We start from the raw sequence: 42403 nt of genomic DNA, 5'->3' as shown, positions 1-42403 counted from the left end.
TCTTCACCCAGAAAATCACGCCGAGCGGGTGCTGGCCACCGTGCTCTACCAGCGCGGCCTCGGCACCCACGCAACCCTCGCCGAACTCTTCGACGTCAGCCGACGCACCGTCGGAGACGTCGTCCGCGAAGTCGGCCCGGTCCTCGCCCAGCACGGCTACACCGCCGCGCCCGCCGCTACCCGCCTCTCCACCGCGGCCGCCGTCCTGAACTCCCTTCCCGCCGGATACGCCCCAGCGGACACGCCGACAACTTGATTCTTTACGGGCTCTGTGGAGCTGGCAGCGTTGGATCACCGGATGGTCGAGTACGTCCACGACTGCCTTGCCCAGCGCCTTGGACCTGTCCAGCCCGACCAGCATCGGCCGGGTCACATCCAGGCCCCGCGCGAAGCCCGGTCAGCAGCTCGGTGACCAGAGTGGCGTTCTCCGTCGAACCCGCGACCAGCGCCAGCGGGTGCTTGGTGCCGGTCATGTCGACCCCGAGTGCCACGATGCAGCAGGTCTCCCCGAAGTGCACCCCGTCGATCATCGACGCGACCAGGTCGAGGGCGGACAAGTCCGCGGCGAGCAGCTCGGCCAGCGCAGTCTCGGTCAGGGACACGAACCGCCGCGACACCGCCGACTTCGACGTCGCCGTCGCGGTGGCGGTGACCTGTTCACCGACCGGTTCCAGCCCGACGGGGTAGCGGCGGGTCGACAACCCGGCCAGCATCCGCTCCACCGCCATCCGGCCCATCACCTCGGTAGCGGAGAACAGGTCGTAGGAGGCCACCGGCAGCTCACCCGAGCCGTCGACCGCTCGGACCCAGGGCCGGTCGACCGGCACCCGGCGACCACCCACAGACACCGACCCGCGCTCCCGGCCGTGCCGGACGGCCACCCGCTCGGGGTCGTGGACGCCCTTCGGGCCGGCCAGCGCGGCGACGTCGGCCTCTATCAACGCGCCCATTACCTGCAGCCCGGCACCCACCGCCAGAGCGAGCAGGCCTTCCTGCATCGACTCGGCGATCTCGGCCATCGCCACGCTCACCCGCTCGGGCACGGCCACACCCGGCCCGTCCGACGTTCCAGTCGTCGGCTTCTGGCTAAGCTTCTTCACAGCGGTCCCCTGTCTCGATGGTGTCTTGGCGGACGCCCAACTCCCACCTCACGGCAGGACCGGGCGGGGGACCGCCACCTCAAGTTCTACGAGACCCGGGACATCCTCCGGGCCTCAGCATCCTCGATGAGCGCAGTTCGGACTACGACGCCCGACTGAAGCTGCTCAACCGAATCCTGGAGGCTGCAGCGAGGTCGACGCTGAGGGAGGAGATCCCCGCGCTGGCGCGAGTCCTCGTCGACGGGCTGCAGGTCGAGGGGGACGTCGGCGAGGCGCTCGTCTTAGCGGCTGCGCTCGACCTCCTTGAGGAGCCCCACGTTGTTTTGCTGAAGCACCTGCGGATCCACGCCAAGCCCCCCGTGGAGCAGGTCGAGGTGATGATCTACGCCTATCTGTACGGCTGGCAGGTGGAGCACGTGGAACGGGTCCTGCCGCGCTTCGCCGGCATAGCGGACGGTCTGGTCGCGGTCCTCGCCGGGCAAGGTCTGCTCCGCGATGCTGGCCACATCAACTTCCCGGGTGCCGTTGGCCCTGCCGCCTGGGCCATCACGCCGCTGGGTGAGCGCTGCTTGTTCCTGCTCGGAGGCGGCCAGTCCGACCCAGGAACAGCTCCAGCCGCGTCCGCCGATGAGGCGTCCGGGGCCTGAAGCCAACCTGGCGCTCGCGCTCGCCGGCTGTACTGACCGGGGAGGAAAGGCGGGCGGCTAATGGACGGGTGGCCGCCGGTGCCGGTGTAGGGCCGAAAGGGGGCGCGGCCCGTGGGGGGAGGAGCACTGTCCCCGACGAGCGGTCCTCGCGTCTGACCTCATCCACATCGAGCCCTCGTGCCCATCGGGCAAAGCACCGGTGTCCGCGACAGCCCGGGGTCTCCGGGTCACGGGCGCGCCTCGCCGGCCGGATGCTTAGCAAGGCTTCGCAGTCCGCAAAAGTCCGCAAACCCCCGTTCGTGGCCATCGACAACAGGCGTTGCTCAACAGCTCGTACGGGCAGGTCAGGCAGCAGGTATGGCTGACTTTCGAGGTCCTGACCGAGGCCTGAAACCCCCGAGAAGGACACTGGCAGTGTGGGGGTCAGGGGTTCGAGTCCCCTCAGCTCCACCCTCTTGACCGGGCCGTTCTCCCATCGGGAGGGCGGCCTGAGTCGTTTCGAGACGGCTCGACCCTGCGGCAACGTGGAGGAGAGCGCCGCGGCGCCTGCTGGGGAGATTGGCAGCTGCCCCCTCGTGTCCGCAGCCCCCATGAACTGGGGAGTGACGTTCCCCGGTCAGCCATGGCGCTCTCGGACCTCCCGGCCTACGGTTCTCGTGGCTGGCGGTCCCGAGCGATCGCCACGCACCCACGCGAACGAGTGGGAGCAGCTGGCCGGTCACGAGGGGACGCCCGATGCCGCATGCACCGGCTCATTCGCGGGGCCGGCGCGTGCGGGGCCGTCACCTGAGCCGGTCGGCTGGCAGCACCCCCGGTCGGACCCTCGTCGCCGTCCTGGCGGCCGGGACCACCGCTGCGCTGCTCGCCTTCCTGCCGGCGGCGAGCGCCGTGCCCAGCGGCTCGGCTGCCCGGCCCCTCGCGGCACCCTCACCCGCCATCCTGTTCGCGGCCTCGAGCGGGACGTCGCACGGCACGCCGGCTGACCCGCCGGCCGCCGTCCTGCCCACCCAGCCGATGCCCGAGGCCTCCGCCGTCCGGGCGATCGCGGGTCCATCGGCCCAGGCAGGCGTGGCCTCCACACTCGCGGCCGGTGGCATCCCGTCGACCGCGCTCGACGCCTACACCCGGGCGGCTGCCGGCCCGACCGACTGCGGCATCGGCTGGCCGTTGATCGCCGCCATCGGGCGGGTGGAGTCCAACCACGGACGCTTCGGCGGAGCGGTCCTGCACACCGACGGCCTGTCGACGCCACCGGTCATCGGCGTTCCGCTGGACGGGTCCGGCACCGCGCTGATCCTGGACACCGATGGCGGGACGTTCGACCGGGATGCGGTCCACGACCGCGCCGTGGGCCCGATGCAGTTCATCCCGTCGACCTGGGCGCTCTACGGCGAGGACGGCAACGGCGACGGGCTCAGCGACCCGTTCAACATCTACGACGCGGCTGCGGCGACGGCGGAGTACCTGTGCGTCGCCGGCGGCGACCCGTCCTCCGAGGCGGGTCAGGCGCGCGCTGTGTTCGCGTACAACCACTCGGACAGCTACGTGGCGACCGTCCTCGGCCTCGCCGCCACATACGCCGGGACGCCGCCGCCGCGCCTTCCCACGCCGGTGGCGACGCCGACCCCGATTGCCGAGCAGGCTCCCGAGCTGAGCCCTGAGCCGACGTCGACTCCTGACCAGACGTCGACTCCCGACCAGACGCCGACGCCGACTCCGACCCCGGCCCTCACCCCTGAGCCGACGCCGACGCCGACGCCGACGCCGACTCCTGACCCGACGCCGACCCCGACCCCGACCCCGACCCCGACCCCTGAGCCGACCCCGACTCCTGAGCCGTCACCGACTCCTGCCCCCACCTCCTGCGGCAGCGAGTCCGAGCCGGTCGACGCTCTGACCGTGGACGTCGTGAACGGCACGGCGGACCACGCGGTGGCCGACGAGGTGGCGCAGCACCTGGCGGACGGCGGGCTCACCGTCGGCACGGTCACCGACACGACCGAGGCCACCACGTCCGGCATCGAGTACGCCGGCACCGAGCGGGCCCGGGCGAAGGTGCTGGCCAAGGCCCTCGACGCGGTCGACCTGCTGCGCCGCGGCACCGGTCCGCACGTCACCGTCGTCCTCGGCACGACGGACGGCGACGTCCTGCTCGAGGCGCTTCGGCACTTCACCGGCCTGCCGTGCGACGGCGCCCCAACCGACGCGGGCACGCCGACCCCCACCCCCTGACCGGTCACGCGCCCGGCGCATCGCCCGCGCCGGCCCAGTCGATCCGCCCGGCCATCACCCGCAGCCGGACGCCGAACTCCGGGTTCACCGCCGACGCCCACGCCACCCGGCCCAGCACGTGGTCGCGGAAGCTCGCGGGATCGCGGTCGCGGACCTGCGTCCGCACCCGTGGACAGCGCAGTGGTGCAGCAGCGCGCGCAGGGCGTCCCGCTCCGGCCGCGGCAGCTTGGGCCCGGCGTTGACCACCGTGCCCAGCACGGCCTGCCGGCGGGCCGCAGCAGTGGTGCGGGTCTTGGCCGGGTTGGCCCGGAACCCCTCGTCGGTCACCACCTGGGTGACCACCTCCGCCAGCCGCCCGCCGCGCAGCGTCGGGTTCCCGCTGAAGGTGAGGTCGTCGACGTAGCGGGTGTAGGTCGCCCCGAACGCCGCGGCCAGGCCGGCCAGCCGGCGGTCCAGGCGGAAGCAGACCAGGTTGGCCAGCGCCGGGGACGTCGGTGCACCCTGCGGGAGGTGCGGAACGGCGAGCCGCTCTCCGAGCCGGCGGTGCCGCTCCCGGGCCGCGTGCTCCCGCGGCACCGGGACCCGCCGCCACACGGCGAGCGGCAGCACAGTGGTCACCAGCCCGGTGACCGTGTGTGCCACCGGCTCCGGAAGCCCGGCCGTGCCCTGAAGCCACCCGTGCACGCGACCGGCCGGAATGCTGGCGAAGAAGGACTCCAGGTCCATCTGCAGGACGACGGTCGACCCGGCGTGCGGGGTCACCGCAGTCCGCACCGACCGGCCGGGCACGCACCCGTGCGCCGCGTCGTGCACCGGCAGGGGGTTCGAGCACGTGCCGCAGCAAGCGCCGCTGGGCCTCTTTCAGCCGGGGCTTGGGCGCGGCCAGCAGCCGGACGCCGCCGCGGCGCTCCACCGCCGTCCACCGGTAGTGCCGCAGCGCCTTCCCGGCGGTGCGCTCCAGCCCGCGGGCGTCGGCGAACCAGGCCAGCTCGCCCTGGTCGACGCTCAACAGGCGGGCCAGGGCCGCGAGGTCGGGCAGGTCGGCGCGGTCCCTGCGGCGCCGGACGCCGGCCGTGGCCACCGGTTGCCAGCGCACCACCTGCGGCGGAACGTCGGCGGCGTGCCCGCGCTCCCACCCCTGCGTGGTGCGCAGGAAGAACTGAGGGATCCGCCGCTGCGTGCGCGGAGCGCGCCGGCCGGCGGGTGACGAGATGTTCAGCTATCACTGGACGCCCCGGGGTTGCCCCGGAGGAACCGGCTCACACCGGTTGTCCTGCCCTCCCCGTCGTGCACGCCCCCACCGTAGGGGCAGGTCAGCGGCCCGGCGGGATTCCCTCCACCTCGTCGGCCCAGGCGTCGTGCTCGTGCCGGGCCCAGCGCCGCGACACGGTGCCGGTCCGCAGGCTGCGCATCGCGATCGGGTCGCGCAGCGCGAAGCTGACATGCCCAACGACGAGCAGGCCCACGGCGAGGGAGAACCAGTCGTGCATCAAGGTGGCGCCGGTGCGCCACGCGTCGCTGGTCAGCCCGGTGTTGTACATGACCACCCCGGTGAGCAGCAGGACGGCGATGGCCCCGGTGCTCAGCGCACCGTTGAGCTTCTGGCCGGCGTTGAACTTGCCGACCGGGATGAGCCCGTCGCGGCGCGAGCGCGACCGCAGCCACCGCCAGTCGTGCGGCGTGAAGCGGTTGAGCCGGCGCAGGTCGCCGCGGTAGCTGCCCGACACCAGGCCGGCGAGCAGCGGCACCGGGAGCGCGTAGCCGCTCCAGACGTGCACCTGCTCGACCACCGGGCGGTGCCCGACCAGCACCTGCAGCGAGCCGTTGTAGAGCACCGCCGCGGTGGCGATGCACACGAGCATGAGGACGCCGGTCAGCCCGTGCACCCAGCGCACCGGACGGCTGAACCGCGCAAGCTCCGCCTCCAGCGGGGCCGGCTCAGCTGGTCGGGTCATCACTGCGCCCGTTCGAGGCGCCGACCCAGCCGTCGACCTCGTAGCCCTGCTCCTCCCAGTAGCCGGGCACGACCTGCTGGGTGAGCTCGATCCCGGACAGCCACTTGAGGCTCTTGTAGCCGTACATCGGCGCCACGTAGAGCCGCACCGGCCCGCCGTGATCGTGGGTCACCGGCGCACCCAGCATCTGCAGCGCCACCAGTACGTCCGGTCGGCGGGCCTGCTCCAGCGTCAGGCTCTCGGTGTAGGCGCCGTCGAACGACGTCAGCCGGACGGCGTCCGCGTCCCGGGTCGGGCCGGCCAGATCCAGCAGGTGCGCGAGCTGGACGCCGACCCAGGGCACCTCGGGCACCCGCCACCCGGTCACGCACTGGAAGTCGCGCACCAGGCTGGTCTGCGGCATCGCCTGCAGGTCGGCCAGCGTGTGCTGGCCGGGTCGCTCCACCAGCCCGCTCACGGCGAGCTGGTAGTCGCGCGGGCCGGGCTCGTCCACGCCGCCGGTCACCGAGTAGTAGCGGAAAGTGTCCCCGGACGGGATCAAGCCGGCCAGGCCGGTGGGGTCGCGGAGCTCGACCGGGCCCAGGACCGTGCCGAGCCCGTCCTGCAACGCCGTCCCGGTCACGATGCCGAGCGCCCCGAGCCCGAGCAGCCCCAGCACGATGCGCCGGCCAACGGGAGCGCCTTCCGGGCGGTCGGGCGTGTCGGCGGGCATGACACCACGGTAGGCGCGTCGGGGTCGGGTTTCGAGGAAGCGGTGTTCCAGTTCGGCGAAGAACGCCGTGGAGAGCACGCGCGACCCTGCGTCGCAGGGACCCGCCGACCGCGTCAGCCCTGCGGCGAGCTGATCTTCTCGGCCCTCGATGGTCACGATCAGCCGGGTCTGGTCGCGGCCGCCGTACCAGGCGTAGGGGCCGCCGGTGTACATCTGCGCCAGATCGGAGTCGACCCAGGTCCGGGTCATCTGCGGCGCACCGTCGTATGAGGGTTGCCAAGAAGCACGGGCTGGGCTTGTACAGCAGGTCGAGCAGGCCGGCGGGCAGGTCAACGGGGTGAGGCGGTCGTGATCCGGTTGATGAACCCGTGCCGGGCCTGCGCGTACTCGTGGACGTCGACGGTCACCCCGGCCGCGGCGGCCGCCTCGGTCAGCTTGCCGGCCGCGCCGCGCAGGCCCTTGTCCCGCCCGCCGAAACTGCCCACGATCGGGCACGCGCCGCCCAGCACCTCGTCCAGGTTCTTCGGCAGGATCCCGTAGTTGACGCTGGAGGCCGACCAGCCGGGCTGCCCGGCCAGCACCAGGGCGAACCCGCCGCCCATGCCGTAGCCGATCGCGCCGACCGTGCCGGTGCACGACGGATCGGCGGCCACCGCCGCCCGGACGGCGTCGACCTGGTCGAATACCGGCCCTCCTGTGCGGTGAGCTGGGTGAACGTGCTCTTCAAGCAGCGCACCATGCCCTTGCCCTGGTAGAGGTCGGGCACGGCGACCAGGTAGCCCGCGGCGGCCAGCCAGTCGGCCTGTTCGCGCATGTCGTCGCTGAGCCCGAAGGCGTCGTGCCCCAGCACGATCCCGGGCCACGGTCCCGGCCGGTCGGAGGTGGCCACCGGGACGGCGACGTAGCCGTTGCGCCCGGCGAAGCTGGCGGTGCTGGGTGCGGTCACCGTCGAATCTGTTCACGGACGATCGACCGCGGCAACCGAGACGCTGTGTCGCCGATTCCGCAGCAGTGGCCATTCTGTGGAAGGGGGGACGCGGGTCAGCCGGTCCGGGCCTGGTCGGCGAGCACTTCGTCGACCACGTGCCGGGAGGTCGCGGCGATCACTGGGTTGGTGTCCCGGTAGTACGGCAGGGCGACCAGCGCCACCGACAGCGCCCAGCCGCGGCCGGGAACAGGTTCCAGGCCGGCAGCAGGTCGACGGCGGGGTCACCGATGGTCAGGGCGCCGAAGTCGATGACGGCGCTGAGCCGGCCGCCGGTCAGCAGCAGGTTGCCCGGGGCCAGGTCGCCGTGCACCCAGACGGGCGCGCCGTCCCAGGCCGGTGCGCACAGCGCGTCCTCCCAGGCCGCGGTGACCGCCGCGGTGTCGACGCTGCCGGCGAGGGCCGCGATCGAGCTGCGGGTGAGGTCGTCGCGGGTGGCCAGCGGTACGCCGCGCCCGGGCGGCAGGGCCGGCGCCGGGTCGCACACCTCGACCCGGTGCAGCGCGGTGACGAAGCCGGCGAGGTCGGTCGCCAGGACGCCGAGGTCCCCGACGCGGTCGGCAGCCGCCTCCGCCCCGTCGAGCCACCGGACCACCGACCAGGCCCACGGGTACCCCTCGCCGGGTGCCCCCTGGGCCAGCGGCACGGGCACGGGCAGCGGCAGGTGCGGGGCGAGGCGGAGGAGCCAGCGCTGCTCCTTGCCGACGTCCGCGACGGCCCAGCCGATCCGGGGCAGCCGCACCGCCAGGTCCGAGCCCAGCCGGTACAGCGCGTTGTCCGTCCCGGCCGAAGGGACCGCGGTGACCTCGAGGCCGGTCCACTGCGGGAACTGGGCCGCGAGCAGCCGGCGCACGAGCGCCGCGTCGGTCAGCACCTCGTCGGCGTGCATCCGCATGGTGTCCTGTCTTCCTGTCCCGGCCGGAGGGGTGATCAGAGCGCGCGCAGGCCGGCGGTGTCCATGCCTTTACCGCGCCGGACGCCGTGGCGAGGTGTGTGCGCGCGCCTGGCCGAAAAGGAGGTGGCCGTGCAGACAGCGACCTTCGACTTCACCGGTTCCGTCGTCCTCGTCACCGGCGGAGGGAGCGGGATCGGGCTGGCGATCTCCCGCGCGTTCCTGGACGCCGGCGCCACCGTGGCGATCAGCGGACGTCACCGGGAACGACTCGAGCAGGCACTCGAGGGCCACCCGGCCGAACGGGCCGCCGCGTTGCCGGCCGACGTGTCCGACGGCGCGCAGGTCGCCGGGCTGGTGGCCGATGTCGTCAAACGGTTCGGCCGGCTGGACGTCGTGATCAGCAATGCCGCCGGCTACGAGGCTGGCCCGGTCACCGAGCTCGCCGACGATGCATGGGAGCGGCTGCGCGCGACCAACGTCGACGCCTTCTTCCACCTGGTCAAGGCCGCGCTGCCGCACCTGGCGGCCCCCGGGGGCGACCTCGTCGCCGTCTCCTCCGTCTCCGGCGACCGTGGCGACTGGGGGCAGGCCGCCTACAACGCCATCAAGGCCGCGATCAGCAACTTCGTCCGTGCCCTGGCGCTGGACTGGGGGAGTGCGGGGGTGCGGCTCAACGCCGTCGCGCCGGCGTTCACGCTCACCGAGTTGACCGAGGGCGTCGGCCGGGACGACGCGTCGTTGGCACCCTTCGTCGACCGCATCGCCCTGGGCCGGCCCGGCGAGCCCGAGGACGTCGCCCCCGCCGTGCTGTTCCTGGCCAGCGATGCCCCGCCCTACGTGACCGGCGTTGTGCTGCCGGTCGACGGCGGGACCAGCGCCTCGACCGGTCAGCCGCACGTCTGACCCCGGTGCAGGTCTTCCCATGCGTTGTGCGATAACCGTGCCGTGACCGCGAGCCCGGCCGACGCCGCATGAGCACCCCGTCCCCGACGTCCAAGGTGGCGCTGCCGCCCGAGGGAGCCGCCGTCGACAAGGGCCTCAAGCCCGGCGCGATCGGCCTGCTGTCCGCCATCGTGCTGGCTGTCTCCTCGACCGCCCCGGCCTATGCGCTGGCCGCCACGCTGGGCTTCGTGGTCATCGCCGTCGGCGTCAAGGCGCCGGCGATTCTGCTGCTCGCGTTCATCCCGATGTGGCTGATCGCGGTGGCCTACAAGGAGCTGAACCGCCGCGAGCCCGACTGCGGCACCACGTTCACCTGGGCAGCCCGGGCGTTCGGACCGCGGACCGGGTGGATGGGCGGCTGGGGCATCATCGCCGCCGACGTCATCGTGATGGCCAACCTCGCCCAGGTCGCCGGCTCCTACGGCTACCGGCTGCTCGGGCTCGACGGCCTGGCTGACAGCGCCTTCTGGACGACGGTGGCCGGGGTCGGCTGGATCGCCCTGATGACCTGGATCTGCTACCGCGGGATCGAGCCGACCGCGCGCCTGCAGAACGTACTGCTGGCGGTGGAGGTCGTCGTCCTGGTGGTGTTCGCGGGCTACGCGCTGGTCAAGGTCTACGGCGGCAGCGCGCCGGCCGGCTCGCTGACCCCGTCGCTGTCCTGGCTGTGGCCCTCGGGCCTGGACTGGGCCTCGCTCACCGAGGCGATGCTGCTGGCGATCTTCATCTACTGGGGCTGGGACTCGGCGCTGGCGGTCAACGAGGAGACCAGGGACCCGGCGCGGTCGCCCGGCCGCGCGGCGGTCATCTCCACGGTGCTGCTGGTGGGCATATACGTGGTGGTGTCGATCGCAACCGTGGCCTTTGCCGGGGTCGGCGCCGAGGGGACCGGGCTGGGCAACGAGGCCAACGCCGAGGACGTGTTCGCCGCGCTCGGCGCGACGGTGTTCGGCGACGACGTCGTCGGCCGGGTCCTTCAGGCGCTGCTGATCCTGTCGGTGCTGACGTCGTCGGCGGCCAGTACGCAGACCACGATCCTGCCCACCGCGCGCGGGACGCTGGCGATGGGGACCTACCAGGCGCTGCCGTCGTCCTTCGCCCGGATCCACCCGCGGTACCTGACGCCGTCGGTGTCCACGATCTGGATGGGGATCGTGTCGATCGCCTTCTACGTGGGGCTCACCCTCGTCAGCGACAACGTGCTGCAGGACTCCGTCGTGGCCACCGGCATGCTCATCGCGTTCTACTACGGGCTGACCGGGTTCGCCTGCGCCTGGCAGTTCCGGCGTGGCCAGCGGACGGCGCGGGACGTGCTCATGCGCGTCGTCCTCCCGCTGCTCGGCGGCCTGTTCATGCTGCTGATCTTCGTGCTGGCCTGCGTCGAGTTCGCCGATCCGGAGTACGGCGAGACCGTGGTGTTCGGGGTGGGCGGGGTGTTCGTCATCGGCATCGGTGCGCTGCTGCTCGGGGTGGTGCTGATGGCGGTCTGGAACGTCGTCGCGCCGGCGTTCTTCCGCAACGAGACGATGCTGCCCGGGTCGGGCGACCTGCTGCCCGACCCGGAGCGCCCCGCCACGCGGTGAGTGGCGCCATTCGCAGAAATGGCCATTTGCGTCAATTCTCTGTGTACGGACTCCAGTTCCGTCCTCCTTCTGCCGACCACTCCAGGACACGGATGAGAGGGGCCGGTCATGGAGACCTTCGCGTGCAGGGCAGTGGCACAGGCGGGGCTGGTCGCAGTGACGGCGTCACTGGACGACCACCCGGCGGCGCAGTTGCTGTTCGTGGCGGGGTGGCACACCACCGCCGTCGACCAGATGCTGCAGGCAGCGATGATGCGGGAGGTCGGCCCCGTCCTCGACGTCCTGCTCTGAACCCGGGCGGTCAGCCCCGGCCCGCGGGCAGGGGGCGGTGCCCCGTGCCCAGGTCCGCGTCGTCGGCCGCCAGCCGGCCGGCGTGCCAGCCCGTCGCGTCCACCACGCGGCCGGCGCGCTGCGCCAACCGCGGGAACAGCTCGCCGACCGCGCGCTCGACGGCGCGCTCCCGCTCGGCGAGCACCGGCAGCAGTGCGCTGCCGTACGCCGCCGTCGCGTCGGCGGTCGCCTGGTCGCGGGCCTCGGCCAGCCGCTCGCCGATCCGCTGCGCGAAGGCGTAGAGGAAGCCGCGGCGGTAGGCCGTCGACCGCGTCCGGGATCCACCGCCGCGGGTGGCGGCGGTCATCGCCCGGTTGGCCTGCAGCAGCAGCGAGGTCACCAGGAGCTCCACCACGTCCAGGTCGTCGGCCAGCCCGACGAGGGTGGCCATGCCCAACGCCGGGACGAGGACGACGCGGACCCCGTTCGCCGACCCCACCGCCTGCACCATCGCGGCCTTCGCGTCGACGTGCGGGTCCTCCAGGTGCAGCCGCCGCGCGGTGACCGATGACCGGGCCGCCGCCCCCGGCCGCTGCGCCAGCACGGCCGCGTCGATCGCGTGCCGTGCCATCAATGACTGGGCCTTCGCCGTCAGCGCGTCGGCCTCCTCCTCGAAGTCGGTCGACTCGGCCTTGGCCAGCAACGCCCGGATCCGGCCGAGCAGCTTCGGGTCCGCCCCGGTGACCGCGTCCAGGTCGACCCGCAGGCCCACCGACCACGCCGCCGGTGGCGGCAGCAGCATCTCCAGCGACGGGAGGGTGCGCACCTGCCCGATCACCCGCAGCACGTCCCGCCAGGCGTCGGCCGCGTCGACCCGCTCGCCGCGCCACCAGTCGGCGACCGACGTGGCCGACGTGGGCACCGCGTCGAGCTGGGCGACCCAGGCCGCCGGCGCGCGGTCGGCAGCACCGCTGGCAAGTGCATCGGCCCGGAGGACGGCGCCGATCAGCCGGGCGCCCCGCTGGCTGGTGCGCCGCCGGACCACGTGGACCACGTCGGCCGGCTGCCAGCCCGCCGCCCACAGGTGGGGGAGCAGGGTGGTCAGCGTCCGCTGCGCGTGGCCGTCGCTGTCGACGTCGGGGTCGAGCCGGGTCAGCCGGCGGACCAGCGGGTCGAGCTCCGAGGCGAGCACCCCGGGCTGACCGGCGATCCGGGCGCCCGCGATGAGCAGCAGCGGGAGCGGGTCGTCGGCCATGCAGTCCTCCTCGTCCGGGGACCCGGGTCGGCAGGTCGCCGGTGGGTCACCCCGTCATCGTGTCCGTGGCGGCGCCCGTTCAGTGCCGCCGCCGCGCAGCTGTGGACACCACCCTGCGCTGTGGACGGCGGTCGGCGGGGTCAGGCGCGCGGGTGCGCCGGACGACGTCGTTCGGCTGGAGTCCCGCGGGCAGTGACCTCATGTCGACGTGTCGACACGGCGACATGTGGCTACGTCTACCCGCATGGCTGACCTCGCGACGCGCGCCCGCACCCTCCTGGACCTGCACACCGCCCCGGAGATCCTCACCCTGGCCAACGTCTGGGACGTCGTGTCCGCCACGGTCGTCGCGGGCACGCCCGGGGTCCGCGCGCTGGCCACCGCAAGCCACTCGATCGCGGCCACCTTCGGCTACGAGGACGGCGAGCACATCCCGCTGAAGCTGCACCTGGGGATGGTCGAGCGGATCGTGAAGGCGGTCGACGTCCCGGTGACGATGGACTTCGAGGCCGGCTACGGCGACGCGGGGGAGACCGCGCGCCGGGCCATCGCGGCCGGCGTCGTCGGCGGCAACCTCGAGGACCAGCTCAAGCCCCTCGACGACGCGGTCGCCGCGGTAGAGGCCGTGCTGCGGGCCGGCCGCGACGCCGGCATCGACTTCGTCCTCAACGCGCGCACCGACGCCTTCGTGAAGGCCGGCCCGGACGCCGACCGCGGCGAGGTGCTCACCGAGGCGACCCGCAGGGGCAGGGCGTACCTGGAGGCCGGCGCGCCGGTGGTCTTCGTGCCCGGCGTGGTCACCCGCGAGGAGATCGCCGCGCTGGTCGACGCGCTCGGGCCGAACAAGCTCACGGTGATCAGCGTGCCGGGCGCCTCCCTGCCCGCGCGGGAACTGCAGGCGCTGGGTGTCGCACGGGTCTCGACCGGCCCGTTCACCCAGCGGGTGGCGCTGACCGCGCTGCAGGATGCCACGGCGGGGTTCGTCGCCGGCGGGACGCTTCCGGAGAGCACGCGCACCCTCAACTGAGTGGACACCGACTGGGACCACAACTCCTGGTACCACCGGCTGCTGGTGCGGCAGATGCCACTGGGTGCCCGGCGCGTGTTGGACGTGGGCTGCGGTGGCGGTGCGCTGGCTCGGGAACTTTCGCAGCGGGTCGACCGGGTCGACGCCGTCGACCGGGACCCGCAGATGGTGGCGCTGGCCCGTCGCGGGGCGCTGGGGAACCTCACGGTGATCGAGGGTGACGCGCTCACGGTCGACCTCCCGGCCGGTGGGTACGACGCCGTCCTAAGCCTGAGCTCGCTCCACCACCTGCCGTTGCTCCCGGCGCTGGAACGGATGGCGGGCTGGCTGCGCCCCAGCGGGGTGCTGGCCGCGGTCGCGCTGCCGCGGACGGACCTCCCGTCGATGTCCCGGTGGAGCTCGCGGCCGTGATCGGGCAGCGGGCCCTGGGGACGGCGTTCGCGGCCGGCCGCGCGCTCACCGGACGGCCACTATTCGCCCGAGCGCCCGAGCGCCCGAGCGCCCGAGCGGCATCCGGAGCTGACCACCCGCCAGGTCCGGGCGGCCGCCTCTGCCGTGCTCCCTGGCGTCCGCGTCCGCCGGCTGGTGTTCTGGCGCTACCTGCTCACCTGGACCCGACCGCTCATCGAGTGACACGTCAGCGTGGAACAGGGGTCGGTCGGTCCGCGCTCAGGTGTCACTCGGCACAGGCGAGCTGGGCGACCCTGGGTGGCTGGCGCCACGGATGAGGCGCAGCATCGGGAAGGGACGCCGACGACAGAGAGAAGGCACCGCCGCCATGACCTCCGACCTGCTCCTGCCGGCCGACTTCTTCGGGTACCAGTCCCTGTTGCCCGAGCACGAGCAGAAGGAACTGCTCGCCCTGCGCGAGTTCCTCGACACCGAGGTCAAGCCGCGGGTGAACGCGGCCTGGGCCGCGGCCGAGTTCCCGATGGACCTCATCCCGCGCTTCGCCGAGGCGGACATCGTCGGCCGCCCCTACGACTGGGACGGCCGTCCGCGCGCCTCCCGGCTGTTCACCGGCTTCCAGGCCATGGAGCTCTCCCGCGTCGACCCCTCGATGGCCACCTTCATCGGCGTGCACAACGGCCTGGCGATGGGCTCGATCATGGTGCTCGGCTCGGAGGAGCAGCGGCAGCGCTGGATCCCGTCGATGATGCGACTGGAGACCATCGGCGCGTTCGGCCTGACCGAGCCCGAGGGCGGTTCGGACGTCGCCCGCGGCATGCGCACCACGGCCCGTCGGGACGGCGATTCCTGGGTGCTCGACGGCGCCAAGCGCTGGATCGGCAACGGCACCTTCGCCGACGTCGTCGTGGTCTTCGCCCGCGATGTCGCCGACGATCAGGTCAAGACCTTCGTCGTGGAGAAGGGGACGTCGGGTTTCACCGCCACCAAGATCGAGGACAAGTTCTCGCTGCGCACGGTGCAGAACGCCGACCTCACCTTCACGGAGTGCCGCATCCCCGCGGAGAACAAGCTCGAGGACGGCAACTCCTTCAAGGACGTCAACAAGGTGCTGAAGGTGACCCGCGGTGGCGTCGCCTGGAGCGGCGTCGGCTGCCAGCTGGGCGCCTACGAGGTGGCGCTGGCCTATGCCAAGGAGCGACAGCAGTTCGGCAAGCCGATCGGCAGCTTCCAGCTGGTCCAGGACCTGCTGGCCCGGATGCTGGGCAACGTGACCGCCAGCCTGGGCATGACGGTGCGGGTGTCCCAGCTCCAGGAGGACGACGCGCTGCGCGACGACCAGGCGTCGCTGGCCAAGAGCTACGTGACCAGCCGGGGCCGTGAGACGGTCGCCTGGGCCCGCGAGCTGTTCGGCGGCAACGGCATCGTGCTCGACCACGACGTCGTCCGGTTCTTCGCCGACGCGGAGGCGCTGTACTCCTACGAGGGCACCCGGCAGATGAACACCCTCATCGTCGGCCGGTCCGTCACCGGGATGAGCGCCTTCGTCTGAGCCGCACGGCCGACGCACAGTCCGGTCTCCCCGCCGGCTCAGTGGGGCGGCCGACGCCGGTCGCATGACGACGCACACCCCCGCCGGCCACGACCATGCACCCGAGCCACACGCCCCCGACGGCGGCTGCTGATCGACCTGCCGAAGCCGATGGACCGGCGGCGGGCGCTGATGTTCCTGGGCGGGGCCGGGCTGGCCGCCCTGGCCGGCTGCGCCGAGAGCACGTCGGCGACGGCATCGGCGACGTCCAGCCCGCCGCCGCCAGCGCTGCGGGGACGACGGCCGCCGCGGCGACCGTCGTGGCGAAGATCCCGGAGGAGACCGCCGGCCCCTACCCCGGCGATGGCTCCAACGGGCCGAACGTGCTCACCGAGAGCGGCATCGTGCGCAGCGACATCCGTTCCAGCTTCGGCAGCTCGACCACCACGGCCGAGGGCGTGCCGCTGACCATCCAGTCTCCCTGGTGGAGGCCGACGACGACACCCCGGTCGCGGGGGCGGCGGTCTACCTGTGGCACTGCAACCGCGACGGCGAGTACTTGATGTACAGCGACGACATCGCCGACGAGAACTACCTGCGCGGCGTCCAGGCCTCCGATGCCGCAGGGCGGGTCAGCTTCACCAGCATCTACCCGGCGCCCTACGCGGGCCGCCGGCCGCACGTTCGCTTCGAGGTCTACCGGAGCCTGGACGAGGCGACCGCCGCCGGTCGGGTGCTGGCCACCAGCCAGATCGCCCTGCCCGAGGACACGTGCGCCACCGTGTACGCGACCAGCGGCTACGAGCAGAGCGTCCGGAAACCTGGCGCAGTCCTCGCTCACCCGGAACAACGTGTTCGGCGACGACGGCGGCGTCTCCCAGCTGGCCACCAAGACCGGCGACGTCGCCGGCGGCTACACCGCCGCGCTCACCGTCGGTCTCTGACCTGCGGGGCGGCTCACCCGAACGGGGGAGCGGCCCCGGGCGTGGGGTGGAGGTCCCCGTCCCCGATGACGATCACCAGCACAGGACGCCGACGGGCGTCGCAGTGCAGTCGTCGTGGAGGAGGGACCGTGTCGGGTCAGTCCGTGCTCGTCGTCGAGGACACCGACGAGATCCGTGAACTGGTCGCGATGGTGCTCCGCCGCGCCGGGATGGACGTCCGTGAGGTCGCCTCCGGGGCCGCGTGCCTCGAGGAGGTCCGTCGGGACGCACCGGACGTCGTCGTGCTCGACCTCGGCCTGCCCGATGCCGACGGCACCGAGGTGTGCCGCCAGCTGCGCGCCGAGACCGACTGCTACGTCCTCATGCTCACCGCCCGCGCCGAGGAGGTCGACCTGCTCATCGGTCTGGCCGTCGGCGCGGACGGCTACATGGCCAAGCCGTTCTCCCCGCGTGAGCTCGTCGCCCGGGTGCAGACCATGCTCCGCCGTCCCCGCACCCCCGCGGCGCCCGGTGCCTCGGCCCTGGCCGAGGACTCGGTGCGCCGGCTGGCCGAGCTCGAGGTCGACCCGGACAGCCGCGAGGTGCGGGTGGGCGGCGCGGCCGTCGACCTGACCCGCACCGAGTTCGACCTGCTGTCCGCGCTGGTCTCCCGGCCGGGCCGGGTGCTCCAGCGGGAGACCCTGCTCCGCGAGGTCTGGCAGACCGACTGGGAGGGCAACCTCCGCCTGGTCGAGGCACACATGTCCAACCTCCGCCGCAAGCTCACCGCCGCCGGCCTGAACTCCCCGGAGATCCGCACGGTCCGTGGGGTCGGCTACCGCCTCGTCGCCTGATTCCCCGCCTGAACGCCCCAGTGCCCACCCCGTCTCCGGGGTGGGCACTGTGCGTTGCGGCGCGGGGAGCTCAGGCTGCCTGCCCCCACCGCCGGCCGGCGGCGGCCTGGGCGGCCAGCGTCAGCTCGGCCAGGCCGTCGAGCAGGTCGTGGGTCGAGATTTCGTGGTGGGCGTCCACGGCCTGTCGGGCCTGCTGGGCCATGACCCGGCGGAGGGCGAGGGCGCGGTCGTCGGTGGCGATGGCGGTCAGCACGGGACGGCTCCTGTCTTGGGTGATTCGGTGCTCCAGCCGTAGTCGGTGAGGGTCGTGACGGAGAACTGCAGAGCGGCCGGGTCGTAGGAGAACTTGTTCACCGTGACCGTCACGGCGGTCGTGGTAGCGGGGGTCTGACTGGTGGTGATGACCGTCCCGTTGCTCCGGTAGACGGTGACCCGGTAGCCAGAGGTCCGGGCGGTGGCACTGGCCCCCCACGTGAGCAGGATGTCCTGGGAGCGGGCGCTGCTGCAGGACACCATCCGTGCGGTGACGTTGCCCGGGGCGGCAACGGTGGCCGTGCTGACGTAGACAGGGGGCACGGTCAGGGTCTTGGTGAAGGCGGCGGATGCGGTACCGCCGATGCCCAGGCCGACGGCGAGGGTGACGGTGAGCACCACGAGGGTGCGGGCGAGGCGGTTCGTGCGTCGTAGCCCGGTCATCGTTGGTCGTCTTCGGTGCGGGTGGGGCGCCAGATGGAGAGGAGGAGCCAGCCGGCGAGGAGGGTGGGTGCGCCGTAGACGAGGGCGTGGCTGACCAGGGGGGTGCGGAGGGCCTGGATGAGGTTGCCCAGTTCGGGGACGACGGCGCGGACCTGCCAGGCGGTGTCGCCTTGGAGGACGGCCTGCCAGGGGTCGGGGGCGTCGTTGGCGTCGCCCTTGGTCTGCACGGTGACGGTGCCGTCGGGGTTGGCGGTGGCGGTGAGGATGCGGTGGCTGACCAGGCGGTGGTCGTCAACCGGAATGTGGTAGCTGATGATCATCCCGGGTTGTACGTCGGTGACCGGGAGGGACGTCACGACGGTGACGTCGCCGGGGTCGATGGCCGGGGCCATGCTGCCGGTGAGCATCGTCATGGTGCGGTAGTCCAGCAGGTGGGGTCCCACGGCGAGGGCGGCGAAGGCCGCGATCGCCAGGATGAGGACCAGTCGGACCGTCCAGCGGCCGAGCCCGGCGAGCGCCCGGTGCAGGGTCCGCGTCCCGGTGGCCGGGGTGTGGCCGGCGGGGGTGGAGTCCTGGTCGCGGCGGGGAATGGGGGCCCCGGGCACGGGGCGGGCGTGGGGTGCCAGCAGGGCGGTGATCATGGCGGGTCCTCTGGGGTCAGCAGGTGGGTGGCAGGGCCCGGATCAGCGGGCGGTGCCGCTGGCCTGGGTGCCGGAGAAGGTGATGGCCAGGGAGTTGGTCAGGCCCTGGAACTCGTTGCCCGCGGCAGCCGGCAGGGAGAGGGTGACGACCAGGTGGTCCACGCCGCCGGCGGTGACGCTGGCGGGGGTGGTGAGGCTGCCGTTGGTGACGACTGCGGGGCCGGTGTTGAGCATGGTCTTCTTGGTGCCGCTGCAGGTGTAGAGGGCTGCGCCGTTGGCGGCGGTGGTCTTGGTCCAGGTGACCGAGCAGGACTCGACGCCCAGCTTCAGGCCGTTGGTGGCGTCGGTGCTCAGCAGGTTGCTGGTCGAGGCGGTGGAGGCCAGGGACAGGCCGCTGAAGGCGGAGGTGCCGTCGTTGACCAGGTCGACCGAGCGGGCCAGGGAGTCGCCGGGGACGAAGTTGTTGGCGCTCATCGACAGGGCGGCGGTGTCGTTGGCCGGGGTGAGGGTGATCGACAGGGTGCCGGTGTTGACCGAGGCGTTGAGCGGGGCGGTGCTGTCGGTGAACGTGCCGAAGGTGCCCATGCCGGCGACGGCGGCTGCGGCGCCGACGATGCCCAGGGAGCCCAGGAGCTTGCGGGCGGTGCGGGTGCGGGTGGTGGCGGTGGCGGTCATGTCGTTCTCCTGAGTTCGGGCCTGGTCGGCGGGTCTTCCCGGCGACAAGGACGACTCTGGAGGGCCAACCGCAGGCTCCCCGCCAGCGATCCGCAAGAAAACCGCAAAGAACCAAGAACTTCCCCACAGACGCACGGCACCCCCTCCCGCAGACCCGGGAGAGGGTGCCGACAGCTCAGGTGGTGCCCCGGGGTCAGCCCGCCGGCAGGGTGATGGTGAAGGTGGTACCGGCGCCCTCGGCGCTGACCACGTCCAGCGAACCGCCGTGTGCGGTGGTGATCGCCTTGGTGATGGTCAGCCCGAGCCCGACCCCGGGGACGGCGTGGCGCCGCGCGGTCGAGGCGCGGAAGAAACTGGTGAACAGCTTCCCCTGCTCCCCGGTGGGGATGCCCATCCCGGTGTCGCTGACCGATACCAGGGCGACCCGCCGGGTACCCGCTCGCGGCAGTTCGGTCACCGTGCCCGCGTCGTCCTGCCAACCGTCGCGCAGGCGGAGGGTCACCGACCCACCGGCGGGGGTGAACTTGACCGCGTTGGACACCAGGTTGTCGCAGGCCTGGCCGAGTCGGAGGGCGTCGCCGCGGACCACGAGCTCACCGTCGGGCGCCGCGACGCGCACCGAGACGCCGCGGGCGTCGGCGGTCACCCGGGCGGTGTCCTCCGCGGCGCGGACAACGGCAACCAGGTCGACGTCGGCCGGCTGCAGGGTGAACCGGCCGGCGTCCACCTGGGCGGTGAACAGCAGGTCGCCGACCAGGCGGAGCAGCCGCTGGGCGTTGCGCTCCACGGTGCCCAGGTACTGCCGCTGGTCGGCGGTGAGCGGCTGCTCCTCGTCGTCCATCACGAGCTCGAGGTAGCCCAGGATCGAGCTCAGCGGCGTGCGCAGCTCGTGGGAGATCAGGCTGACGAACTGGTCCTTGAGCCGCTCGGCGGCGCGCGCCTCGGTCATGTCGGTGCCGACGAAATTCCAGCCGGCCTGCTCGCCGTCATCGTCGGTGCGCAGGGTGATCGCCACCGCCACGGTGAGCCGGCGGCCGTCGGCGGTCAGGTAGGTCCAGTCGCGGACGTCGCTGCCCTGGTCCCGGGCGACCTGCACGAGGGCGGCGAACCGGGCGGCGGCGTGGCCGTCGGACTCCGGGTCGGCCCGCGCGTCGAGCTCCTCCGGGGCGTGGAAGTCGGTGATGCTGCGGGCGCGGACGACGTCGGCCCGCGGCAGGCCGAGCATCCGCTCTGCGCCGGGGTTCCACACCCGGATCAGCCCGTCCCGGTCGGTGCCGATGATCGACTGCTCGGTGACCGCGTCGATGACGCTGGTCATCGTCTGGGCGCGCGCCCGCATCATCCGGGTCGCGACCTCCAGCTCCTCGGCGGTCGTCCGCCCCTGCGAGACGAGGTCCCGGCGCTGGAGTTCCAGTGCCTGCGCCATGGCCAGCTGACCGCGCAGCCGACGGGTCAGCTCGACCACGGCGATCAGGACGACGGAGGCGCCGGTGAACAGCATGCCGGTGCCTGCGGGCCGGGACGCGAGGACGGCGATGCCGGCGAGCGCCAGCACGCACAGCCCGACGGGGAACAGCCGGTGCGCGGGCTGGAGGACGGGGGAGTGGCGCGGCAGCGTCTGCTCGGCCGGGCGCTCCAGGATGGTGCTCATACCTCGCTCCGCTCGGAGGTTCGCTCCGCTCGGAGGTGTTCGCTCCGCTCCTCGCTCGCTGGCGCTCCCCGCTGCTCACTCGGGAGGCTCATGCGCGCACCACCGCGGTCAGCGACCGGACCTCGGCGATGAGCCCGGCCAAGGGCTTGGGGAGGTAGGCGTCGGCACCGGCGGCGAGGCCGGCGGCGACATCGTCGGGGGAGGCGCCGGCGGACAGCAGCAGGACCCGGCACCCGGCGGTCGCGACGTCGGCCCGCAGCGCGGTGCAGACCTCCAGGCCGGTGGCGCCGGGCATCGAGACGTCGAGCACGAGGAGGTCGGGCAGCTCGGTGCGGGCGGCAGCCAGCGCCTGCCTGCCGTCGGCGACCGCGGCCACCACGGTGCCGCCGGCCTTGCGGACGGCCAGCGAGACGAGCAGCCGGATGTCGTCCTCGTCGTCGGCGACCAGCACCCGGACGGTGTCGTCCACGGCGTTCCCTCCCTCACCTCGCGGCCCGGCCCGACATCCGGGACAAGTGGCTCCTCGTCGGTAGACGACAGGCCGGGGGGTGGGCTGGAGCGCGGCGGTGGGCGGCTCACCCGTTCAGGTGACGACGGAGGACGCAGCACGGCCCCCGACGGGTACGCCGGGGGCCGTCCTGGAGTGCGGTGGCGGGGTGCTGCCGGTCAGGAAGAGGCGTGCCCCTGGACCGTCTGCTTGGCGTCCTTGGCCTGGCCCTGGACGTCGGAGGCGGCGGACTGGCCTTCGCCCTTGACGGTCTGGACGCCCTCCTGGGCGGTGGACTTGACCGACTCGACGGCCTCCTGCGCGGCCGGCTTCAGGTTGTCGCCGATCTCCTGAGCCACGTTCTTGGCCTGGTCGACCAGCGGCTGCGAGTGCTCCTTGACGGCGCTCTCGGCCTGCGAGGCCAGCTGCTTCTCCTTCTCGCTGGTGGGCAGCAGGGAGGAGACGAGCCAGCCCACACCGAAGGCGATGAGGCCGGCGGCCAGCGGGTTGCCCTGAGCCTGGCTCTTGATCGCGTCCGGTGCCTGCTGTACCGCGCCCATGGCGCTCGAGGCGGCGCCCTGCACGCTGTCTGCGGCGGAGGAGGCCGTGCCCTGCACGCTGCCGGAGGCGTTGTGTGCCGCCCCGCCCGCGTGGTGGCCGGTCTCGTGCGCCGCGCCGAAGACGCGGTCCTTGAAACCGGTCACCGTGGTCTTGGCCTTGCCGACGCGACGGTCCACGACCCGGCTCGGGTTGACCTTCTCGTTGAGCGCGTCGACCTCGTAGCTGAGGTTGTTGCGGGTGTCCTCGATCTGGCGGCGGATCATGTCCGGATCACTGCTGGTCATGTCGGTCTCCTATCCGGTCAGTTGGGCTTGAGAGCGCCGGGCACCTGCTGGAGGGTCTCCACGGTGCGCTCGGGCTTGGGGTTGAGCTGCTTGAGTTGCTTGAGGTCGACCGTCTTGAGCGCCTTGCGGCCCATCGAGTACAGGACGGCGGCGACGATGCCCCAGAGGACGGCGACGATGAGCGCGGCCCAGCCGGCGTCCATGACGTTCTCCAGACCCCACCACAGGGCGTAGCTCAGGAAGAGCGCCACCATGTAGCCGGCGAAGCCGGCGCCGCCGAGCATGCCGGCGCCCTTGCCCGCCTTACCCGCCTCCGCCTTGAGCTCCTCGGTCGCCTTGCTCGCCTCGGCCTTGAGCTCGGCCTTCGCCAGCTCGAGCTCCTGGCGCATCAGCGTGGACAGATCGCGGGTGACGTCCCCGATGAGCTGGCCGACCGAGGTGCCCTCGACGTCGGGGTGCCCCTCGTCGGTCATCGGGCCCGCGGTGTCGCCGTAGCTCGGCTGTGCGGGCGGGGGCGTGTAGCCCGTCGCCCCGCCCTGCGCGTAGCCCGGCTCACCCACGGGCGGCCCTCCGCCGCCGGAGTACGGGCTGCTCACGGCCGGCCCACCTCGCCAGGGGTCCGGGTCGGGTCGTCCCAGCCGGCCGGCGTGGTCGGCGGGACCGCGGTCTCGGCCGGCGGCACAGTGCCGTAGGGCGGCGGCGGGACCGAGCCGGTGCCGGTCGCGTACGTGGTGGTGGTCTCGTACGCCGGGGTGGTCTCGTACTCGGGGGTGGCGCTGTAGCCGGCGGTGGTGCCCGCGGCGTAGTTCGTGCTCGCGTAGCCCTCCTCGCCGTAGGTCGGGCCACCGGTCAGCGGCTGCGGCGAAGTGCCACTGCTGCTGTCCTTGTGCGCCGCCACAACGCCGGTGGTCAGGCGTCCGGCGACGATGCCGGCCACGGCAGCGCCGAGCATGAAGGCACCCGGACGACGGCGGGCGAAGGCGCGGGCCTCGTTGACGAGGTCACCGGGCTCACGGTCCTGAACCCAGCTGGCGAGCTGCTCGAGCTTGTCGCCGGCCTGCCGGACCAGGTCCGCGGCGGGGCCGGACGGCGTCTCGCCGCCACCTTCCACCATGGTCCGCAGCTGGCCGGCGATCTCGCTGAGACCCTGGCCGGCTTTCTGCTGGCCGGTGCGGGCCTGCTCGGTGAGCTGCTCGCGGCCCTGCTGGACGAGGTCCTGGGCCTGACGCTTGGTCTCGTGGGTGACCTGCTTGGCCTGGTCGGCGGCGGTCGAGGCGACCTGGCTGCCGGCCTGGGCCGCGGTCGAGGCCACGTTGCCGGCCTGATCCTTGGCTACGTCCTTGGTCGACGGGGTCGTCGAGGCGTTGCTCGCGCCGCTCGGCGGGGGCTGTGTGGGGGTGTCGATGGAGTGGGTCATCGTTCCTCCTCGTCGTGCGTCATGAGTGGCTGTACGGATGGTGCGCGTCGTCGACCCGGGTTCCAGTCCGCCGTCCCTTAGCGAGCAAGAAGGCTGACGGGCCTGCCGAGACGGCACTCCGGGGACACGAGGGCACCGGGGTCGGCGACTGATCGGGTCGTCCCACCGGGTCTGAGTGGGGACGCCGTCCGGTGGTGATGCGATACCCCCGGGTCCGGCGGGGGCAAACCGAGCAGGCGGAAAAATGATCTCGTGTCGTGGTGACGGTGCGTGACTCCCGGCCGGTCCCCGGCACACCCGACCAACGCCGGCCGGCCTGCTCAGGCGGCGTCGTCCCGACGGGCCCCGGCCAGGTGCGCACGGAGCTGGTCGGCGTCGTCCTCGGCGCCGTAGCCAGGAGTACCTGGCTCGATGCGCCAGCTCTCGGCGAGCGGCCCCAGGTCCACGAGGTCGAAGCCGATCTCGTCGATGAGGGCGGCGACCCGCGTCCTGGCGGCGGCATCGTCCCCGGCGATGGCCAGCGCGCGCCGGGACGCGGTGCCGGCCGGTGACCGGCGGTCCACGATCTGCGCCGCCTGGATGTGGTTGAACGCCTTGACCACCGCGGACTCCGGCAGGTGCTGCTGGAGCAGTTGCGCGCTGGTCGTGCGGTGCTCGTCCAGCTCGGCGATCGCGCCGTCCCGCTGCGGGTAGTAGTTGTTCGTGTCGATCACGACCTTCCCGGCCAGCGGCGCCACCGGCACGTTCCGGTAGGCCTTCAGCGGAATGGTCACGACGGCGAGCTCGGCGGCTGCGGCGGCGTCCTCGGCGGTGGCCGCCCGGATCGACCCGCGGGTGGGCTCCCGCGCGGCCAGCCCGGCCACCAGGCCGGCGAGCGTCTCCGGGCCGCGGGAATTGCTGAGGACGACGTCGTGGCCGGCGTCGAGGAACGTGGTGGCGAGTGCGGTGCCGATGTGCCCGGCGCCGATGATCCCGATGGTCGTCATGCCCGGGGCGAACGTGGCGCCGGGGCGTCAGCTTCCCGCCGGTCGGTCCACGGGAAGGCCGCACACCAGGGCCACCGTCGGCCGGGGGAAGTTCTGCAGGGCGGCGTGCTCACCCCAGGTCGTCGGTGCCGAACGTGTCGCACTGGTTCGGGTCACCGGTGGTGTAGCCGGTGGTGAACCAGCGCTGGCGCTGCTCGGACGAGCCGTGCGTGAAGCTGCCCTCGTCCACCGGGCCGCCCACCAGGTTTTCCTGGATGAAGTCGTCACCGATCCGGCCCGCGGCGTCCAGCGCGCGGGCGATGTCGTCGTCGGTGATGTCGGCGATCAGCGGCCGGCCGGACTCGTCTGGCACCGTCTCGGCGTGATTCGCCCAGGTGCCGGCAAAGCAGTCGGCCTGGAGCTCCAGACGGACGCTGCCGCTGGTCGGGCCGGTCACACCCGAGGTCACCTGGCCGCTGATGCCCAGCAGGTCCTGCACGTGGTGGCCGTACTCGTGGGCGAGGACATAGGCGTCGACGAACAGCCCGCCCTCCGCGCCGAAGCGCTGGGTGAGCTCGTCGTAGAAGCTCAGGTCGATGTAGACCAGTTGGTCGGCCGGGCAGTAGAACGGGCCCGTGCCGCTGGAGGCGGCCCCGCACTGGGTCTGCACCTGGCCTGCGAAGAAGACGGTGTCGGTGCGCTGGTACTGCGCGCCGAGCACCTGGGTCCAGTAGTCCTGGATCGAGTCGATGTCGGCGACCACCGCGCACTCGACGGACCGGTTGGCGTCGGCACCGGTCCGGCAGTCCTGGGCGAGCTGGCTGTTGTCCGCGGCCTGGTCCTGGACGATCCCGTCGAACCCGGCGAGACCGGAGCCGGAGCCGGAGCCCCCGAGCACCTGGAACAGCACCACCACGATGAGGCCGACGACCCCGAGCCCGCCGCCACCGACGGCGAGGCCGCGGCCGCCGCCGAAGCCCCCGCTCCCGCGCACGTCCTGGACGTCGGACGTGTCGAGCCCGGCTCCCTCGTTGAACCTCATGCGGTGCCTACCTCCCGGGGGTCGGCGTCTGCGGTGTGGTGCTCGGCCGAGCGCCCCAGCCTGCCTGTGCCCCGAGCACCCGACAACTCGCGGCGGCCCGGTCCCGCGGTGCGCGCGGTGGCGGAGCAGAGCAAGGTCTCCGGCGTGCCCACCCCCGTCTCCGTCGTGGTCCTGGACGACTGGCAGGACGTCGCCCTCTCCGTCGCCGACTGGTCGCCGCTGTCCGGACGCGCCCACGTCGTCCGCCACACCGACCACCTCGCCGACGCCGACGCCCTGGTCGACCGGCTCTCCGGCGCGGAGGTGGTGCTGGCGATGCGGGAGCGCACGCCGTTCCCCGCCGAGGTGCTGGCCCGGCTGCCCCGGCTGCGGTTGCTGGTGACCACCGGCATGGCGAACGCGGCGATCGACGTGGCCGCCGCGGCGGCCCAGGGGGTGGTCGTCAGCGGCACCGCCGGTGGGTCGGCGGCCGCCGCGGAGCTGGCCTGGGCGCTGGTGCTGGCGGTCGCTCGGGACGTCCCGGGCGGCGACCGGGCGGTCCGGGCCGGGCGCTGGCAGGAGCACCTGGGCATCGAGCTGGCCGGCTCGACGCTGGGGTTGCTCGGGTTGGGCCGGATCGGGGCGGTCATGGCCCGGTACGCGCGGGCCTTCGACATGCGGGTGCTGGCGTGGAGCGAGAACCTGACCGCCGGGCGGGCCGCCGAGCACGGCGCCGAGCTGGTCGGCAGGGCCGATCTCTTCGAGCGCAGCGACGTGGTCTCGGTGCACCTGCGACTGTCCGAGCGCACCCGGGGGCTGGTCGGCGCCGAGGAGCTGGCGCTGCTCGGACCAGAGGGAAGGCTGGTCAACACCTCGCGCGGCCCGATCGTCGACGAGGCGGCGCTGCTGGCAGCGCTGGACGCCGGGACGATCGCCGGCGCGGCGCTGGACGTCTTCGACATCGAGCCGTTGCCGGTCGACGCGCCGCTGCGGCGCGCGCCCCGCACGGTGCTCACCCCGCACCTCGGCTACGTGTCGCGGCAGTCGTACGCGGCGATGTACGGCCAGTGCGTCGAGGACGTCCTCGCGTGGCTGGACGGCGCCCCGGTCCGCGTTCTCGGAAACGGCTGAGCCTCACCGCCGGCTGAGCGCCTGCTCGATCTCCTCCGCCGTGGCCCGGGCATCGGCGACGCCGAGGACGAGCCGGGCGAACCGCTCGCCGGTGAGCTCGACGACGACCGGCTCCTGGGAGGCGCGCAGGTTCCAGCACGTGCGCTCGCCGCCGCGGAAATAGGTGCCGTCGGTGATCACCCGGGGCACGTACGTGCCGGGCGCGCGGACCCCGGCCGACTCGCGGGAGACGCCCGGGTCGGCCGTCGCGCCGCGCACGTGCGCCGGGGGACGGCGAAGCGCCCGCGGAGCGACCAGAACCGGTCGAGCCCCGGCATGCTCACCTCGAGCTGGTCTCCAGCGGTCTGGACGACGGTCGCGGGCGCTCCTCGGAGTGGGCGGCGGTGCCGGACACCGGGTGGCTGGTGGCCCGGGCGATGACGTGCTGGCCGATCAGCTCGGCGAGGGAGTCGGCCGCGGCGGAGGGCAGCTGCGCGGCGAGGCGGGCGAGGCCACGGCCCACCAGCGCCGCCGCGTCCGCGTCGATCGGTGCGCGTTCCATGGCGGCACACAGCAGCAGCGTCAGATCGGACTGCTCGGCGCCCGCCTCCGGCAGGGCGTCGAGGTGCTCGCGCAGCGCGCGCAGGTAGAGGGCCCGCTTGCTGCCGAAGGTCGAGTAGAGCGAGCCCCGGTGCACGCCCAGGCCGCGAACCAGGTCGTCCACGCTGGTGCCCTCGTAGCCGGAGGATGCGAACAGCCGTGCGGCGCCGGCGACCGCGGTCGGCTCGTCGAAGCTGCGCGGTCGGCCCATGGCGCGAACGTGGACCGTTGCCGACCGGTCGTTCAGGAACGAGCAGTCGGGATCTTGGCGCGCACCGGGCGGGCCGCCGTCCTAGGGTCGGTGCATGCCTCTCAGTGGTGAATACGAGCCGAGTCCGGAGACGTGGGTCCGCGACCAGGTGGAGCTCTACGAGCGCACCGGTGGGCGGGAGGGCAACACGCTGCCCAACCGCAGTGAGTCGGTCGTCCTCTTCAGCACCCGCGGGGCCAGGAGCGGCAAGGTGCGCAAGAACCCGCTCATGCGCGTCGAACACGACGGGGCCTATGCGATGGTCGCCTCACAGGGTGGCGCTCCGCAGCACCCGACCTGGTACCACAACCTCAAGGCCCACCACGACCAGGTGACGGTGCAGGACGGGCCGGAGCCCTGGGACGGGACGGCCCGCGAGGTGACCGGTGCGGAGAAGGCCGAGTGGTGGGAGCGGGCGGTCGCGGCCTACCCCGATTACGCCGACTACCAGCGCAAGACCGACCGGGAGATCCCGGTCTTCATCGTCGAGCGCAAGAACTGAGCACCCCGGTCGTCGTCGTCACCGGTGCCAGTGACGGCATCGGTGCGGCGGCGGCCCGCCGACTGCACCGGAGCGGGGCGCGGGTGGTGGTCGTCGGCCGATCACCGGACAAGACGGCGGCGGTGGCCGCCGAGTTGGGCGTCGATGCCCACGTCGCCGACTTCACCCGGCTGGACGACGTCCGCCGGCTTGCCGCGGAGCTGTCGCGGCTGCCCCGCGTCGACGTGCTGGTCAACAACGCCGGGGCGTCCTTCGCCGCCCGGGAGCTGACCGCCGACGGTCACGAGCGCACCTTCCAGGTCGACCACCTCGCGCCCTACCTGCTCACCCGGCTGCTGGAGCCGCAGCTGCGCGCAGCGCGCGGCCGGGTGGTGAGCACCGCGTCGTTCGTGCACTGGCTCGGCTGGGTGCGCCGGGGGACGCTCGAGGCGGCCTACCGGTCCGACCGGACCTACGTCGGCACCCGGACCTACGCGAAGGCCAAGCTGGCCACCGTGCTGTTCACCACCGAGCTCGCCCGACGGTGGGCGCCGGAGGTCACCGCGACCTGCCTCGACCCGGGCGGGGTTGCCAGCAACTTCGGCGCCACGGCCGGCGGGCTCATCGGTCTGGCGTTCCGGACGCCGCTGACGGCGTTCCTGCGCACGCCGGCGCAGGGCGCTGACACGCTGGTCTGGCTGGCCACCGCGGGGGACGGCTGGCGCAACGGGGCGCTGCACGCCGACCGGTCGCGCACCCGGCGACTGCCCGCCGCCGGGGACGCCGTGCGCGCCGCCGAGCTGTGGGAGCTGTCCGCCCGACTGGTCGGGCTGCCGGCCTGAGGCCTGCTCAGTGCACGGCGGCAGGCTCAGCGACCTCGTCCTCCACGCTGGCGTGCGGCTTCGGAAGGATCAACAGCGCGATGAGCGACAGCACCGCACAGCCGATGATGTACACCGAGATCCAGGTCGAGGAGCCGGTGCTGGCCAGGATGGCCGTGGCGATCAGCGGTGCCGGCCCGCCGGCGATCACCGAGGCGAGCTGGTAGCCGAGTCCGGCGCCGCTGTAGCGGACGCCGGTACCGAACGTCTCGGAGATCAGCGCCGCCTGCGGGCCATACATGATGTCATGCAGCACGAGGGACAACACGATTGCCAGCAGTACGAACCCGCTGCTGCGGGTGTTCAGCAAACCGTAGTAGGGAACGCGAACGCAGCCGTGCCCACGACACCGACGGCGTACACCCGCCGCCGCCCGACGATGTCGGAGAGATAGCCGAAGAATGGCACGGTGAAGAAGCCGATCGCCGCGGCGATGAGGGTGTCGTTGAGCAGTGAACCGCGCGTCAGGCCGAGTTCCTCGGTGCCGTAGGCGAGCACGAACGTGATGAACAGGTAGAACGGTGCCTGCTCGGCCATCCGGATGAACGCCGAGGCGAGGATCGCCCGCGGTTGGGTCTTGATGACTTCCAGCACCGGCTGCTTCACCACGGTGTTCTGCTGTCGCACCCGGGCGAACGCCGGGGTCTCCAGCACCGCCAGCCTGACGTAGAAACCGATGGCGATCAGGATGACGCTGGCCAGGAAGGGCACCCGCCAGCCCCAGGCATCGAACGCATCGGTACCGACGGTCGCGGTCATGATCTTCACTGCGCCGGTGGAGAGCAGCAGGCCGATCGGCACGCCCAACTGCGGGAGGCTGGCCATGAAGCCGTGCCGCTTCCGGGACCCCCACTCCATCGACATCAGCACGGAGCCACCCCACTCGCCGCCGACGCCGATGCCCTGCACGATCCGCAGCACGACGAGCAGGATCGGGGCCCATGGACCGATGGTGTCGTAGCCGGGCAGCACCCCCATCAGGGCCGTCGCCGAACCCATCAGGCTGAGCGTGGCGATGAGTGCGGCCTTGCGGCCGATCCGGTCGCCCATCTGCCCGAAGATCGCGGCACCTACCGGGCGGGCAGCGAACCCGACGAAGAGGGTGGAAAAGGAGGCGAGCGTCCCCGCGAGCGCGGACTCGCCGGGGAAGAAGACAGCGGGGAAGACCAGCGCCGCGGCGGTGCCGTAGAGGAAGAAGTCGTACCACTCGATCGTCGTACCGATGGTGCTGGCGACGGCGGCCTTGCGGCGCTGGGACCTGCGGGTCGCCGGGTCCAGCGGCTGCGCCTGCGGCTGCTGGGCCTGCGGTACTGACGGTGAACTGGCCATGGGGGAGCCTCCCTACGATCGCTCAGGACGTCGTGCCGGCAGCGGATCTGGACGGCATCAGGTTGCCTGCCGCAACGAAAGTCGTCAAACCGGTAGGGGGTCGGCCGCCCAGCCCTGCCGGCGCCGCCGTGGCCGGCCCCACCGAACGGCCGTTCAGGAGAAGCCGACCACCGCGTGCGGCGCGTACGGCTCCTCCAGCCGGGCGATCTCCTCCTCGGTCAGCGCCAGGTCCACGGCCGCCACGGCGTCGTCCAGGTGCGGGTCCTTGGTGACGCCGACGATCGGCGCGCTGACCACCGGCTTGCTCAGCACCCAGGCCAGCGCCACCTGGGCGCGCGGCACGCCGCGGGCCTCGGCGACCTCGCCGACCCGCCGCACGATCTCCCGGTCGCCCTCGGCGGGGTCGCCGTACAGCGAGGTGCCGAACTGGTCGTTCTGCGAGCGGTTCGTCGCCTCGTCCCAGTCGCGGGTCAGCCGGCCCCGGGCCAGCGGACTCCAGGGGATGACGCCGATGCCCTCGTCGGCGCACAGCGGGAGCATCTCCCGCTCCTCCTCGCGGTTGAGCAGGTTGTAGTGGTCCTGCATGGACACGAAGCGGTGCCAGCCGTGCTCGCCGGCCACGTGCAGGGCCCTGCTGAACTGCCAGGCCCACATCGACGAGGCGCCGAGGTAGCGGACCTTGCCCGACCGCACGGCCGAGTCCAGCGCCTCGAGGGTCTCCTCGACCGGAGTGTGCGGGTCCCAGCGGTGGATCTGGTACAGGTCGACGTAGTCGGTGCCCAGCCGCTCCAAGCTGGCGTCGAGCTCGGTGAGGATCGCCTTGCGGGACAGGCCGGCGCCGTTGGGACCCGGCCGCATGCGGCCGTTCACCTTGGTGGCCAGAACGACGTCCTCCCGGTCGGCGAAGTCCCGGATTGCCCGGCCGGTGATCTCCTCGCTGGAGCCGGCCGAGTAGACGTTCGCGGTGTCGAAGAAGGTGATGCCGGCGGCCAGGGCCTTCTGGATGACCGAGCGGCTCTCCTCCTCGGGGAGGCTCCAGGGATGGCCGCCGCGGGCCGGGTCGCCGAAGCTCATCATCCCCAGGCAGATCCGTGAGACCTGCAGGCCGGTGGTGCCCAGACGCGTGTACTCCATGCCCCCACCCTCCGCCCGGGTCCGGCGGTCCGGCCACCCGGGGCGGCGCGGACCCAGGCTGGTTTCCCGCCGTGCGCGCCCAGCGGTCGCTGCTGTGCACGCCGAGTGATCGCCTTGCACGTGCTGCACCACGGGCAAGGCGACTGGACGGCGTGCAATGCAGGACGGGTCAGGTCGGGTCAGGGCAGGACGGGTCAGGGCAGGACGGGTCAGGGCAGGACGGCGAACCGCTGCCGCACGGCCGCGGCGACGTCCGGCGCCAGCCCGGTGAACGGCTCGACCGCGATCGTCGGGGCCACGGGGCGCCCGGCACGCCGCCACACGGCGACCACCCGGCCCTCGCTGACGACCGTGGCGCGGAACATCCCGTTGTTGCCGGGCACGATCCGGTCGGCGAACGCGGGCGGCACCGTGCAGCTGCGGTCGGCGTAGCCCAGCACCAGCTCGTCGAAGCCGGGCAGCAGCAGCACCTCGCGGGCCTCGGCGCGACACTCGGCCAGCCGGTCGGGGGTCGCCGGGTCCATCCAGTGCTCCGTGCCGTCGACGTCGAGGCGCTCGAGCCGAGGGGCGGCGACCGCGAGCCCGGCGCGGACGTCGCGCACCAGTACCCCGGCCCAGCGCACCAGGTCCTTGACCGTGGCCGGGCCGTGGCTGCGGTAGAAGCGCAGCGCCAGCTCACCGAGCGCCTCCTCGCGGTCGAGCCGGCGCGGCGCGGGCACCCACTCGTCGAGCAGCACGAACAGCTGCTCAGCGCCGGCGGTCGGCCCGAGGCAGAGCGTGCCGGTCTGCGCGAGGTACCAGAGCAGGTGGTAGCCGCGCTGCCCGGTCGTGTCGATACCCGCGCCGGCCAGAGCCGCGAGCAGGTCGGCGCGGGTCAGCCGCCGGCTGCCGGCCAGCGCTGCGACGGCCACCTCGAGGGCGTGCTCGACGTCGTCGTCGGTCAGCCCGAGCGCGGCCCGCCGGCCCGCCGCCCCGGCCAGCACGCGGGGGCCGAGCACAGCGAGCATCCAGCCGAGGTCCTCGGCGGGGACCAGGTGCAGGGTGCCGCGCATCGGCCACGACCGGACCACCTTCCCGCGGTCCAGCGCCGCGGTCACTCCGGCGCGGGTGCCGTCGACGGTGCGGAGGGCCACCGAGGTGAGCGCGCCGGGCAGGTCTTGCCCCTGGACGGCTGTGAGCCAGCGGACGGCCTCTCCCGCGGTCGCCGGGCGCGGCCCGGCCAGCCGCTGGGCGACCAGCCGGAGCAGGGCCACCTCCGCCCTCGACGTCATGGCCGCACCCTGCCAGCCCGGTACGACGGTCGGCGCGTCCCATCCACCGTCGGCTGACCTGCTCTGGTCCACTGCTCTCATGCAGGCACCGGACTGGGACGCGCGCTACGCCGAGAAGGCCCAGTGGTCGGCCGGACCCAACGAGCTCGTCGCCGCGCTGCTGGACGACCTGCCGCCCGGGCGCGCGGTCGACCTGGCGGCGGGGGAGGGGCGCCACGCCCGCTGGCTGGCCGGGCTCGGCTGGGACATCACCGCGGTCGACTTCTCCGCCGTCGGGCTGGACCGCGGCCGAGTCGAGGCGGGTGGGGACGCCGTCCGCTGGGTGGTCGCCGACGTCCTGGACTGGACGCCGTCGCCCGCCGACCTCGACCTGGTGTTCGTCGCCTACCTGCATCTGCCGGAGGCCGACACCGTCGACCTGCTCAGCCGGGCGATCGGCTGGCTGCGGCCCGGCGGCCGGCTGCTGGTGCTCGGGCACGACCTGGCGAACCTGGCCGCCGGTGTCGGCGGCCCGCAGGACCCGTCGATCCTGCACAGCGTCGACCGGCTGGCGCCGGTCGCCGGGCTGCTGGCGGTCGACCGGCTCGAGCAGGTCTCGCGCGCGACGCCGGCCGGGACGGCGCTGGACACCCTGCTGCTCGGCCGTCGAGCGGCCTGACCCGGCTACCGTTCCCCCATGATGGGCATGGGGGGTCTGGACGGGCCGCAGGGCGATCGGCGGCGGCGGATGGTGGCCGGGCTCATCGTCGCCGCGATGCTGGTGGCTGCCGGGGCGGTGCTGCTGGGCGCGGTGCTGTGACCTCCGGTGGAGCAGAGGTTCGCCGCGGCGGGGCCGCGGGCGGAGGAACTCCGCCGGGTCACGTGCTCGTGCGGGGCGCTGCCTATCCCGCCGACTGACCCGCGCGGAGCAGGGCGAGCACGTCCTCCTCGGACGTCGGCCGGAAGTCCGCGTAGTGCTGGCCGACCCAGCCGAACCAGGCCGGGGTCTCCACGGTGACCAGCTCGTCCACCGCGGCGGTGAGGCCCTCGGCGGCGTCGGCCGAGCAGACCGGGACCGCCAGCACCACCCGGCCGGCGCCCTGCGCGCGGGCGACGGCGCAGGCGGCGCGGGCCGTGGAACCGGTGGCGATCCCGTCGTCGACGATCACCGCCGTCCGGCCGGCGAGTGGCTCGCGGGCGCGAACCGCGCGCACGACAGCGGTGCGCCGGGCCAGCTCCTCCCGTTCAGCCTGCTCGACGAGCGCGAAGTCGGTCGCTGCGACCCGGAGGGCCAGCAGGACGGGGTCGTTGCGGACCACGGCCCTACCCTCCCCGACGGCGCCCATGGCCAGCTCGGGGCGCCTCGGCACGCCGAGCTTGCGGACGACGATGACGTCGAGCGGGGCGGCCAGCGCCCGGGCGACCGGGACGGCCACCGGCACGCCGCCGCGGGGCAGGGCGAGGACGATGACGTCCGAGCCGCGCAGGTGCGTCAGCCGGCAGGCCAGCTGGCGTCCGGCGTCCGCACGGTCGGCGAAGGGCATCGGCGTCTCCGGGGCGGTCGTGACCTGCCCATGCTCCACCCGGCACGCCGACTATGGGCCGGCCGAGCCCTGGCGTGGCGTATCCGGGGGACCTTGGACCCTGGTCAGCGGGTGGGCGCCGCAGCCATCGTGTACCGCGCAGCGCCGGCCCGCGCCGGCACCGCCCGACCACCCGAGCCCCGGAGGAACGTCCGTGACCCTGGCCCTCTTGCCCGGCACCGTCAGCGACGCATCCGTCGATCAGGCCGTGAGCCGTCTGGTGGTCGAGTTCGGCCAGCGGCTGGACCAGCAGGTCGTCGTCGGGGTCGTGCGGAGCTGCCGGGAGGACCTGAGCGGCACTCCGGCGGACGCGCTCCCCGAGCTCGTCGAGCGGCTCGCCCGGTACCGGCTGGACCCGGCCGGCGACTGACCGGCCCCGGCGACCGGCCGGTTCCCGCCGGCGGGAACCGGATTGCCCCGACCGGGATGATGGCGGCATGGGATACGTCGACGTCGCCGGGGTGCGGTTCACGCTGCCCGACGGCCGGGTGCTGCTGGACGACGTCTCCTTCCGGGTCGGCGAGGGAGCCTGCGCGGCCCTGGTCGGTGAGAACGGCGCCGGGAAGACCACCCTGCTCCGCATCATCAGCGGCGACCTGACTCCGGACGGCGGCTCGGTCGCCCGCACCGGTGGCCTCGGTGTGATGCGGCAGTTCATCGGGTCGGTCCGCGACGACACGACGGTGCAGCGCTTCCTCGTCGACCTGGCGCCGCCCGCCGTCCGGGAGGCCTGGGACGGCGTCGAGGCCGCGGAGCTGGCGATGATGGAGGCCGACGACGAACCCACCCAGCTCGCCTACGCCAGCGCCCTGGGCCACTGGGGCGACGTCGGCGGCTACGACGTCGAGGTCACCTGGGACACCGTCACCGTCGCGGCGCTCGGCGTCCCCTACGACGGGTGCAAGTACCGGGAGCTGGCCAGCCTGTCCGGCGGCGAGCAGAAGCGGCTGGCGCTGGAGTGCCTGCTGCGCGGCCCGGACCAGGTGCTGCTGCTCGACGAGCCGGACAACTACCTCGACGTCCCGGGCAAGCGCTGGCTCGAGTCCCGGCTGATCGAGACCCGCAAGACGGTGCTGTTCGTCAGCCACGACCGCGAGCTGCTGGCCCGGGTCGCCGGCCGGGTGGTCACCGTCGAGGGCGGCGGCGCCTGGGTGCACGGCGGCGACTTCGCCAGCTACCCCGCCGCTCGCACCGCCCGGCACGAGCGGATGGCCGACCTGCGCAAGCGCTGGGACGAGGAGCACGAGCGGCTCATCGACCTGGTGCGCACCCTGCAGCAGCAGGCCAAGAACTCACCCGACATGGCCGCCCGGTACCACGCCATGCAGACCCGGCTGGCCAAGTACGAGGCCGCCGGCCCGCCGCCGGACCGGCCGCCGGACCAGCACGTGGCCATGCGGCTGCGCGGTGGCCGCACCGGCGTCCGGGTGATCGTCGCCGAACAGGTGGAGCTGACCGGGTTGATGCAGCCCTTCGACCTGGACGTCGACTACGGCGACCGGGTCGCCGTGCTGGGCTCGAACGGTGCCGGGAAGTCGCACTTCCTGCGGCTGCTGGCCGGCCAGGACGTCGCGCACACCGGCGACTGGCGGCTCGGGGCGCGCGTCGTCCCCGGGTTCTTCGCCCAGACGCACGCCCATCCGGAGTGGCTGGACCGGACGCTGGTCGACCTGCTCTGGCACGGCGAGCCGGGGCGGCCGGGCGTCGACCGGGGCCGGGCGATGGCCACGCTGCGCCGCTACGGCCTGGCCGCACAGGGCGACCAGCTGTTCCGGTCCCTGTCCGGTGGCCAGCAGGCGCGGTTCCAGGTGTTGCTGCTCGAGCTGTCCGGCGCCACCCTGCTGCTGCTCGACGAGCCGACCGACAACCTCGACGTGCTGTCCGCCGAGTCGCTGGAGGAGGCGCTCGGTGCGTTCGACGGCACCGTGATGGCGGTGACCCACGACCGCTGGTTCGCCCGCACCTTCGACCGGTTTCTGGTGTTCGGCTCCGACGGCCGGGTCTACGAGGCGCCCGAGCCGGTGTTCGACGAGGCCCGGGTGCAGCGCACCCGCTGACGCCGCCCTCGTGGGAGGGCCGCCGGGCTCAGAGGTCGGTCGGGGGCTCCCCGGTCCCGCCGATCCGGTCCAGCTCCTTCAGTTCCAGCGGCCCCAGGACCCGCGCGGCGGCCTCGAGGTTCTCCTCGAGGTGCGCCACCGAGGACGTGCCGGGGATCAGCAGCAGGTTGGGGGAACGGGCCAGCAGCCAGGCCAGCGCGATCTCCATCGGCGTGGTCTCCAGCCGCCGGGCGACCGTCTCCAGCGCGGCGGACTGCAGCGGGCTGAACCCGCCGAGCGGGAAGAACGGCACGTAGGCGATGCCCTCGCGGGCCAGGGCGTCGAGCAGCGGGTCGTCGTCCCGGTGCACCAGGTTGTAGTGGTTCTGCACGCACACCACCGGCGCGATCGACTGCGCCTCGGCGAACATCTGGGTGGTCACGTTGCTGACCCCGAGGTGCCGGACCAGACCCTCCTGCTGCAGAGCGGCCAGCGCCTCGAACGGCTCGGCGAGGGAGCGCTCGACCGGCTCGGCGAAGCCGGGCAGCCGCAGGTTCACCACGTCCAGGACGTCGACGCCGAGGTGGTTCAGATTGTCCTGCACCGCCGAGCGCAGCTCCTCGGCGGAGAGCGCCTCGGGCCACTCGCCCTCCGGCGTCCGACGGGCACCGATCTTGGTGACGATCGTCAGGTCGTCGGGGTAGGGGTGCAGCGCCTCGCGGATGATCTCGTTGGTCACGTGCGGGCCGTAGTAGTCGCGGGTGTCGATGTGGTCGACGCCCAGCTCGACCGCCCGGCGCAGCACCGCGACGGCGGCCTCGCGGTCGCGCGGCGGCCCCGTGATGTGCGGGCCGGGCAACTGCATCGCCCCGTACCCGATCCGGTGCACGGTGCGGTCGCGCCGAGGGCGAACTGGCCGGACACCTCAGCCGTCGTGGTCATGGCCCGTTGCTACCCCCGCGGGGACGGGGACACAAACGTCAACCGGTGTGGGCCGGCGCGAGCGTGTGCCGCCAGGCGGCGAGGTCAGCGGTGGCCGCGACGTGGACGGCGCGCGCGTCGGCGCGCTCACCCCGCAGCGCGAGGACGGCGACGCCGGCCCCGGCCAGGGCGACCACCGCGCCCACCCAGAGGGGTGCTGTGTAGCCGAGCCCCGCGGACAGCACGGCGGCACCCAGCGCGGCACCGAAGGCGTTGGCCACGTTGAACGCGGCCTGGTTGGCGGCCGACACCAGGCTCCCGCCGGGCACCCGGGCGGCGTCTATCACGCGGCTCTGCACCACCGGCCCGAGCGCGAAGCCGATGGTGCCGAACAGCACCAGCAGGACGACGGCGGCGACCGGCGTGCGGGCCAGCAGGGCGAAGGCGACCAGCACCAGCGACATGCCCAGCAGGCCGACCGCGACGAAGGAGAACCCGAAGCGGTCACCGAGCCGGCCGCCGGAGAGGGTGCCGATCGTGGTGCCCACCCCGAAGAGCGCCAGCACCGGCGTCACCCAGCCCTCCGGGATGCCACCGAGCTCGGTCAGGATCGGGTTGACGTAGCTGTAGACGGCGAACATCGCGGCGAAGCCGACCATGGTCACCCCCAGGATCAGCCACACCTGGCGGCGGCGGAACGCGGACAGCTCGCTGCGCAGGTCGGTGGGCTCCCCGGCGACGGCCGGCATCCAGGCGAGCAGCCCGGCGATCGTGACCAGCCCGATCGCCGCGACCCCGCCCAGCACGAGCCGCCAGCTGAGCTGCTGGGCGACGAAGGTGCCCAGCGGAACGCCGACGACGTTGGCCAGGGTCAGCCCGGTGATCATCAGCGAGATGGCCTGGGTGGCCTTCTCCTTGGGCACGAGCCGGCGGGCGGCCACCGCACCGACGCCGAAGAAGGACCCGTGGGCCAGCGCGGTGAGCACCCGGGCGATGAGCAGGGTCGTGTAGCCGGGCGCGATCGCCGACAGTGCGTTGCCGACGACGAAGACCACCATCAGGCCGATCAACGTCTGCCGTGGGGTGAAGCGCACCCCGAGGGCGGTGAGCGTCGGCGCGCCGATCACCACGCCGATCGCGTAGGCGGAGATCAGCAGCCCGACGGCGGACACGGACACGCCGAGGTCGCCGGCGATCTGCGGGAGCATGCCCATCACCACGAACTCGGTGGTCCCGATGCCGAAGGCACCGATGGCGAGGGCGAGCAGGGCGAGAGGCACAGCAGAGCTCCGAGCGGCAGGGGGAAGCGGACGCGGACCGCGACGTCCACCCACAGCCAAGGCCACCGGGCAGCGGATCTGTACCCGCGACGCTCATGAAGCTGGTCACGTCGCGGGCACAGACTGCCGGGCTCAGGGCTTCAGCAGCACCTTCACTGCGCCGTCCTGCTTCTGTCGGAAGGTCTCGTAGGCCTCCGGCGCCTGCTCGAGCGGCACGTGGTGGGTGGCGAAACTGTCCACGCCGAGGAAGTCCTCGTCCTCGAGTAGCGGCAGGATGTCGGGCACCCAGCGCCAGACGTTGGCCTGGCCCATCCGCAGCTGGATCTGCTTGTCGAACATCGTCATCAGGGGCATCGGGTCGGTCGCGCCCCCGTAGACGCCGGACAGCGAGATGGTGCCGCCGCGGCGAACCGCCGCGATCGCGGTGTTCAGCGCGGCCATCCGGTCCACGCCGACCACCTGCATGACCTTCTCCATGATCGCGTCGGGGACGATCGCCGTGGCCTTCTGCGCCAGCTTGGCCGCGGGCGAGCCGTGTGCCTCCATGCCCACGGCGTCGATGACGGCGTCCGGGCCGCGGCCGTCGGTCTTGTCCCGCACCCAGGCGACGACGTCGGCCTGCGCGGTGCGGTCCAGGACATCGATGCCGTTGGCCCTGGCGCGGGCCACCCGCTCGGGCACCGTGTCGGCGGCCATCACCTGGCCGGCGCCCAGGTGCTTGGCCACCCGGGTGGCCATGTCACCGATCGGCCCCAGCCCGAGAACCAGCACGGAGCCACCGGGCGGGACGGCGGCGTACTGCACGCCTTGCCAGGCGGTCGGCAGGACGTCGGACAGGTAGAAGAAGCGATCGTCGGCCGGGCCGTCGGGCACCTTGATCGGCAGGGTGTTGCCGAAAGGCACCCGCAGGTACTCGGCCTGGCCGCCGGGCACCTGGCCGTAGAGCTTGGTGTAGCCGAACAGCGAGGCGCCGAAGCCCTGCTCGCGGTTCTGCGTGGTCTCGCACTGGCTCTGCAGGCCCTGATTGCACATCCAGCAGGTGCCGCAGGAGATGTTGAACGGGACGACGACCCGGTCGCCGGCCTTCAACTCGGTCACGCCGGGGCCTACCTCCCGGACGACGCCCATCGGCTCGTGGCCCATCACGTCCCCGACGGTCATGAAGGGCGTCAGGACGTCGATCAGGTGCAGGTCCGACCCGCAGATGCCGGTAGAGGTGATCTCGACGATGACGTCGGTCGGATCCTGGATGGTCGGGTCGGGGACGGTGTCGACGCGGACGTCGTCCCGGCCGTGCCAGGTCACTGCGCGCATGGGTCGCTCCTCTGTCTCGGGGGCCGCGAGCTGCCGCCGACCGGTCGGTGGGGCGCTGTCGGGATGCGTGACGTTGCTCGCTCCCCGCCGTCCCCTACCCGGCACGGCGCGTTCGATTCATGTCCTCCACACACACATGACGTCACAGAGGGTCGCCAGTTGGCAAGGTTTGTTGTGACGCTGACCACTTGACCTGCTATGCATCGGCGGGACGTCACATCACGAACCCGTCACGTCGTGTTTACATGGGCCTCGCCTTGCAAACAGCGGCCGTGTCGCGCCGTGCCCCGACGAAAGACAGGTGTATGGACCCGCAACGCCTCGTTCGGCTCTTCGACGGTCAGCCGGCGCGCCCCGCCGGTGCCGGCACGGCTGGTGCAGTTCCCGCCGTCCGGCCGATCTCGGAGCCGGCGGAGACCGTCGAGGCGCGCGGCGTCCTGGTCGTCCGGTCCACTGCGACCGCCGAGCCGCTCGATGCGCTCGTGGTCGACGTCGCCGCGGGCCGCCGTCGGCGCGGGCTGCCGGTGCGCCGCCGCACTGCCGCGCTGGTCCTGACTGCCGCGCTCCTCGGCGCCACCGGGCTGGGCCTGGTGGCGACCGGTCCGCTGACCGCCCGGGCCGCCCCGTCGTCGGCCTCCGAGGCGACCAGCGTCGCCGCGGCGCTGCGCCGGGCGACGGACGCAGACCTCACCGAGGACGAGGCGGCCGCGCGGCTGCAGGAGATGGCGGCCAGCCGCTCCGAGCGGGAGGACGCCGAGGCCGCGGCCGCCCAGGTGCAGGCCGCCACCGACCAGGCCGCCCTCGATGCCGCCGCTGCCGAGGCGGCGGCGGCCGCCGAGGCCGCCCGTCCGAAGGTCGTCCTGCCGATCAACGGCGCCCGGATCACCAGTGGCTTCGGCTCCCGCTGGGGGACCCTGCACCCCGGGCTGGACTTCGCAGCGCCCATGGGCACCCCGGAGTACGCGGCGATGGACGGCGTCGTCCTGCAGGCCCGGACCGCCAGCGGCTTCGGTCTGGCCGTCTACATCCAGCACGCCGACGGCGACGTGACCGTGTACGGCCACATGGAGAAGATCCTCGTCGCGGAAGGACAGACCGTGAAGGCCGGCGACACCATCGCCCTGCTGGGCAACCGCGGTCAGTCCACCGGCCCGCACCTGCACTTCGAGGTCCACGTCGGCGGCCTGGACGGGCAGAAGATCGACCCGCTGCCGTGGCTGCGCGACCACGGCGTCGCCGTCTGACCCGACCGGTCGACGATCCTGGCGCGAAGTCCTGACATGCGGCACATTGCATGTGGGATCGAGGACAGCCAGGGAGAACGCTGATGGGGCACGACCACGCCTCGGCGCACGGCACCGCCACCGGCGCCCATCGACGCCGGCTGGCGCTGGTGCTGGCTCTGACCGGCGGCGTCTTCGTGCTCGAGGTGGCCGGGGCGCTGCTGTCCGGCTCGCTGGCGCTGCTCGCCGACGCCGGCCACATGGCCACCGACGCGCTGGGCATCGGCCTGGCCCTGGGCGCCGTCACCCTCGCCCAGCGCCCCGCCCGCGGACGGCGAACCTTCGGCTGGCAGCGCATCGAGGTGCTGGCCGCCGTCGGCAACGGCCTGCTGCTGCTGGCCGTGGGCGCCTACGTGGTGGTCGAGGCGGTCCGCCGGATCGGGGACCCGCCGGACATCCACTCCGGCTGGATGCTGTCGATCGCGGCGGTCGGCCTGCTGGTGAACGTGGCGTCCCTCGTGGTCCTGCATACCGGGCGGGGCGACTCCCTCAACACCCGCGGGGCCTACCTCGAGGTGCTCGGCGATGCGTTGGGCTCCGTGGCGGTCATCGTCGCAGGGCTCGTCATCGCCACGACCGGCTGGACCGGTGCCGACGTCGTCGCGTCGCTGGCCGTGGGCGCCCTGGTGCTGCCGCGGGCCTGGATGCTGCTGCGCGAGGCGCTCGACGTGCTGCTGGAGAACGCGCCCAGGGGCGTCGATCTGGCAGAGGTGCGGGCCCACGTGCTGTCCGTCGACGGTGTCCTGGAGGTCCACGACCTGCACGCCTGGACCATCACGTCCGGCCTGCCCGTGCTCTCCGCGCACGTCGTCGTCCGCGACGAAGTGCTCGACGACGGCCACGGGGGCCGGGTGCTGGACGCCCTGGGTACGTGCCTGGGCGGCCACTTCGACCTCGCGCACTGCACCTTCCAGCTGGAGTCACCCGGGCACCGCGGGCACGAGGCCGCCGTTCACGACTAGAGCGTGTCTGCTAACTGCGGACGCGGTGATGGATGATCATGCAGCCGAGGAGGACACCGCCGAGGTAGGTGGTGGCGTATTTGTCGTAGCGGGTGGCGATAGCGCGCCACTGCTTGAGCCGGCCGAACCCGCGTTCGACGGTGTTGCGGTCCTTGTAGAGCTCGGCATCGCAGGCCGGTGGTCGCCCACCGGCCGAGCCCTTGGCCTTGCGGCGTGCGATCTGGTCGCTGCGTTCGGGAATCGTGTGAGCGATCTTCTTCGCCCGCAGGTGC

Annotated in this window: 47 protein-coding genes and 3 pseudogenes; 20 read left to right on the top strand and 30 right to left on the bottom strand. The window is 73.0% G+C overall.

Features of this window, described 5'->3' with window-relative positions; all coding sequences use genetic code 11:
• Positions 1–256: transposase family protein (locus BLW04_RS26920; protein ID WP_175484138.1), on the top strand; the 256-nt coding region annotated here is incomplete at its 5' end.
• 6 nt (positions 257–262) lie between these two features.
• Here BLW04_RS26920 and BLW04_RS18535 read toward each other — a convergent pair.
• Positions 263–1100, bottom strand: a pseudogene (locus BLW04_RS18535) (transposase); the annotation flags it as partial.
• 17 nt (positions 1101–1117) lie between these two features.
• Between BLW04_RS18535 and BLW04_RS26915 the strand changes: the two are divergent.
• Both BLW04_RS26915 and BLW04_RS26910 read left to right on the top strand, forming a co-directional pair.
• On the top strand, positions 1118–1747 hold the full coding sequence (locus BLW04_RS26915; RefSeq protein ID WP_091544710.1) for a hypothetical protein: 630 nt from the start codon (positions 1118–1120) through the stop codon (positions 1745–1747).
• Positions 1748–2518: 771 nt separating this feature from the next.
• Positions 2519–3979: a lytic murein transglycosylase gene (locus tag BLW04_RS26910; protein WP_175484136.1), complete on the top strand. Its 1461-nt coding sequence runs from the start codon at positions 2519–2521 to the stop codon at positions 3977–3979.
• An 84-nt stretch (positions 3980–4063) separates the two neighbouring features.
• Here the strand turns inward: BLW04_RS26910 and BLW04_RS18510 are convergent, their stop codons facing one another.
• From BLW04_RS18510 to BLW04_RS18485, 6 genes and pseudogenes are all read right to left on the bottom strand, one after another.
• Positions 4064–4792, bottom strand: coding sequence for a reverse transcriptase family protein (locus tag BLW04_RS18510; RefSeq protein WP_175484135.1), 729 nt, complete (start codon positions 4790–4792; stop codon positions 4064–4066).
• Positions 4793–5292: 500 nt separating this feature from the next.
• On the bottom strand, positions 5293–5934 hold the full coding sequence (locus BLW04_RS18505) for a cytochrome b/b6 domain-containing protein (RefSeq protein ID WP_091544703.1): 642 nt from the start codon (positions 5932–5934) through the stop codon (positions 5293–5295).
• Positions 5918–6895 (bottom strand): molybdopterin-dependent oxidoreductase, encoded by a 978-nt coding sequence (locus BLW04_RS18500; RefSeq protein ID WP_254781775.1) that lies wholly within the window; start codon positions 6893–6895, stop codon positions 5918–5920. The genes BLW04_RS18505 and BLW04_RS18500 overlap by 17 nt, the downstream gene beginning before the upstream one ends.
• Before the next feature lie 80 nt (positions 6896–6975).
• Positions 6976–7377: a dienelactone hydrolase family protein gene (locus BLW04_RS29745; protein ID WP_371327803.1), complete on the bottom strand. Its 402-nt coding sequence runs from the start codon at positions 7375–7377 to the stop codon at positions 6976–6978.
• Positions 7362–7535 (bottom strand): annotated as a pseudogene (locus BLW04_RS29740) (dienelactone hydrolase family protein); the annotation flags it as partial. The pseudogene BLW04_RS29740 and the gene BLW04_RS29745, both read right to left, overlap by 16 nt.
• A gap of 214 nt (positions 7536–7749) precedes the next feature.
• Positions 7750–8520, bottom strand: coding sequence for an aminoglycoside phosphotransferase family protein (locus BLW04_RS18485; protein ID WP_217631111.1), 771 nt, complete (start codon positions 8518–8520; stop codon positions 7750–7752).
• Between the two features lie 135 nt (positions 8521–8655).
• On the opposite strand from BLW04_RS18485, the gene BLW04_RS18480 reads away from it, so the two are divergent.
• The 3 genes from BLW04_RS18480 to BLW04_RS18470 all read left to right on the top strand — a co-directional run bounded on the left by BLW04_RS18480 (position 8656) and on the right by BLW04_RS18470 (position 11342).
• On the top strand, positions 8656–9429 hold the full coding sequence (locus BLW04_RS18480; RefSeq protein ID WP_091544726.1) for a meso-2,3-butanediol dehydrogenase: 774 nt from the start codon (positions 8656–8658) through the stop codon (positions 9427–9429).
• Between the two features lie 68 nt (positions 9430–9497).
• Positions 9498–11051, top strand: coding sequence for an APC family permease (locus tag BLW04_RS18475; protein WP_091544696.1), 1554 nt, complete (start codon positions 9498–9500; stop codon positions 11049–11051).
• A 108-nt stretch (positions 11052–11159) separates the two neighbouring features.
• Positions 11160–11342 carry a hypothetical protein gene (locus BLW04_RS18470; RefSeq protein WP_091544694.1) on the top strand — a complete coding sequence of 61 codons (183 nt, stop codon included), beginning with the start codon at positions 11160–11162 and terminating at the stop codon, positions 11340–11342.
• A gap of 10 nt (positions 11343–11352) precedes the next feature.
• Here the strand turns inward: BLW04_RS18470 and BLW04_RS18465 are convergent, their stop codons facing one another.
• On the bottom strand, positions 11353–12576 hold the full coding sequence (locus BLW04_RS18465) for a DUF2786 domain-containing protein (protein ID WP_091544690.1): 1224 nt from the start codon (positions 12574–12576) through the stop codon (positions 11353–11355).
• Between the two features lie 244 nt (positions 12577–12820).
• On the opposite strand from BLW04_RS18465, the gene BLW04_RS18460 reads away from it, so the two are divergent.
• The 5 genes and pseudogenes from BLW04_RS18460 to BLW04_RS28660 all read left to right on the top strand — a co-directional run bounded on the left by BLW04_RS18460 (position 12821) and on the right by BLW04_RS28660 (position 17319).
• On the top strand, positions 12821–13603 hold the full coding sequence (locus BLW04_RS18460) for an isocitrate lyase/PEP mutase family protein (protein ID WP_091544686.1): 783 nt from the start codon (positions 12821–12823) through the stop codon (positions 13601–13603).
• Complete coding sequence (locus tag BLW04_RS27655; protein ID WP_217631110.1) at positions 13604–14014, top strand: class I SAM-dependent methyltransferase; 411 nt, start codon at positions 13604–13606, stop codon at positions 14012–14014. It begins immediately after the preceding gene.
• A 367-nt stretch (positions 14015–14381) separates the two neighbouring features.
• Entirely contained in the window at positions 14382–15563 is a 1182-nt protein-coding gene (locus BLW04_RS18450; RefSeq protein WP_091544683.1) for an acyl-CoA dehydrogenase family protein, read from the top strand.
• A gap of 463 nt (positions 15564–16026) precedes the next feature.
• Positions 16027–16203, top strand: a pseudogene (locus tag BLW04_RS29735) (3,4-dioxygenase subunit beta); the annotation flags it as partial.
• A 411-nt stretch (positions 16204–16614) separates the two neighbouring features.
• Entirely contained in the window at positions 16615–17319 is a 705-nt protein-coding gene (locus tag BLW04_RS28660; protein WP_091544678.1) for a response regulator transcription factor, read from the top strand.
• 70 nt (positions 17320–17389) lie between these two features.
• Here the strand turns inward: BLW04_RS28660 and BLW04_RS18435 are convergent, their stop codons facing one another.
• The 11 genes from BLW04_RS18435 to BLW04_RS18385 all read right to left on the bottom strand — a co-directional run bounded on the left by BLW04_RS18435 (position 17390) and on the right by BLW04_RS18385 (position 25738).
• Positions 17390–17572 carry a hypothetical protein gene (locus BLW04_RS18435; RefSeq protein ID WP_091544675.1) on the bottom strand — a complete coding sequence of 61 codons (183 nt, stop codon included), beginning with the start codon at positions 17570–17572 and terminating at the stop codon, positions 17390–17392.
• Positions 17566–18015, bottom strand: a complete 450-nt coding sequence (locus BLW04_RS18430) for a hypothetical protein (RefSeq protein WP_091544672.1) — start codon at positions 18013–18015, stop codon at positions 17566–17568. The genes BLW04_RS18435 and BLW04_RS18430 overlap by 7 nt, the downstream gene beginning before the upstream one ends.
• The gene (locus BLW04_RS18425; RefSeq protein WP_091544670.1) at positions 18012–18656 is read right to left on the bottom strand and encodes a signal peptidase I; all 645 of its coding nucleotides are present in this window, start codon (positions 18654–18656) and stop codon (positions 18012–18014) included. Before BLW04_RS18425 ends, BLW04_RS18430 begins: the two co-directional genes overlap by 4 nt.
• Before the next feature lie 42 nt (positions 18657–18698).
• Positions 18699–19331: a TasA family protein gene (locus tag BLW04_RS18420; protein ID WP_091544667.1), complete on the bottom strand. Its 633-nt coding sequence runs from the start codon at positions 19329–19331 to the stop codon at positions 18699–18701.
• A gap of 193 nt (positions 19332–19524) precedes the next feature.
• Complete coding sequence (locus tag BLW04_RS18415; protein ID WP_091544663.1) at positions 19525–20982, bottom strand: sensor histidine kinase; 1458 nt, start codon at positions 20980–20982, stop codon at positions 19525–19527.
• A gap of 88 nt (positions 20983–21070) precedes the next feature.
• Positions 21071–21451 carry a response regulator gene (locus BLW04_RS18410; RefSeq protein ID WP_091544660.1) on the bottom strand — a complete coding sequence of 127 codons (381 nt, stop codon included), beginning with the start codon at positions 21449–21451 and terminating at the stop codon, positions 21071–21073.
• 197 nt (positions 21452–21648) lie between these two features.
• On the bottom strand, positions 21649–22314 hold the full coding sequence (locus tag BLW04_RS18405; RefSeq protein WP_091544656.1) for a DUF3618 domain-containing protein: 666 nt from the start codon (positions 22312–22314) through the stop codon (positions 21649–21651).
• A 17-nt stretch (positions 22315–22331) separates the two neighbouring features.
• Positions 22332–22910, bottom strand: a complete 579-nt coding sequence (locus BLW04_RS18400) for a phage holin family protein (RefSeq protein WP_217631108.1) — start codon at positions 22908–22910, stop codon at positions 22332–22334.
• Positions 22907–23731 carry a hypothetical protein gene (locus BLW04_RS18395; protein WP_091544653.1) on the bottom strand — a complete coding sequence of 275 codons (825 nt, stop codon included), beginning with the start codon at positions 23729–23731 and terminating at the stop codon, positions 22907–22909. The genes BLW04_RS18400 and BLW04_RS18395 overlap by 4 nt, the downstream gene beginning before the upstream one ends.
• Positions 23732–24051: 320 nt before the next feature.
• Positions 24052–24717, bottom strand: a complete 666-nt coding sequence (locus BLW04_RS18390) for an NADPH-dependent F420 reductase (protein WP_091544650.1) — start codon at positions 24715–24717, stop codon at positions 24052–24054.
• Between the two features lie 109 nt (positions 24718–24826).
• The gene (locus tag BLW04_RS18385; RefSeq protein ID WP_091544647.1) at positions 24827–25738 is read right to left on the bottom strand and encodes a KPN_02809 family neutral zinc metallopeptidase; all 912 of its coding nucleotides are present in this window, start codon (positions 25736–25738) and stop codon (positions 24827–24829) included.
• 117 nt (positions 25739–25855) lie between these two features.
• Here BLW04_RS18385 and BLW04_RS18380 point away from each other — a divergent pair, with 117 nt between their 5' ends.
• A complete protein-coding gene (locus BLW04_RS18380) occupies positions 25856–26848 on the top strand; it encodes an NAD(P)-dependent oxidoreductase (protein ID WP_254781774.1) in 993 nt (330 codons plus the stop codon).
• Positions 26849–26851: 3 nt separating this feature from the next.
• On the opposite strand, the gene BLW04_RS18375 is transcribed toward BLW04_RS18380, so the two are convergent.
• Both BLW04_RS18375 and BLW04_RS18370 read right to left on the bottom strand, forming a co-directional pair.
• Complete coding sequence (locus BLW04_RS18375; RefSeq protein ID WP_217631107.1) at positions 26852–27106, bottom strand: hypothetical protein; 255 nt, start codon at positions 27104–27106, stop codon at positions 26852–26854.
• Positions 27107–27167: 61 nt separating this feature from the next.
• On the bottom strand, positions 27168–27638 hold the full coding sequence (locus BLW04_RS18370) for a TetR/AcrR family transcriptional regulator (protein ID WP_091544643.1): 471 nt from the start codon (positions 27636–27638) through the stop codon (positions 27168–27170).
• Between the two features lie 94 nt (positions 27639–27732).
• Here BLW04_RS18370 and BLW04_RS18365 point away from each other — a divergent pair, with 94 nt between their 5' ends.
• On the top strand, positions 27733–28179 hold the full coding sequence (locus BLW04_RS18365) for a nitroreductase family deazaflavin-dependent oxidoreductase (RefSeq protein WP_091544639.1): 447 nt from the start codon (positions 27733–27735) through the stop codon (positions 28177–28179).
• Complete coding sequence (locus BLW04_RS18360) at positions 28080–29000, top strand: SDR family NAD(P)-dependent oxidoreductase (RefSeq protein ID WP_371327802.1); 921 nt, start codon at positions 28080–28082, stop codon at positions 28998–29000. The genes BLW04_RS18365 and BLW04_RS18360 overlap by 100 nt, the downstream gene beginning before the upstream one ends.
• Before the next feature lie 7 nt (positions 29001–29007).
• Here the strand turns inward: BLW04_RS18360 and BLW04_RS27645 are convergent, their stop codons facing one another.
• The 4 genes from BLW04_RS27645 to BLW04_RS18345 all read right to left on the bottom strand — a co-directional run bounded on the left by BLW04_RS27645 (position 29008) and on the right by BLW04_RS18345 (position 32773).
• Positions 29008–29349 carry an MFS transporter gene (locus tag BLW04_RS27645; RefSeq protein WP_217631105.1) on the bottom strand — a complete coding sequence of 114 codons (342 nt, stop codon included), beginning with the start codon at positions 29347–29349 and terminating at the stop codon, positions 29008–29010.
• Positions 29343–30368 (bottom strand): MFS transporter, encoded by a 1026-nt coding sequence (locus BLW04_RS18355; RefSeq protein WP_217631104.1) that lies wholly within the window; start codon positions 30366–30368, stop codon positions 29343–29345. The genes BLW04_RS27645 and BLW04_RS18355 overlap by 7 nt, the downstream gene beginning before the upstream one ends.
• A 153-nt stretch (positions 30369–30521) precedes the next feature.
• Positions 30522–31502: an aldo/keto reductase gene (locus BLW04_RS18350; RefSeq protein WP_091544636.1), complete on the bottom strand. Its 981-nt coding sequence runs from the start codon at positions 31500–31502 to the stop codon at positions 30522–30524.
• Between the two features lie 209 nt (positions 31503–31711).
• Positions 31712–32773, bottom strand: coding sequence for a winged helix DNA-binding domain-containing protein (locus BLW04_RS18345; RefSeq protein WP_091544632.1), 1062 nt, complete (start codon positions 32771–32773; stop codon positions 31712–31714).
• A gap of 79 nt (positions 32774–32852) precedes the next feature.
• On the opposite strand from BLW04_RS18345, the gene BLW04_RS18340 reads away from it, so the two are divergent.
• Entirely contained in the window at positions 32853–33431 is a 579-nt protein-coding gene (locus BLW04_RS18340; RefSeq protein WP_091544716.1) for a class I SAM-dependent methyltransferase, read from the top strand.
• A gap of 18 nt (positions 33432–33449) precedes the next feature.
• Entirely contained in the window at positions 33450–33572 is a 123-nt protein-coding gene (locus BLW04_RS29230; RefSeq protein ID WP_256375495.1) for a hypothetical protein, read from the top strand.
• A gap of 82 nt (positions 33573–33654) precedes the next feature.
• Here BLW04_RS29230 and BLW04_RS18335 read toward each other — a convergent pair whose 3' ends face one another.
• On the bottom strand, positions 33655–34296 hold the full coding sequence (locus BLW04_RS18335; protein WP_091544713.1) for a phosphoribosyltransferase: 642 nt from the start codon (positions 34294–34296) through the stop codon (positions 33655–33657).
• Positions 34297–34489: 193 nt separating this feature from the next.
• Between BLW04_RS18335 and BLW04_RS18330 the strand changes: the two genes are divergently transcribed.
• Both BLW04_RS18330 and BLW04_RS18325 read left to right on the top strand, forming a co-directional pair.
• Positions 34490–34705 (top strand): three-helix bundle dimerization domain-containing protein, encoded by a 216-nt coding sequence (locus tag BLW04_RS18330; RefSeq protein ID WP_091544629.1) that lies wholly within the window; start codon positions 34490–34492, stop codon positions 34703–34705.
• A gap of 67 nt (positions 34706–34772) precedes the next feature.
• Positions 34773–36392 (top strand): ABC-F family ATP-binding cassette domain-containing protein, encoded by a 1620-nt coding sequence (locus tag BLW04_RS18325; protein ID WP_091544626.1) that lies wholly within the window; start codon positions 34773–34775, stop codon positions 36390–36392.
• 28 nt (positions 36393–36420) lie between these two features.
• Here BLW04_RS18325 and BLW04_RS18320 read toward each other — a convergent pair whose 3' ends face one another.
• From BLW04_RS18320 to BLW04_RS18310, 3 genes are all read right to left on the bottom strand, one after another.
• Entirely contained in the window at positions 36421–37260 is an 840-nt protein-coding gene (locus BLW04_RS18320) for an oxidoreductase (protein WP_305777664.1), read from the bottom strand.
• A 91-nt stretch (positions 37261–37351) separates the two neighbouring features.
• On the bottom strand, positions 37352–38572 hold the full coding sequence (locus BLW04_RS18315; protein ID WP_091544623.1) for an MFS transporter: 1221 nt from the start codon (positions 38570–38572) through the stop codon (positions 37352–37354).
• Between the two features lie 132 nt (positions 38573–38704).
• The gene (locus BLW04_RS18310) at positions 38705–39886 is read right to left on the bottom strand and encodes a zinc-dependent alcohol dehydrogenase (protein WP_091544620.1); all 1182 of its coding nucleotides are present in this window, start codon (positions 39884–39886) and stop codon (positions 38705–38707) included.
• 305 nt (positions 39887–40191) lie between these two features.
• Between BLW04_RS18310 and BLW04_RS18305 the strand changes: the two genes are divergently transcribed.
• Both BLW04_RS18305 and BLW04_RS18300 read left to right on the top strand, forming a co-directional pair.
• Positions 40192–41130: a M23 family metallopeptidase gene (locus tag BLW04_RS18305; protein ID WP_091544617.1), complete on the top strand. Its 939-nt coding sequence runs from the start codon at positions 40192–40194 to the stop codon at positions 41128–41130.
• Between the two features lie 83 nt (positions 41131–41213).
• A complete protein-coding gene (locus BLW04_RS18300; RefSeq protein WP_091544614.1) occupies positions 41214–42131 on the top strand; it encodes a cation diffusion facilitator family transporter in 918 nt (305 codons plus the stop codon).
• 10 nt (positions 42132–42141) lie between these two features.
• Here the strand turns inward: BLW04_RS18300 and BLW04_RS18295 are convergent.
• Positions 42142–42403, bottom strand: a 262-nt coding sequence (locus tag BLW04_RS18295; protein WP_139306902.1) for a transposase, incomplete at its 5' end; no start/stop codon positions are given.

The sequence above is a fragment of the Modestobacter sp. DSM 44400 genome, from assembly GCF_900107175.1.
Taxonomy (GTDB): domain Bacteria; phylum Actinomycetota; class Actinomycetes; order Mycobacteriales; family Geodermatophilaceae; genus Modestobacter.
The sequence above is the reverse complement of the archived record's forward strand: the minus strand, read 5'-3'. Positions and strand labels throughout refer to the sequence as shown.

Excerpts from the sequence above, each read along its gene's own strand:
- BLW04_RS18350 (WP_091544636.1), bottom strand. The coding sequence starts at position 31,502 with ATGGAGTACACGCGTCTGGGCACCACCGGCCTGCAGGTCTCACGGATC.
- BLW04_RS18355 (WP_217631104.1), bottom strand. The coding sequence starts at position 30,368 with ATGGCCAGTTCACCGTCAGTACCGCAGGCCCAGCAGCCGCAGGCGCAG.
- BLW04_RS18460 (WP_091544686.1), top strand. The coding sequence starts at position 12,821 with ATGGCTGACCTCGCGACGCGCGCCCGCACCCTCCTGGACCTGCACACC.
- BLW04_RS18385 (WP_091544647.1), bottom strand. The coding sequence starts at position 25,738 with ATGAGGTTCAACGAGGGAGCCGGGCTCGACACGTCCGACGTCCAGGAC.
- BLW04_RS18485 (WP_217631111.1), bottom strand. The coding sequence starts at position 8,520 with ATGCACGCCGACGAGGTGCTGACCGACGCGGCGCTCGTGCGCCGGCTG.
- BLW04_RS18430 (WP_091544672.1), bottom strand. The coding sequence starts at position 18,015 with ATGACCGGGCTACGACGCACGAACCGCCTCGCCCGCACCCTCGTGGTG.
- BLW04_RS18325 (WP_091544626.1), top strand. The coding sequence starts at position 34,773 with ATGGGATACGTCGACGTCGCCGGGGTGCGGTTCACGCTGCCCGACGGC.
- BLW04_RS18475 (WP_091544696.1), top strand. The coding sequence starts at position 9,498 with ATGAGCACCCCGTCCCCGACGTCCAAGGTGGCGCTGCCGCCCGAGGGA.
- BLW04_RS18415 (WP_091544663.1), bottom strand. The coding sequence starts at position 20,982 with ATGAGCACCATCCTGGAGCGCCCGGCCGAGCAGACGCTGCCGCGCCAC.
- BLW04_RS26915 (WP_091544710.1), top strand. The coding sequence starts at position 1,118 with ATGGTGTCTTGGCGGACGCCCAACTCCCACCTCACGGCAGGACCGGGC.
- BLW04_RS18345 (WP_091544632.1), bottom strand. The coding sequence starts at position 32,773 with ATGACGTCGAGGGCGGAGGTGGCCCTGCTCCGGCTGGTCGCCCAGCGG.
- BLW04_RS18305 (WP_091544617.1), top strand. The coding sequence starts at position 40,192 with ATGGACCCGCAACGCCTCGTTCGGCTCTTCGACGGTCAGCCGGCGCGC.
- BLW04_RS18500 (WP_254781775.1), bottom strand. The coding sequence starts at position 6,895 with ATGACCCGGACCTGGGTCGACTCCGATCTGGCGCAGATGTACACCGGC.
- BLW04_RS18420 (WP_091544667.1), bottom strand. The coding sequence starts at position 19,331 with ATGACCGCCACCGCCACCACCCGCACCCGCACCGCCCGCAAGCTCCTG.
- BLW04_RS18395 (WP_091544653.1), bottom strand. The coding sequence starts at position 23,731 with ATGACCCACTCCATCGACACCCCCACACAGCCCCCGCCGAGCGGCGCG.
- BLW04_RS18470 (WP_091544694.1), top strand. The coding sequence starts at position 11,160 with ATGGAGACCTTCGCGTGCAGGGCAGTGGCACAGGCGGGGCTGGTCGCA.
- BLW04_RS18450 (WP_091544683.1), top strand. The coding sequence starts at position 14,382 with ATGACCTCCGACCTGCTCCTGCCGGCCGACTTCTTCGGGTACCAGTCC.
- BLW04_RS18465 (WP_091544690.1), bottom strand. The coding sequence starts at position 12,576 with ATGGCCGACGACCCGCTCCCGCTGCTGCTCATCGCGGGCGCCCGGATC.
- BLW04_RS18335 (WP_091544713.1), bottom strand. The coding sequence starts at position 34,296 with ATGCCCTTCGCCGACCGTGCGGACGCCGGACGCCAGCTGGCCTGCCGG.
- BLW04_RS18365 (WP_091544639.1), top strand. The coding sequence starts at position 27,733 with ATGCCTCTCAGTGGTGAATACGAGCCGAGTCCGGAGACGTGGGTCCGC.
- BLW04_RS18370 (WP_091544643.1), bottom strand. The coding sequence starts at position 27,638 with ATGGGCCGACCGCGCAGCTTCGACGAGCCGACCGCGGTCGCCGGCGCC.
- BLW04_RS18340 (WP_091544716.1), top strand. The coding sequence starts at position 32,853 with ATGCAGGCACCGGACTGGGACGCGCGCTACGCCGAGAAGGCCCAGTGG.
- BLW04_RS29230 (WP_256375495.1), top strand. The coding sequence starts at position 33,450 with ATGATGGGCATGGGGGGTCTGGACGGGCCGCAGGGCGATCGGCGGCGG.
- BLW04_RS18310 (WP_091544620.1), bottom strand. The coding sequence starts at position 39,886 with ATGCGCGCAGTGACCTGGCACGGCCGGGACGACGTCCGCGTCGACACC.
- BLW04_RS18425 (WP_091544670.1), bottom strand. The coding sequence starts at position 18,656 with ATGATCACCGCCCTGCTGGCACCCCACGCCCGCCCCGTGCCCGGGGCC.
- BLW04_RS18405 (WP_091544656.1), bottom strand. The coding sequence starts at position 22,314 with ATGACCAGCAGTGATCCGGACATGATCCGCCGCCAGATCGAGGACACC.
- BLW04_RS18505 (WP_091544703.1), bottom strand. The coding sequence starts at position 5,934 with ATGACCCGACCAGCTGAGCCGGCCCCGCTGGAGGCGGAGCTTGCGCGG.
- BLW04_RS18300 (WP_091544614.1), top strand. The coding sequence starts at position 41,214 with ATGGGGCACGACCACGCCTCGGCGCACGGCACCGCCACCGGCGCCCAT.
- BLW04_RS18390 (WP_091544650.1), bottom strand. The coding sequence starts at position 24,717 with ATGACGACCATCGGGATCATCGGCGCCGGGCACATCGGCACCGCACTC.